Genomic DNA, 57,671 nt, shown 5'->3' with positions numbered 1-57,671 from the left:
GCGTGGAACAAGCTCAACGAGATCCCCGGCGTCTCGTGCGTCAAACCGGCGGGTGCGCTGTACGCGTTCCCGCGACTGGACCCCGAGGTCTACGACATCGAAGACGACGAGCAGTTGGTCCTCGACCTGCTGCTGCAGGAGAAGATCCTTGTGACGCAGGGCACTGGTTTCAACTGGCCCGCGCCAGATCACCTCAGGATCGTGACGCTGCCGTGGTCGCGTGACCTGGCCAACGCAATCGAACGTTTGGGCAACTTCCTGGCGAGCTACCGTCAATAGGTGCGCTGTCGTTTCCGGGCCATCCCGGCAATCCTGCTAACTGTTCTCGTGGCTGCTGGGTGCAGCGGATCCGCTTCTCCGTCGGTGACTGCGCCGATCGAGCGGGCTCAGGAACCCATCGCCTACAGCCGGGAGATGCCGGCCATCGCCCCGCAGGACTGGCAGGCACGCGGCCAGGTGATCACCTCCTCCGACGAAACGCCGTTCGACATGTCCGCGCTGCCGCAGGGTTCGTCGGCCACCACCATGGTCTACCGCTCGACATCGGGGATCACCGGCGCACCGACCGTGGTCAGCGGGGCGTTCTTCGTGCCCCCGGGAGACGCGCCCGCCGGCGGCTGGCCGGTGGTCAGCTACGCGCACTTCACCTCGGGAGTGTCGGTGGGGTGCGGTCCCACCGGCGACAAGGAACTCGCCGGCAGCATCAGCTTCGTCGCCGGCATCCTGGACCAGGGCTACGCGGTGGCGTACACCGACTACGTGGGTCTCGGTGACATCGGGTCCGAACCCAAACAGGTGCACCCCTACCTGGAGCCGAAGTCCGCTGCTTTCAACGTGATCGACGCCGTGCGCGCGGCGCGCACGGTCGATTCCGCACTGTCCGACCGCTGGGTCGCGGTGGGCAACTCGCAGGGCGGACAGGCGGCGTTCGCCACCGCCGAGTACGCCAAGGCCTACGGTGACGGACTCCAACTCCTGGGTGCCGCTGCTGTTGTGCCCGCGCTGGACGTCAGCCAGTTGGGTGACCCCACCACCCTGACCGATGACCAGAAGGCGGTGTTCCCGTTGGTCGTCGCGGGGCTGGCTGCCGTCGATCCCGCGATCATCCCCTCGGACTACCTGCCCGAGGGCTCCGATGAGACGACGACGTGCGCACCGGGCAAGGTGGAACCCAAAGAGGCGTCCCCCGAAGCGATCAGCCGTCTGACCGACCGGTTGGCGTCCTACGCACTGCCGCAGTTGCCGACACCGGTGCCGATCGCGGTGTACTACGGCGGCGTCGACAAGCTGGTGCTGCCGGAGTGGACCGAGGCGGCCGTGCGGCGCGCCTGCGATCTCGGCGACACCATCGAGGCCACCCGTATCGACGACGGCGGCCATGATCTGAATCCCGGTGAGCCCATGACCAACTGGATCGCCGCCCGATTCGCCGGCGAGCCCGCCCCCTCCAACTGCTGATGGCGCACGGTCATTCGCACTCGCATTCCTCGAGCGGGCCCGCTCCCCTGGGACCGCTGGCAGCCCGCATCGTGGTGGGTCTGCTCATCGTCATCGGGGTGGCGGTGGTGGCGGGTGCGGTGGTGCTGTGGCCCAGCCAGCAGAAGGTGGACATCCCGCTGCCGTTCCAGGACGCCACGGGCGGGGCCGTCACCACCGAGGCCGGCCAGGTGGTGTCGACGGCGCTCGGCAACTGTGGCAGCCCGTCAGCCGGTCAGGTGTTGACATCGGCCCCGTTGCCCGGCCTGCCGGATGCCGGTGAATGCGTGCAGTCGGTGGTGGCCATCGATTCCGGTCCCAATGCCGGCGCCACCACCGTCCTGGAGTTCACCCTCACCCCAGGCCAGCCCAATCTGTCTGCGGGCGAAGACATCCGGATCATCCGCGCTGTCGACCAACAGGGTGCGACGACGTACGCCTTCTTCGATTACGAGCGCACCTGGCCGTTGGCGGGACTGGCGCTGGCCTTCGCCGTGATCGTCGTCGCCGTGGCCCGCTGGCGCGGCCTGCGCGCGCTGATCGGCATCGTGGTCGCCTTCGCCGTTCTGGTGGTGTTCCTGTTACCCGCCCTGCGGGACGGCGCTCCCGCGGTGCCGGTGTCGTTGGTGGCCTCGGCGGCGATCCTCTACGCGGTCATCTATCTGGCGCACGGGGTGAGCCTGCGGACATCGGCGGCGCTGCTGGGCACCCTGACGTCGCTGCTGATGGCCGCGGTGTTGAGTTGGGCGGCAATCGAACTGGCCCAGCTCACCGGGCTGTCGGAGGACCAGAACAACGAGGTGGCCGCCTACCTGGGCCACGTGTCGATCACCGGGCTGCTGCTGGCCGGGTTCATCATCGGTTCCCTGGGTGTGCTCAACGACGTCACCGTCACCCAGGCCTCGACCGCCTTCGAATTGGCTGCTATCGAGAACACCTCGCGGCGCGCCGTTTTCGTGGGCGCCATGCGGGTGGGCCGCGACCACATCGCCAGTACCGTCTACACCCTGGTGCTGGCGTACGCCGGCAGTTCACTGCCGCTGCTGCTGTTGTTCAGCGTTGCGGGCCGGTCCTTGTCGGACGTGCTGACCAGTGAGAGCGTGGCCATCGAGATCGCCCGCTCGGCGGTGGGCGGTATCGCTCTGGCGCTGTCGGTGCCACTGACCACGGCCATCGCCGCGGTGCTGGCTACCCCTGGCGCCCCAGCAGCTCCAGCAGGTAACCGCCATAGCCGGACTTGACCAGCGTCTCGGCCCGCTGGGCCAGGTGCTGGTCGTCGATGAAGCCCATGCGCCACGCCACCTCTTCGGGGATGGAGATCTTCAGGCCCTGCCTGCGTTCGATGGTGCGCACGTAATCACTGGCGTCCAACAGGGAATCGAAGGTGCCGGTGTCCAGCCAGGCGGTGCCGCGGGCCAGCACCTCGACGGTCAGCCGGCCCTGGTTCAGGTAGTGCTGGTTGATCTCGGTGATCTCGTATTCGCCTCGGGCTGAGGGCTTCAGGCCCCGGGCGATGTCGACGACGTCGTTGCCGTAGAAGTACAGCCCCGGCACGGCATAGTGGGACTTCGGGGTGGCGGGCTTTTCCTCGAGCGAGAGGGCCACACCGTCGGCGCTGAACTCCACGACTCCGTACGCCGACGGGTCGGCCACCCAGTAGGCGAAGATGGCGCCGCCGTCCACACGGGAGAACCGGCTCAGGCTGGTGCCCAGGCCGGGGCCGTAGAAGATGTTGTCGCCCAACGCCAATGCCACCGACTCGGTGCCGATGTGCTCCGCGCCGATGACAAACGCCTGCGCCAACCCGTCGGGCTTGTCCTGCACGGCGTAGGTCAGGCTGATCCCGAACGCCGAGCCGTCGCCGAGCAACCGCTGGAAGGCCGGCGCATCCTCGCTGGTGGTGATCACCAGGATGTCGCGGATCCCGGCCATCATCAGGGTGGACAGCGGGTAGTAGATCAGCGGCTTGTCGTACACCGGCAGCAGCTGCTTACTGGCACCCAGGGTGATCGGGTACAGCCGCGTGCCGGATCCTCCGGCGAGGATGATGCCGCGCATCAGGCGTCCAGGTCGTCCTCGGTCAGGTCGGTGGCCTTCAGGGCCGACGCCAGGTCGGGATGCCGGAACACCGACGTCACCTGGTCGTGCACCACCCGGAACGCCGAGGCACCCGTGCTCTGCTCGGCAACCACCACGCCGTCGCGGACGTAGAGGCGACCCACGGTGACGTTCTGCGAGAACCCCTGCGCCCACTCCTGCAGCGCCTCCAGCCCCTGGGCGGCACCGTGCGCGTCACCGATCTCGATATCGTCGCTGGACAGGTCGACCAGAGTGCTGAGGTCTTTGGCGTTGAGGGCGTCGTGCCAGGCGAGGACGGTGGCGATCTCGGATGTGCTCATGATGTGCAACCTACCTTCGGCGGCGGGTCAGAAGGCCACGCGGTTCAGAAAGCGACGTGGTCCACCCAGGACTGCCACACCGTCTCGTCGCCGAAGGTCAGGATGGCCGATTCCTGGCGGGGACGTCGCCTGGTCAACGCCAGCAGCAGGTCGGTGGCGGTGCCGCGCAGCGCGACGCTGCCCTTACCGTGCTCGAACCTCCACGACACCACGTCTCCCCGCCGGGTCAGCGTCCACTCGCCGTCGTCGCCCAGCCCGTCGTCGGTGGCGTGCAGGTGGATCGAGTCTCCGTCGCGCAGTGCGGTCTTCGCCTGCTCGGTGTGCACCACGATGTCGAGCCATTCGCCTATGGCGTCGGCGGCCAGCGCGGGCGCCACCTGGAAAGGCCGTCGCAGCGCCAGCGCCGCATCGGCACGGTGCACCAGCACCTCGTGCAGGCGTCGGCGGGTCCACCAGGCCGCAGGCCGGGACCCGATGAACGTCCACACCGGCGCTTCACCGTCGCGGTTCACCGCGTCGACCAGCTTGCGTGCGCCCTCATGCAACCAGGCGGTTTCCTGCCCCTCCGGCGGCTTGCCGTCGGGAACCGCGCGCGGGTCCAGTCCCTCGGTGGCACCGTCGAGCACCATCTGGGCGGCCCACCGGTTTCCGCGGCCCACGTGGCGAAACAGCTGCTGCAGCGTCCACCCGGGGCAGGTCGGCACGTCGGTGGCGGGGTCACCCGCCGCAACCACCGCTCCGAAAGCTTCCGTCTCGGCCAGGAATTCCGCAGCGAAGTCCACGCAGGTCAGGCTACGCGCCTACCCAGGCAGTGCACCTGCCAACCGGCGGCACTCCACCGGGAGATGTCCAGGCAGTTGCGCGCATCGACCACCACCTTGGCCCGAGTGGTGCCGGCCAGCGTCGCCGGGTCCAGGTCCACGAACTCCTGCCACTCCGTGAGGACCAGCACCGCATCGGCGCGATCGCAGGCCTCCAGCACCGACGTCGCGTAATTGAGTGTGGGAAACAGCTTGCGCGAGTTGTCCACGGCTTGAGGGTCGTACACGTTCACCGTCGCGCCGTGCAATTGCAGCATGCCGGCGACGTTGAGGGCGGGTGAGTCGCGCACGTCATCGGATTCCGGTTTGAACGCCGCACCCAGCACCGCGATGTTGGCGCCCAACAACGAGCCTCCGCATGCGGCGGTGGCCAGTTCCACCACCCGGGTGCGCCGGCGCATGTTGATGCTGTCGACCTCACGCAGGAACGTCAGCGCCTGGTTGGCGCCGAGTTCGCCGGCGCGTGCCATGAAAGCCCGGATGTCTTTCGGAAGGCAGCCGCCGCCGAAACCCAAGCCCGCGTTCAGGAATCGGCGCCCGATGCGCTCGTCGTAACCCAACGCGTCAGCCAGGACGGTGACGTCGGCGTCGGCGGCTTCACAGACTTCCGACATCGCGTTGATGAACGAGATCTTGGTGGCCAGGAAGGCGTTGGCGGCGACCTTGACCAGTTCGGCGGTCTGCAGGTCGGACACCAGGAACGGCACACCGTTGGCGAGGATCGGTGCGTACAGTTCGCGCAGTGCCGCCTCGGCCCGCACCGACCCCGCCTGCACTCCGAGCACGATCCGGTCGGGCGCCAGCGTGTCGGTCACGGCGTGACCTTCCCGCAGGAACTCCGGGTTCCATGCGATCTCGACGTCGATATCGTTGGGTGCCAGCGCCTTTGCCCGCTGCGCCAGCTCGGCCGCGGTGCCCACCGGCACGGTGGACTTGCCGGCGATCACCGCCGAGCGGATCAGCCGTGGCACCAGTTCGTCCACCACGGAGTACACGTGCCGCAGGTCGGCGCCGTACTCACCCTTCTTCTGCGGCGTGCCGACACCGAGGAAGTGCAGATCGGCAAACGCCGCCGCCTCGTCGTAATCCGTGGTGAACCGCAACCGCCCGGCGTTGATGTTGTCGCGCAACATCTTTCCCAGCCCGGGTTCGTAGAACGGAACCTCACCGGCGGCCAGTTTGGCGATCTTGCCCGGGTCGACGTCCACCCCCAGCACGTCGTGACCCAGTTCGGCCATGCCCGCGGCGTGGGTCGCGCCGAGGTAGCCGGTGCCGATGACAGTGCAACGCATACCAGCATTTACCCCGGCGCGGGTGACCTAACCGCGTCGCGACTCTGAGCAGAGCACGAACAGGACGTGACCGTTGGGCGAGTTATCCGCCGTCGCCGAAGGGCCACAACGGCAGGATGCCGTCGCCGCCACCGCCGCCGGAGCCGCCGCGACCCGAACCGCCGTCGCCACCGCGGCCCGAACCACCCGAGCCGGAGTCACCGCGCGAGCCACTCGAGCCGCCCGAGCTCTCCGAGCCACCCGATCCGGGCCACTGCGGCAGCTGGGGCAACTGGATCTGCGGGACCTGCGGAACCTCCGGGACCGACGGTTTCTGCGGGGCCTGCGGCACCGTCGGGACGGTGATCACGGGCGCGCTGGGCTCCTTGGTTTGCGTGGGCTTCGGCTGCTGAGTCTGCGTCGGCTGGGGCCGCCACGGCGGCGTCCAGTCGTCGTCATCGTCGTCTCTGCTGGGCGGCGTCCAGTCCGGCCAGTTGTTCTGCGGCTGCTGTTCCCACGGTGGGCGGAAGATCGACGGCAGCCGGGGGGCGGGCAGCTGGATGATCGGCGGCGGCAACACCACGGCGGGCGGCACCACCGGGGCCACCACCGGCGGAGCAGCCGGAGCCGGCGCCGGGGCCGGGGCCGCCGGGGCAGGAGCCGGCGCAGGCGCGGCCGGGGCAGCGGGGGCCGGGGCCGCCGGCTTCTCGACATACACCGTGCGAGGCGGCGCCTGGGGTTGCGGCGCTTCCTGGACCACGGGCACCGGAGCCTGGATGGTTTCCGGAGGCGGCGCGGGGGCCGGCGGCACTGCCGCTTCGGGAACCGCGGGTAGCGCCTCGGGAGCCTGGGTGGGCACGATGACGCTTTCGGCGGGGCTGGGCCGCTGATCCACGGTCGGACGGATGCTGACCGCCAGCGAGATCACCAACGCGGTGACGCCGAGGACGAAGATCGACGTCAGCGCGCTGCCGACGAGCAGGAACGGCTTGCGGCCCTGCTGCTGTTCGGCCGGCTTCTCGGGCTCGTCGTAGATCGGGAAGACCTGCGAGTCCGGGTCGGCCTCGCTGTAGGCCAGCGCAGCCGGGGCGCCGGTGTACCCGATACCGGCGGCCTGCGTGACGTCGGCGGCGGCCATGCCCGCCAGCGCGGCGCCGGCGGTGGTGCCGTCGACGCCGTCCTGCGAGTACGCCAGACCGACGGTCGAAGCCTCGAACAGCGGCGCATTGGCACTGGCCAGCGCCGCGCCGCGGGCCAGGGCGACTTCGGGCTCTTCAGGGGCGTTCACCGGGAGCGATGTCGCCGACTCCAACTGCAGCTTGATGGCACCCACGCTGACGCCCGAGCCCACCACGAAGACACCCTGCGGCGGCGATTCGAGCGATTCCAGCCCGGCGACCATGGACGCGAGCTCGGCCACCGCATCGGTGGTGTGCAGGTCGTGGCTCTGCACCTTGACGATGGAGCCGTCTGAGGTCTCGACCACCGAGAGCGTGGCGGTGTTGCGTTCCAGGAACAACAGCGCGGTGCGCTCGTAGCCGACAGCGGCGCCCACCGCCTGGGCCAGCGCGCCCGCAGCATGCAACTCGGAGACGAGCATGACGTCGTCGATCTTGCGCGACGTCAGGGCGTCGCGAAGTGCGGCGGCTTCGGCGTGATCACGCCATGTGACGCCGGTGGCGACGAGACGGTGGCCGCCCTCGACAGCGCTTTCCCTGGTGCCCAGAATCGCGGCGACAACCTGGTCCGGCGCGGTTGCCGAAGGGTTGTCGGCGGGGATGTCGAACACGTCGTGATCGACTGTCACACCGTCGGCTTTTTCGCCTTCGACCAGCACCATACGGACCGTCGTCGGTGTCATGGACACACCAAGTACGATGTCCACTACCCCTCCAAAACTATTTGCTGTGACGGGCTCGACAACCCCGTTCGGGCACGTCACCATTGCTGCCAGCTAGATGTTTCATCGGCTAACCATCCGCTGGCGTTACAGCGTGTGCGAATTAGCTGAGCACCCCGTTGCCCCGCGGTTCCAGACTACGCGCCGAGCTCAATCCCGCTTGCCGAAATTCAGGTAGGACCGCGACGGGGTGGGCCCGCGTTGGCCCTGGTATTTGGATCCGACCTGCGCGCTGCCGTAGGGATGCTCGGCCGGGCTGGTCAGCCGCAGCAGGCACAGCTGACCGATCTTCATCCCGGGCCACAGCGTGATCGGCAGGTTGGCCACATTCGACAGCTCGAGGGTGATGTGCCCACTGAAGCCGGGATCGATGAAGCCGGCCGTCGAATGCGTCAGCAGCCCGAGCCGCCCCAGCGACGACTTGCCTTCCAGCCGGCCGGCCAGATCGTCGGGCAGCGTGCAGAGCTCGAGGGTGGAGCCGAGCACGAACTCTCCCGGGTGCAGGACGAACGGCTCCCCCTGGGCGGGTTCCACCAGGCTGGTCAGATCGTCCTGGCGCTGCGCCGGGTCGATGTGGGTGTAGCGCAGGTTGTTGAAGACCCGGAACAGGTTGTCCAGCCGCACATCGACGCTGGACGGCTGCACCATCGAGTCGTCGAACGGGTCGATGCCCAGGCGGCCGGAGGCGATTTCAGCACGGATGTCGCGGTCAGAAAGCAGCACGCGACGAGCGTATCGGCCCTGGTGCTGACATATCTGCCCACGTCCGGTTCGACGAAAAAGCACGTCAGGCGCCTGCGCTTCCGCAGACGCCTGACGTGCTGGCGAGTACTAGTCGCTGTCGCTCTTGTCGGCCTTGTCGCTCTTCTGCGCCTTCTCGGACTTGTCGTCGCTCTTCGAGGTCTCGGTCTTGTCGGCCTTGTCGGTCTTGTCGGCCTTGTCGGTCTTCTCCGCGTCGTCGGACTTTGTTTCCTTGTCGGTCTCCGCGGACTCGTCGGAAGCGGCCTCGCGGCCGGCGCCGGTGAGCCTCTTCACGGTCGCATCCAGGTCGTCGCCGAAGTCCTGGAGGCTCTTGCGGATGTCGATGCCGGTCGGCTTCTCGGAGACCGTCTCGCCGTCCTCGACTTCAGCTTCCTCGACCGCGACGATCTCCGTTTCCACAACCGGTTCCGCGACGGACCCCAGGGATGCTTCGACAACCTCGCTGGTCTCAGCTGCGCCCTCGGACTCCTCTTCCGTGGCGGCGGCGTCGAGGGTGAGCGTGAAGAACTCGTTGTCGGGCACGCCGTCGTCCTCGACGACGGTGACGTTGCGGTCGGCGGGCCACTGGCCCCACGGGGTGAGCAGACCCGGAGCGGCCTGACGGGGCGCGTCGGGGTCACCGGTGAGCAGTGGGCCCAGATCGCCGTAGCCACCGTTGAGGAACGCCTCGATGATCTTGGCCGGCGCGTTGAGCAGGGCCAGGTTCTGCCCGAGGCGGTCCCCGGCCATGCCGGCGTAGTAGTAGTCCTGGTGCACCGCGCCGGTGGCACCGAAGGCGCTCAGGAACGGGCCGACAACCCGGGCAAAAGCGTATTGGACGGCCTCGGGCAGGTCCTCACGAATCTGGTCGCCGTACTGCGGGAACACCTGAGCCACCGCGTCCGCCACGGCATAGTTGAACGGGCCGACCACCAGCGGCGCCACCGGCGCGAGCAAAGCCGCGGCGACCAGGCTGTGGTTCCAGGGCGTGAGGTTGATGTCGGCCCACTGTTCGACAACGCGGTCGAAGATCGCCGGAGTGTCGTACTGGAGGGCGTGGATGCTCTCCTGGACGGCCTGGACGGCGCCCGTGGCCAGGATCTGCAGAGCGCTGGCCAGCACCACGGGCTCGATCTCGGCGGTCACCACCCGAGGGGCGGAGTTGACGAAGGCAGCGGGTGCGGCGACGGTCACGTCCTCGAGCGGCGTGGGAGCCGGCACCGTGGCAAAGGCGATGGCTCCAGCGCCCGCCAGCGCTACGCCCGCTTTGACAGACCGATGAAACCTGTTGTACGCCATACCTTCTGGACTCCGATGCATTTGCTGTGACGCGGACCAGCGAAGTCTAGCCGACGGCTGAGCTGAATTGGGGGCTACCTTTCAGGCTTTACACAGGTTCCCCAGCGCCGCCCCGCAACCGGCCCCGGTCGGGCTCGGGCGCCGGGAATGCTAATCTCTCTAGCCACACCGCCGATGTAGTTCAATGGCAGAACATCAGCTTCCCAAGCTGAATACGCGGGTTCGATTCCCGTCATCGGCTCCAATTTCACCAGCACAGATGTTGTTCGCAGCGTTCGAACACAATGGTCTCGGTGTCAGCGAATGTCACCACTCGATTCAAACTCTGCCAGCGGCCGACGACCCAGACGCGGCTGCCTCCTGAGAGGTAGCCGTCCCCCCTAGGGAGTATCCGACTCGGGTGTCCGCGTTGTCATCGATTTGTCGAAGGTGCGACTAAAACCGCCAGCGGCACAAGCCACTCAGCACGGGCCCGGCATCTACTCCGCGGCCTTTGAGGCAGCTTCGTTCTTGTTAGGTGCTCCCACTCCAGCTCAGCTGTCATCTTCGGAAGTATGCAGCCGGGCAGACTGTGCTGTTCTTCCTCCGCGATATACGGCGTCATCAGTGCATCGTCACAGGTCAGAGCACGCAGGGCAAGATTTCTGTTGCTGACAAATAGCTCAAATGTATCGGAGCAGTATCGCCCGATCGGGCGACTAACGTGCGGGCAGTATCGAAACGTCATAATTCAGCTGGCGGCGGCTACCCGACTACGGCCCACGTCGACGGCCCAACTATGCCGTCTGCCGTCAGACCATTGGCCCGCTGGAAGGAACGGGCGGCGGATTCAGTGCCGGGACCAAAGACGCCGTCGACCGTGATTCGGTAGCCCAGGGCGGCCAGCTGCTGCTGGAAATACGTGACGTGCTCACCAGTTGAACCGCGGCGGATCTGGGGTCGGGTAACGGTGGAGGCGCCGCCCTCTGGGGTAGAGCCACCGCCAGCGTTGCCGCCAGCACCGCTGCTGCCGGATTGCGCCGCCGCAAGGGTGAACGGCCGTTGGGCCATGAAGTCAGGGTCCGTGGCGCCAGCGGTGTACAGGTTGGGGACCTGGTCCGGCGGCATTTTGTCCAGGATTGCGCGGTGGAAGGCGGTGTAGTCACCCTGGAAAGAGCCGTTGCCCCATGCCTCCAGCAAGGCCCCGGTGAACTGGCCGTTGACTGCGCCGTCGTAGGAGAGCTGCGAGTCCTGGCAACCTGCCAGCAGAATAACGCTGGCCTGGATGTTGGCGTCAGACTTGGCTCCGCTCAGGGCCTGGACAAATTGGTAGGTGCCCCGGCGCGTTTCGTTGTCCGGTGCCTGAACTGACAGGGGCAGGCCCTTGGGTGAGCCCGCTGTGACCTTGATCGGATTGACCATCTCCTTGGGTAAGGAGCTGGCTAGCTCCAGAAGGCCCTTCCGGCAACCCTTGTTGATGAGCTGGCGCACAGAGGTCCCGCTGTGGCAGCTGTCAGCGCACACCAGAATCCTCACGCCGGCCGAGAACTGCGACCACATCTGGTACAGCTCGTCGTCGACGACCTGTCGGTCGTAAGCAACCCAGGTTTCATCCTGCGCGTCCGCCTCGTCGCCGTTGCAGTCGTCCACCTGGCCGCCGTGTCCCGAATACGTGATCAGACAGATGTCCCCAGCCACGGCCTGTTGTGCCAGGAGGCCGATTTCGCCGATGATGGCCTGCGAGGTGGCCTGCGCAGTAACGAGCTGTGTGCCGGAAAAACCTTGGGCTGATGCGAGCTCCATCATGGAGTTCGCATCATTGACGCAGCCGCTCAGCGCCCCGTCCCAGCCATTGTAGGCGTTCGGATCTACCCCGTTCAGCCCGATGTGCAGCGAATATCCGGCCATTGCCTCTTTCCTTTCTTGTGGCGCAGCAGGCGCTGCATAGTGATGCGGCCGCTCATTGCGGCTGCCGGATGGGGATGAGAACGCCTTGGGTCCGCACCGGCCAGTTGGCAGGCTCGGCGCTGGTGCGCGTGCCGTCCGTGCCGATGGCTGTGACCAAATATTGAATTTGCGGATCGGCAGCAAACTCGGTCAACGGCAGGACGTACCGCCGCTCCGCTTCGCGGACGGTGGAACTCAGCAGCAGCGGGGCCGCGTCCGGCCGGCCCAGCAGGGAGGTCTGGATTTCCCAACCGCTGAGCCCTGCGCTCGCCGGATCCTCCACCGCCACGAAGATCACGCCGAGGTCGAGGTCCTCGATGTAGGCCCGGACCTCCTCGAGTGTCTCCGTCGACTGGTCCGCGACGAATTCGACGTCGAACCCTCCGCCTGCCGGACCGGGCACGGTGAGGGATGCCCGTGGATCGAGCATCTCGGACAACGCGGAGCTGTGCACTCCGGCAAGCGAGAGCCCCGTGATCGCCAGCCGCTGGCCGGTCCGGTTCGAGAGCTCAAATTTGCCGTCCGGCTGAGCGGTGATGTGGATGGGCCCTGCCTCGAAGGGGCCGGTCACGGAGGACAGCCCGATCTCAAGAGCACTGCTGACAGGCACGTTGCCCGGCAGGACCGCGGCCGCGGATCCGTGCAGCCCGCCGCGTTCCAGCATAGATTTCAGCGACAAGAAGCCGGCCACATCCGTGGAGATGACGACGTCGAAACCACTTGGCGTGGAGACGGCCTGGATGGTCGCGTCCGAGGGCGACGCCCAGCGCAGCTCCGGGTCCGCCCCAGTAGCGGGGAGATACTCGACGACCGGCTCGGCCGCGGCGGACTTGAGCTCGGCGGCGATGGCGGAGCGGACGAATCGCGGCAGGTCAGGTTCTAGGGAGGCTGCCAGCACACAGCGGATGTTGGTGGGATTGTCCACGTCGATGGTGCTGTGCAGCAGGAGTCGGGGCCGGTAGGCGCGGTCCGCCTCGTCCGGAGCGAAGCGGCCCACGCAGTACCGCAGCGGGACCACGAGGAACCGTCCAGGACTTCGCAGCGAACGGTACACCTTGGCCCGGCCCTCTGCGGCTTGCACCGTCATCTCCTGGTAGGTGCGGTATTCCGTTTGACCCAGTTGCAGGGCGGGGCGGCAGCCGATCGGCGTCCGCCCGGTGACGGTGGTCTCCGCGTATAGAGCGCCGTAGACCGAACAAGGCACCGAGACCGGGACGGTCCGCACCGTGGCGAACCGGCTCCAGGCGTAGGTGTTGCGGCGCCACTGAGCGATGACCTCGGCGTCGAGCTGCCACTGAGGGTGCACCGCGGCGTTGGCCAGGACTGTGCCGTGGAGCTGCAGCGGGGCGGCCCGCGTTTGGGCAGCGTTACTCTTGAGCGACAGGGCTTTGTTCAGCCCGATGAGTCGGTCCGGTAGCGGCGTACCCGGGCCCGGGTCCAGGCCAACGGACTGGCGCCATCCTTCAAAGCCCGCCGCGACGGTCACGGTTGCGGGCTGGGCCTGGAAGTCCGGTACGGAGAGGGCTCCATAGGCCAGCCGCGCCCAATTGTCGAGGAGCCGGAAGCTGGCTGTGACGACTCCGTCTTCGCCCGGCTGGACGTCGAAGGAATCCGCGGTGACCTGTTCGGTCTGGGTGGTTCCGTGCTCGTCACGGAACGGGATGCCCAATTGAATGGCGTATCCGGTGAGCTCAACCGGCCTGAGTTGCGGTTTGCCGGCCGCTTCCCATTCAGCCACGGTGGCCGCGGACTTCTGCGCCCGCAGCGTGACGTTGACCGTGGCGGTGATCCCCGGGGCGCCGCCCGCGCCGTGGCCGCCGGCAGGTTCAACATTGAAGGTGAACGGGCTGTGGTCAGGAGATGCGGCTGGTTCCGGAAGCACTAACGAGTACTCGGGCGAATACCAATAGGACGCGTCCCAACGGTCTTTCCAGATCCCGGCCGACACATCGTTAGCCACCGGCCCCGGGCGGTGCTCCGTGAGGGACACCAGTTCCAGGTCCGCCAAATGATGGGTGATGGGGTGGGCAATTATGGACTGGTTCAACGCTAGCAGCGTTGCCGTCGGCGGCCGTTTGGATTCCAGTGCCGTGGCCACCGAGACCACCCGGTTGCCAACCGCAATAAACGGCGTCATGTCGGCGCCAGGTCCCTTGGTTCCCCGGGCGACGCGGGCCGGGAGGACGGTCTCCAGCCTGCCGCCACCACGGCTGACCAGATGGATGAACCGGGTCCGGTCGTGCGCAATCGCGGGGTTCACGAGTCCAGCGAGGTCGGCCATGACCTCGAGGGAATCACAGGCCGGCGCCGGGGTTTCCAACCGCGCCTGCACATCCTGATCTCCGGGCGAGCGGTCGGCAAGCCGGTACAACTCACCGAGGTCCACCTTGACAGCTTGGGCTGTTTCAAGTTCGCCAGGTTCTGCCACGTCCCGTTCCAGGACAAGGCGTGCCACCTTCAGCACGATGTCGAGCACCGCGGAATCCGGCCCAGTAGCGTAGCGACCGCCTGCTGACACGGCCCCTGCCGAGGTTAGCCGCGGCAAGTAATTCATCAGGTCTACCCGGTTGAAAAGGCGGGACTCGTCCGCCACCTTGTCCAGGTACCGCCACAACCTGCCGAGGCTGACCCAGACGGTCAGCGCCGCGGGACCGGCAGGCACGCTCTCCGCCACGGCCTTAATCCCGAACCGGGAGGAGCCGGCCACAAGCGCCTCCAACAGGGCGGCCGACGGAGGTCCGGCCAGTGTGACCTGCAGTGCGCCGTGCCCGAATGGCCCAGTGACTCGCTGGCTTGCCACTTCAGCAGCCACGGCGGGCTCAGTCCCAATGACTCCTTCAGTTCCCGTGGCCGGGGCTGCCCGGTCCAGCAGGCTGAAGGTGACTGCCGTCAGGCCGGCGGGGGCGCCGCCGCCGTCCGCGATGAGTTCCAGGTCAAGTGCCAGCACCGCATTGTCCACCAGCGGTCCCAGCCTCTCGTCCGGTGCCGGGGCGCGCGTCAGCACGAACGTTGCCGACACTAACGGTTGGTCAGTTGCGTCGCGCCGCACCTGGAGCTTGATGCCCATGCCCTTATTCCCAAATTCCATGTGCCTCGTGGTCAGAGCATGTAGTCGAGGTACTTCGGGGACTCGTCCGCCCCAGAGCCGTCCGTGGCCGGTGGGCCGCTCTTGGTGCCGCCGCCCTGCGAAGCTCCGACGGGCGCTTTCGGTCCATCGCTTTCAGCGGATTTTTGAGCCTGCAGTTCCCGGGTGCGCAACTCCCGCAGCAATCGGATCCTCTCGTCGGGAACGGAGCGGATGACGACGCCGGGGGAGTCAGGGCGCGGGACATCGATCAGCAGCGGGCCATTGCCGCTCGACCCAATCCACGGTCCGGTCCAGGCACGGCCCGGTTCAAAGAGGGTGCCCTTCACCGTCACCGAGACGCGGTAATGGTAGAAGGGACGAAATCCCGGATCTCCGGTGAAGATGGCCCAGGTCCGGTTCTCGCTGTAGTCCGCCCTGGACCAGCGGAAGCGCACCGGATCGAACCCCACCGGATTCCCACTGTCCGGATCCACCGGCTCGAATTCCGCCTCTACCAGTTGCGTGTCGTCTGTCAGCACCACCCCGAGTTCGATCGGCCCCACCGCTAGGCGCCCCGCGCTGTCGGCCCGAACTTCCAAGGTGGTGTCATTTATTAACACCCCATTGGGCTCGGGGTCGATGGCAATCGAATCCTTCTCGATCTGTACTCGCTTGTACGGATCCGCGAGTTCGCTGGGGGGTTCGTTCAGGAAGACACGTCGTTTCACAAAGGTCAAATCAGGCTTCCACCCGGCCGGAGCATTCTGGACATCCGAGGCGATCTTCTGGGCGGTCTGGAATTTCCAACTGCTGTCCGCGCCGCCGGAGCCGCTGAAACTGGTCCCCTCCCAATTGATTTCGCCCTTGGTATTCGGGTAGCCCACCTGAATGGCGAGCTGTGCCACCGTGCCGTCTCCCCACGAGGCCACCGGGTGGCAGACCCGGGCCAGCCGGCGGGGCCAGTCGTCCAGATAGACGGTGAGGAAGTACTTGCGTTCCGCTTCGGGATCAGCCTTCATTTCGTCATACATGCCGGCCAGCGAACTGGAGATGGTGTGATCCTGAAGGTAGGCGAACTGCTGGGTCTCCGTGTATTCCAGTTCCAGCTTGGTGGTGTCGCGACGGTACTTCAGGGCGAGCCCCGCGCCCCAGCAGCTGAAAATGCCGCCGCCGGAGGACGAAGCATGGGCAGCCTCCACTTGCGGCTGGGGCGGATCGAAGATCATCTTCTTGGCCTGTTCCATAAACTTCTCGTAGACCAGGTCGCTCCTCTCGTCCAGGCGCTTGGCGATCTCGTCAGCACCCGGCAGGGTGGTGTCCACTTTAAGGTCCACCACGATGGTGCCCTTGGTCCGCATGTTGTTGAATTCGGCCTTCAGATCCACAGACGCCCACAAAACGCGGCCCGAGGCGGCAGCGGAGAAGTGCTCAAACACTTTGTCCCAGTTGCCCTTGATGGATAGCGTGCAGACGGGCGACCAGACCTTGAGCTTGTAGTTCTGGACGACGATCAGCGGCGACGCGGTTCCATGGAAGGCTTCCCACAGGATGGCTGCTGGATACTTGCCCACAAGTCCGGAGAAGGCATGTGTGCCGGTGGGGTCGATGGAGCCGCTGCCCTCGCCGTACATCTGCCAGTAGAACGGGTCCAGGTTGTTGCCCGAGCCGTTGGTCAGAACTGGCGGGGTGCCCTCGGGCTGGGTAACCGGCCCCGGAGGAGGGGTCTCGCCGTCGCGCGCTTCACCGGGCATGGGCCTGGCCCCGCTTCGGCTGCCCGGCATGCCGAAGTACTGGTACTCACTGACTAACCTGCCAGCGCGGGTTGCGGTTCCCAGGACAGGGAAGCCGCGGGTGGTGGGCACAACATTGGAGAGGGTGGTGGTACTGGAGGTGATGATGGCGGGCCGGAACATCGGGGGTTTGCGGCTGTTCTTGATCCCCCAGAAGACGTCCTCGCTGTCCTTGAACCGCGTCGTTATTTCGCTTTCGGCCTGGATCCGCACGGTGTCCGGCAGAGCACCGGTCACGGAGAATGTCACCACGCCGCCGGCAACGTCACCGCCTGCGCCGATCACACCTTCCCCGTCAGTACCGGCGAACCGGGTCATGCTGAACAAAGGATCCCCTGCATCCGGGCCGTTCTTGCGGGCGATGCGGACGATGTTGGGGATGTAGTAGAAGACGGGCCCCTCACCCTGGGCGATCAGTTCCCGGTTGTTCACGTCGGGGAGGTACAGAACCGCGTACCCGCCCTTGACCACAGGTTGGGTGCCACCCGCGTAACTCGGCCCCATTGCTTGAACCGCCATCGTCCTCGCCTTCCTTGATCATTCCTGTGGTGTCGGTAGTAGTCCCGGTCGTGTCAGTCGAATATTGAGTCATTTCACCGGAGTAGCGTGCAGACGCCTCATAAGACAGCACCTCGAGCGCCTCGGCGAATACTTCGTACTTAAACTCGCCAGCAGCGCCTCGATGGCGTGGTTTCAAGTTCGAGTTTGGAGTCAGGCTTGGGAGCTTCGTTGAAGGGGCTCATCATCTCTGATGCGTTCTCCAAGGCAATGGTCGTAGCCGACTCAGCCGACGACGCGCCGGTCAGTTTTTCGTTCTCGCCTAGTGGCGACCGGTACTCAGCGTATTCAGCCTCGTCGGCGGAGTATTGGGCGCCATTCAATTGCGTGCCGCCTGCTCCACTTGATTGCCTGGAAAAGCTCCTAGCAATGCTGATACTTGCCCTCCCGTCGTCGGGTGCGGCGGCGATGGCTGGGTCACCTGCCGCGTGTAGTCCTGTTCGTCCGCGGAGGATGACCTGTGGCGGGTTCGCACATAGCGGTGTGCTTGGCTGTGCGGAGCTTGAGCAACGGCTGGCCGCAAAACTCGTCGGCAGGAAGTGCATAACGTGGCTGCTGGGGGCTCGCATTGGAGTGATCACGTCCGCTGCCCCACTGGGGTCTCGCGGATGGTCGTGACCAGGGTCTGGGGTGACAGCCCTCCGATTTCGGTGCGATGAGGGATGAGTTCCCACAACGCTGCTTGTCGGCCATCGGTCATGATTGCGAGCACGCGCGGCCCATGTTGGTACGTGTATGCATTGAGCCACTGCGCGACGCGGTTCTCGTCAGCGCCGTTCCAGAGCACAATGTCGGCGTCAAATGCAGAAAGGTCGAGATCGAAGGGGCCTTTGTTCAGTTCGACCACGACGTCTAGGTCGGGCTCGGCGGTCAGGGTCTGGCAGATGACGTCTCCCAGCAGCCCCCGGCATCCGATCAGAGCCACGCGTACTGGAAAACTTGACGCACCCACGCAGACGCACCTCCCCTACGTGTCGACCTGATAGCTTGCCGACAAGTAGATGACCTTGGACGTGCTACGGACAATCCTCTGAGGGATCTAAATTCGGCCTAGGGACGAGACCATGCTTGGAGTTGCGGTGTACGACAGGGCGGTTCGGCTCGGGAGCTGGATCCTCGTGCTGCAGGTTGGGCCCCGTATGCAGAATCTGGTACTGGGCCCGTGCCGCGTCAGGATCTAGTCACCGCCCGAATGAAATGGAGTAAATCTCGGCGCGCCGGGTAGCGCCGCACTTGCAGAGCACGTTGTGCACGTGGTTCTTCACAGTGCTGAGGTGGAGGTCGAGCGCCTTGGCGATCTGACGATTTGTCATGCCGGTCTTGAGTAGCTGCACCACCTCACGCTCTCTGGTAGTCAAATGCTGAGCGGTCTCGCCTGCCTGGTGCATGTGGGCGTGACCGGCGATGTGCTTCAACAGCCCGGCTGCCACCTTGGCGGACACGGGAGCTTCGCCGCGAACTGCGCAGCGAAGCGCGTCGGCGACCTCGGCGAGATTGGCGTCTCGGGAGATATATCCACAAATCCCCGCTTCAGCGCAAGCGACGACCTCGGGCCCGTCCTCGGCAACACCAAGAGCTACCACCTTCAGGTCGGATCTGGCCGTCAACAGAGACACAACGGTTTCGGTGCTATCGACGAGTCCCATGTCCAGAAGGACCACATCGCACTCGTGGCGTCTTGCAGAAAGCACCGCTGCCGCGCCAGTAGCAGCGGTGACAACAGCCCCGACGTCATCGAATCGGCGCAACGCGTCCGCCACTCCATCGCGGTAAAGGCGAATCTCCGTGACAATTAAAACTTTCACGCCGCCCCCCAATTTCTCGTTGGCTTGGCCACGAGGCGAAATAGCCAATCTTCCAGCACCGATCGCGGTGTATCCCAGCGGCGGCAGATCAACCGCGCACGGCTTGTACTGGTATTCTCCTACTGCCCGTTGGCACTGGCTTAGGTAATGGACTACTCGAAACTTGTTTAATGGACGCATCAGCGCGCAGAGTTGCAGGAACAACTGGTGACGTTGACAGCTTTGATGCGCTCCTTTGACGCACACTTTGATGGTCAGAAGCCGGAATACTCAGGTGTCACGGTGAGGGGTCAACGGAGAATTGGTTCAGATCGGACGACGAGAGAACCGTCGTCGTTGCGAACAATCGTCTCAGGCCCAAACAGCTTCCGACCCTTGACGTCTCGCTGAATGGCACCCCTGATCCGTCAACGGTCCTAGCCACGACCTGCCACCGCAGCGTCGGGATCGTAGAGACCGCTTCAGGGGCGCGAGTGCCACTCGAAACCTTTGACCTCTCAGCCCGGCGACTGCGTGAACCGGTCTCGCGGGGGTGAGGATCCCGCGAAGTCAGATGGTGAGTAATGGCTCGTAGAGGCTCACCGCAAAGAACGCGGTCGACAACCTCCCAGATCACCGCGACCTTCTCGGGTGATCTGGACGTACCACCAGTCCTCCTCGGCCCACTTGGGCAGGTATCCCCCGGGTGGTACACCACCGCGGTACTTGCCCGCTCGGATATTGGGGCCAGCAGACGGGCGTTGCGGTCGCCGATCGCTGCCAGCTCCATCTCGGCCGCCTTAGCAACGCGCAACGATGTCGCCGAATGGAGCCGTAAGGTCTAGGAACTTTAGTAGTCGTAAGTGGACATACCGACCCGTAGCGACCGGCACAATTTCCGTCGAACGCACAGTCATGGATTTGCGATACGCCCGTCTCACCGACGACAGAGCGTAGCACCCGCCGATGTCACCACGATGTCACATGTCACGGCGACAACGGCGGATCGCGCCGGACATCGGCGGACTCATCGGCACTGGTCAGGCCACTACCTGCACTTTCCTGGATGTCCGTGGACGGCTCGCTTCGACTTCCCAAGCTGAATACGCGGGTTCGATTCCCGTCATCGGCTCCACCTGTCGCGGCGCACGCCGTCAAGCGCATGGGCCGACCACCATCTGTTCACGGCCCGGCTTGTAGCCGCTGGGGTGCCCGCGTATGACACACGGCAGATTCGCTCGAGAGATTACGGCCACAGAAGGCGCGTCCGTCGTCCGGTGGAGACTGTCCGGAGCTCACGAAGACACCGATGCCCGACCCTCGCCGGGTCCCCCGCTCGAGTTTGCTTAAAGTACCATCGCGGACCGATTGCACGCACAATTTCGGAAAACCCGGCAGCTGATGCCCTCCTTGGCCACCAGGCGTCGTCGAAGACATCAAGATCACCTTTTCGCTACGTATGGCCGCACGGGAAAGTCCGGCAAGTGTTCGCCTCAGGGGCTGCTCACAGGATGCGGTTTCAGCCGGCGACGGGGACAGAACCGCGGCCGATTCCGCGGCCCGATCTACCGAAAAATATTTGCCGAGACGTCAATCGACGCTACGCTGCTCAGGATCGAGTCAACAAGCGTGCAGGCACTTCGTTCGGCACCCTGGAACAGGCGCAGGTGGATACGAAGATGAAAAGGACTCAACAGCAGGCTTTTTCGGTGGAGCACGCTGCACATCAGTATCCGCAGTCGGGCCACCAGCACGCTGACGCCAGCGCCACTGCGCCACGGCGGCGCTTCGCTGGCGGATCCCCAGGTTCTTCCCTCTATGTGGGGCGGGTCGGAGCCCTTGCCGTGACTCTGGGAATCGGCGGGGCAATCGCCTCGATGCCAGCAGTGGCATTTGCTGACTCTGACCGCTCAGACAGCTCCGCGGGCGCCGCAGCGTCAAGTTCGGAGGCATCGTCTGAATCTCAGTCGACCGATTCACCCACAGGGACCCGGATGCGGGACCACAAGTCCTCAGAACCCGACATCGACGTTGCCGACGACAAACCGTCTGACCCCGAGGACGCGGCTGAAGACGAGCACCAGGCGCGAAAGTCTTTCCGCTTCGGGTCCGCTTCGACTCGCTTTGCGTCGAAGGACGAGGTCGATGAGCCGGAGTCCCCCGTTGACACGATTGACGAGCCAGAAGAGTCCGTCGAAGCCCCCTCGACACCAAAGCAGGCTGACGTCGCATCGACGCCGAATGCCGCCACAGCCCCGGCGCTGACCCCATCGTTGGTGTCCACGGGGCTGAACGTAGACGCCAAGGACTCCGGCGACGATCCCGTCGCTCGGGTGGTGGCTCCATTCATACTGAGCACCGCAACCCCAGGCCGCCGTAGCAGCGCGCTGGCAGCTCCGGCGAGCACGCCGCGGTTGTTCGGCGACGGCACCGCCGAAAATCCCGATGCCGGGCTGCTGTACGGCAACGGCTTCAGCTGGGATGCGGTCTCGTGCAACGGAACTACGGTATGCAACGGCGGCAATGCGGGGCTTTTCGGCGGCAGCGCGGGCCACGGCTTCAACGGAGGAAACGGCGGAACAGCCGGGCTGTTCGGCCGCGGCGGCAACGGCGGCGACGGCGTTCCCGGCGGTAACGGCGGCAACGGCGGCAGCGGCGGAAAGATCTCCGGCGACGGCGGTGGCGGCGGCGACGCGGGCATCTCGCTGCTGGCCGCGACCACCGCAGGCGTCGGCGGCAACAGCGGAATGCTGGGCACCAAAGGTAAGCCCGGTAACGGCGGCACCACGCCAGTGACCGTCGGATTCCCGAGCAGCGCCACCTACGTCACCGAGGGCAACGGCGGAGCACGGGTGGAATCGGTGACGGTCCAGTTGTCGGGTGCATCGGCGACCGCGGTGACCGTCAACTACGTGCTGTCCACTGTCCCCGGGCTCCAATACAAGGCGACGGCGGGCCAGGACTTCGCTCCCGCAACGGGATCCGTGGTCTTCGCGCCGGGTCAGACGTCGGCGGCGATTCCGGTCACCGTGTACGGCGACACCGACTACGAGCCCGACGAGGCGGTGTACGTCGAGCTGACCAGCGCTGTGGGCGCGTTGATTGTGCGCACCGCGACCGCGGGGCAACTGGCGGGCCAGAGCAACCTGATCCTCAACAACGACGACGCGGCCAGCGGGATCGGCATGACCCTGCATCTGCGCGGCGCTGACGCGGCGACCGTCAAGCGGGAGTTCGATCTGATGGCGTCCATGAACGTCACGTGGGTCAGGATCGACATCGACTGGTCGGCGGTCGAACCGCGGCGCGGCAAGTTGCAGTGGGAACAGACCGACCTGCTCGTCAACGAGGCCGTGGCCCACAACATGAACGTGGTCATGATGCTCGGGTTCACCCCGGCATGGGCACAGCCGGCGGGCGCCAAATCCCTCTCAGACCCGAGGTACTCCAGGCCCAAGGACCTCGCGGCCTTCGCCAGCTTCGCGAAACTCGCCGCCGAGCGCTACGCACCGCTCGGGGTGCGCAGCTGGGAGATCTGGAACGAACCGAACACGGCCAAGTTCTGGCCCGCGCGTCCTGATGCCAACCAGTATGGCAACCTGTTCCGCGCGGCGGCCACGTCGATCCGCGGGGTCGATCCGCGCGCCACACTTCTGATCGGCGGGCTTGGCCCGCAATACGATACGCCCGGCGCCGAGATCGCTCCGGCGGTATACCTCGAGCAGCTCTACAGCAATGGCGCTGCACAGCTCGCCGACGGGATCGCGGTGCATCCGTACAGCTACCCGCACCTGCCGATGGATCCAGCGCAGCGTCAGATCGGAGGGTTCGCCGACCTGCTGGAGCTCCAGGCCGTGATGGCCGCCCATGGAGACGGGGACAAGCTGGTCTGGATCACCGAGTTCGGTGCGCCGACGGGAACCAGCGTGAACGCGGTGTCGGAGGCACAGCAGGCGGCCATCCTGCTGGCCGCTCGTGATCAGGTCGCCTCGTGGAACTGGGCGGGACCGCTGATGTACTACGAGTTGGTCGACGGCGGCACGGATCCGGCGGACGGCGAGCAGAACTTCGGCGTGCTGCGCACGGATCTCAGCTTGAAAGCCGCCGCGCGTGCGCTGATCGAGGCTGGACCGTTCCGGCGCACACCGAGCGCGTTGTGAGCACTCCGCACACCGATCAGGCGGTGAACATACGGGTCCGCTGCTCATCGCCCTCCCCTCGGCGTCATGCTCACTCGCACCAATAGGTACGCCGACTCCGGCACCTCCACCTAACGAACGAACAGTGTCAGGGCGACACGGATGGCGCTCACGTGCGGCCCGGTCACCGCGCAACTCCTACTATGGCGAAGCTGGCCTATGCCTGGTTTCGCGGTGGAGGACGAAGGAGTCGTAGTGGAACTCAAAGACGCGCTCGCCGAGTATCTTCCCCACCATGAGTCGCAACGTCCTATGCTCGAGGCGCAGCGTTCGGCATTCCTGAATCGCTTTCCGCTTGAAAAATGGTCCGAGCTCACTCTGGACGACTATGCGCTGAACTCGCCTGACTACCGAAACAGCTATTCGTATTTTCTCGAGTGGGGCACTCCTGACCTCGGCAGCATCTCTGGTGGTAGCGCGCACAAGCACGTCATCTTCAAACGCAACACCGGTGAATGGGCCTATCCCAGCGGATACGGAAATGTCGAATCGGCCTGGGAAGCACTGAAAGTCGGCTTCCGAAGAATGTTCGACCTCGCGCAACAGGGAGACTGGACGTCAACGTCCGAGATCGATATCCTCCGCGGTGCCAGGGTGGTGCGCCTCAAGTCCCTCTACCTGTATTTCCCCCACGAGGTTCTCCCGGTATACAGCCGCGACCATCTAGTCTATTTTGCGCAGAAGCTCAGCCTAGAGACGTCGGGCGATGTGATTGACATCAACCGCCGCATCCTGCGCTTACTGACCGACCACCCGGATCTGGCGGGCCGCGACTCCCTCACGCTTGCCCGCACCCTTTACACCTGGTCTCCGCCTCCGGGAAGGCACACCACGAAATACTGGAAGGTCTCTCCCGGCGAGCAAGGGCGTCTGTGGGACGAGTGCCGCGACGGCAGCTACATGTGCGTCGGGTGGGATGACATCGGAGATCTGTCGCTATTCGACACAGAGGACGACTTCCGTAGCGCCTTCGCAACGACGTACTCCGATGAGTACAACGGTCACAAGTCCGCGATAACTCGCAAATCGAAAGAGTTATGGCGGCTCAGAGAGATGGTTGAAGGCGACAAGATCATCGCAAACCGCGGTACCCGCGAGATTCTCGGGGTCGGAACGGTGACCGCGGCCAAGTATCAGTATCGGCCCGAGCGGTCCGAATACAAGCACACCATCAACGTCGACTGGGACCCCGACTCGGGGCGGGGCCTTGCTGATCCCGTGAAACTCTGGGCAACAACCACTGTCGCCAAGATACCCAGCACACAGATCGACGGACTCCTCAATCCCGACTCCCCCGGGCCGATCCAGCGCACCGATACGACTACCGCGCCTGAAGACGAGCCAAGATATGCGAAGTGGAAGAAGACCCTAGACCGCAAGGGGCAGATAATCTTTTACGGCCCGCCGGGCACGGGAAAAACGCGCGCCGCGAGGGGATTTGCAGCATGGCTATTTCAGCAGTCCTCACCAGGCGCAAATAATCCAGCGCACCTTACCGAGGTCACGTTTCACGCCTCGTATGCCTACGAGGACTTCATAGAGGGCTTTCGACCGAAGGCCGGCGAGACCGAACTGAAGCTCGAGCTTCGTGACGGGATTATGAAGCGGGTGGCCAAGGATGCCATCGCTCACCCCGACCGCCTTTGTGTCCTCATCGTTGACGAGATCAACCGCGCCGACGTGCCACGCGTGTTCGGGGAGCTGATGACCGTTGTGGAGAAGGGCCGTCGCGGACAATCGGTGACGTTGCCAACCAGCGCCGAATCGTTGTCGATCCCCGCGAACGTCATCATCCTAGGAACGATGAACACCGCCGACCAGAGTATTCGCTCGCTTGACGCAGCACTACGGCGCCGGTTCGGATTCATCGAGTTGATGCCGGACCCGGACTTATTGTCCGACAAGGTTATCGACGACTTGCCACTCGATCAGTTCCTGATCGAACTCAACAAGAAAATTACGAAGCTTGCCGGTCGAGAGCGTCAGATTGGGCACTCGTACTTCCTCGACGGCGGTGCATCAATCGAATCGGCGGAGATGTTCGCCGAGATCGTCCGCAGCGATATCATTCCGCTCCTGCAGGAGATTGCCTACGACGACTATGGCCAACTCCGAGAGTTTCTCGGCAGCGCAATCATCGACGCTGACGCCTCCCGCCTCACTTCGATCGTCGACGACGACACACAGCTCGTAGCGGCCTTGGCTGACCACTATGGACTCAACCTGCAGTCTGTCCCCGAATGATCGAACTTCCGGAGCACAGGACCGAATACGGCTGCGCGTCAACCATCCCTATCGAAGAGCAAGAGCGGATGGCGACTCATCTAGGCGACCGTTTGACTGTCACCTGGTTGTCAAATCAACGGGTCCAGATTCGGTCGTCGTCGTGGGTGGGCAGCATCCATCTCGCCCCAGACCTCCGGGTGCGGGTGGTGCCTAAACTCGCTGGCAATAGCTTGGGTGTCTTGACGATGCTCGCCGTCGTTGAGGGCAGCCCCCTGGCCGATTTGCCTCAGTACCTTCGCGGCCTTTCCGATAATCCCGACGAGGACGCGGCAGAACTGCTGTGCAGATTGGTAGTGGCGCACACCGAGAAGGTGCTGGCGCGCGGGCTCATTCGCAACTATCGCGATCACCACGACGACCTACCGTTCCTTCGAGGAAGGATCGATGCGTACCGGCAGGCAACTGTGTTCTTCGGCAAGTTCACGGAGTTTGCCTGTGAATTCAATGAATTCGATCGTGATACGACGGAGAACCACCTACTGCTGGCTGGCGTGAAGGCGGCGCGGCGGGCAACCGCAAGCACGGGCGTGCGACGTCGAGCTGCCGATCTGGAGCGCCGCCTTTCCGACGTCGCACCAACGCTCCCCTCGGAAAATGAGTTGCTTCGCATCAAGATTCTGTACGGACGACGTAACGCTCATTACGGCATGGCGCATACGTGGTGTCGTTCACTGCTCAAGCATGCGCGCCTGGACGATAACTCCGTTCCGGACTCACCCGAAACCGGTGCGTTCCTGATCAACATGAACGTTCTATTCGAGCGGTTCGTCGAGTGGCTGATCAAACTGGCGTACCAAGGCTCAGACGTCGAGGTACAGGCGCAAAAACGCAACTCGTCGCTCATCACGGTCAACGGCAAGTACAGACGATCTATCGCGCCTGACTTGGTCGTCAGGCAGCCCGGTCGATCGATCGCCATCGACGCAAAATACAAGAGATACGACGACGGGGACATCTCCCCTTCCGATGTGTATCAACTGCTCCTTTATGCACAGTGCTACAACGGCTTCAGCACTGTTCCGACGTCGTATCTCGTCTACCCGTCGTCACGGCGGCAGACGGCACCAACGGTCGTAGAGCTAGCTGTTCCCGCCGCGGATGGACCCCGGAAGGTCCGGGTACACGCGATTGGCATTCCGCTGGCCGACGTTGTCGGTGGGCTCAAGGTCCGTGACCTCAAACCCTTGGAGAGCACGGTGGAGCAGATCAGAGCTCTCTTTCCTATTCCGTTGGCAACATCGAGCTACAGCGTCAACTGAACCTGGGCCAATAAGCCGCAACTGTGAATCTGGGTGGAGTTGGTATCGGGACTCGCCCTTGCGCAGGCGAACTGGCGGCACGATTACCTACTGACGCGCCGGATGCGAACATGTGGCTAACATGACGGTTCAGCGCGCCGATGTCGCAATAGCCAGCCGGTGGTCATCGGCAAAGCTGCCTTCCAGTTGCAGCGGCGAGGAGTCGACGTCGATCTCGGCGAGCGGGCGTCCGCGGGCGCTGCTGATGGTGCCGAAGCGCCGCATCCCCTTCTCCGCGGCGTATTGCTGGAACTCGTCCATCTGCAGGCCGAACGGCACCTCGCCGTAAGTTCCCAGCCGTCTGCGGTGTTCTGCAACGCCAGCGGGATGATCCCGTTCATCCGTTTCGAACACCGCCCAGTTGGGGTGGTCCGCGGCGGACGTGAGCCGCTCGATCCGTCGGCTGAGCCCCCCAGAACCCACACCCCCAGCCGCTATCGGCATGCGCCCAACCGCCGCGTACTATTATTTCAGTTGCTTAAATATCGGCGATTGGAGCTCCATGTACCTGAAGACACTGGTTCCGTCGGCGCTGGCGGTCACGGCCACTGCGGTCATCGGTGGGCTGGCCAGCCGGCCCGCGCAATCATCGTGGTTCGCCGCGTTGAAGAAGCCGTCGTATCAACCTCCGCGACAGGCGTTTCCGATCGTGTGGCCCGCGTTGTACGCCGACATCGCGGCGGTCTCGTCGGCCACGCTCGATGAACTGGAGCGGCAGGGCCGCCACGGCGAACGCCGTGACTACACCCGGGCACTGGCCGCCAACCTTGTCCTGAACGCCAGTTGGTCGTGGTTGTTCTTTAACCGGCGGATGCTCGGGACGTCAGCCATTGCCGCGGGCGCGCTAGCCGCCAGCAGCGCCGACTTGACCCGGCGCGCCGTTGCGGTGCGCGGCGCGACGGCAGCTCCGCTGGCGTTGTATCCGGCGTGGTGCACCTTCGCGACCGTCCTGTCCACGCACATCTGGTTCTTGAACCGGTAGGGCCGACCACCCGCTACGTCCGATTCAAGACTCCCGACGCAACAGGCTCGTACGTAGTGCGGTAGTCCATTCTCCCGTCATCGCGTAGCCGGAAAACTTCACCGCCGCCTTCCTGACACCGGACCACATCACTTCGGGCATCGAAGTTCGCGACACGGAGAGCCACTTCACCACCGTCGGTGGATTCGAGATAAACCTGCCCGTAGCAGGGAATGTCGGGAACCGTGATCGATCAGCACAGTTCACCGATGCGACACGCCCTCTCGATCACAAGCTCGATGGCAAAAGATGCACCACCGTCGGTGTCCGCGACACCTCGCCAGCTGCCTATCATCTCGGCCACGGGGTTCGTGATGGGTGCGGCGGTGGTTGGCGTGGGTTTCGCGGTAGATCCACCGGGCGGTGCAGAATCACCCGAGTTGACGATGATCGTCACCAGCCCGGTGATCGCGGCGGCACCGATCACGCCGATCGCCGCCCATGCCTCTTTCGGGATCCCCCTTCGCACCTCGTCTTCCCCCATTGCCGCGCCTCCGTTCACCGGCAGGGCATGCCACGACCGGCACTACCATGGTCTACGCATGCCGCCACAAGGACTGGAGTAGCCGGATACGCGAATCGCGTTGAATCCATGAGCAGTTCACGGAAGCAGCGAAATCGCGCTCAGGTTCTCCCCACCACCGCAGACCACGCGGCGATCGCCCCCTCGGCGATCGCCGACAACTTCTCCCGGTCCGCGCCGTCGCGCGCCTGTAGCGCCATCCCGTGGTTCACGGTGTTGTAGAACGCTGCGATCGCGCGCGCGTCGGCGTCTGCGGGCACATCGCCTTCGGCGATGCCGCGTCGGATGCGTTCCTCGAAATCGCGCTCGGTGGCCAGCCGCCACTCGGACAGATGCGCGTATACGTCCTGGGTGCGGTCGGTGGCCGTCGTCGCCGACAACACGATCAGGCACCCAGGCGGTTTGCCGGGTTCGATGAAGGCAGTCACGTTGTGGCGCAAGAACTCTGCGATGCCGTCGGCAGCCGTCACCGCGTCGCGCAAGGCTGCCAGCCCCGCCGCGCCCTCGGTGTTGTTGTAATGCGCGACGGCCTCGCGGAACAGCTGCTCCTTGCTGCCGAATGCCGCGTACAGGCTCGGTGAGTTGATCTGCATGGCCGACGTGAGGTCGGTCATCGACGTGCCTTCGTACCCGTGCAGCCAGAACTGCTCCATGGCGCGGTGCAGCGCCTGGTCTCGGTCGAAAGTCCGGGGCCGGCCACGTCCAGCCATGCCGACCCCTTTCTGTAACGAACGACACGAATACCTATTGACAGATGATAGTCGCGGCCATAAATATGTAGTGACCGATACATAAATGGAGGTGGACATGACCGAGCTGACCGGCAAGGTGGCCCTGGTGACCGGCGGCAGTCGAGGCATCGGCGCCGCAGTCGCCCAGGCACTGGCCGAACAGGGAGCCGACGTCGCACTCACCTACGCCAACTCAGCCGAACGCGCCGACGCCGTGGTCGAGAAGCTGGCGACCCGGGGCATCGCCATCAAGGCGGACAGCGCCGACCCGCAAGACATCACGAACGCCGTGCACCAGACCGCGGCCACGCTCGGCGGCCTCGACATCCTGGTGAACAACGCCGGCGTCTTTCCTTCAGGTCCCATCGAAGAGACCTCACTGGAGGACGTCGACCGCACCCTTGCCATCCATGCCCGTGCCGTCTACCTCGCCAGTCAGGCTGCGCTGCAACACATGCCGACCGGTGGCCGCATCATCAGCATCGGCAGCAACCTCGCCGAGCGAGTGCCGTTCGCCGGCGTCACGCTGTACGCGATGAGCAAGTCGGCGCTCATCGGGTTCACCCGCGGACTGGCCCGCGACGTCGGTGACCGCGGCATCACGGTCAACCTGGTCCAACCGGGTTCCACCGACACCGACATGAATCCGGCCGACGGCCCGAGCGCCGACCATCAGCGCACGCTCAGCGCCCTGGGCAGCTACGCCCAGCCGGCCGACGTCGCCGCGACGGTGGCGTTCCTGGCCGGTCCCGGCGGCCGCACCATCACCGGGTCCGTCCTGACGGTGGACGGCGGCACCAACGCATGACGGCCTGGATCATCCTGATCATCGCGGGCCTGCTCGAAGTAGTATGGGCCGTCGCGCTCAAGCAATCCGACGGGTTCACCAAACTCTGGCCCAGCGTGATCGCCATCGGCGGCGCGGTCACGAGCTTCGGGCTGCTGGCCGTCGCGCTGCGAAACCTCCCCGCGGGCACCGGTTATGCGGTGTGGGTGGGCATCGGAGCCGTCGGTGTCGCCATCGCGGGCATGGTCGCCTTCGGCGATGCCGTCACGACGAGTCGAATCATGTTCCTGAGCCTCGTCGTGGCCGGCATCGTCGGCCTTCGATTCGTGGAAGGGTGAACTCGCTCAGTAGCGGGTTTCACACCGAGATCGCGGCCGGGGCCTCTGCCCCGGGTTGCCGGGTCCGGGTGATCCATCCCCAGATCCCCTGCACGGAAGCCCTGTTCAACAACTCCTGATAGAGCTCGTCGGAAACAACCGGGCTCCGACTGAGCAGGAAACCGCTGAATCCGGTGGGGTCGCTGACGATGGCCCACTGGTATTCAGGGTCCAGATCGACGATCCAGTAGTTACCCGGTGGGCTGTCGGACGCGGGGCCGAAGAACGTCACGTTGAGTTTGTTGTTCATCGTGTCGACCGGCAGCGCCACACCGACGATGCGGGACGACGGACCGTTGTTGACGAAGTAGTTCCCGGAGTTCTCCACCCGTACCGAGCCGTCGGGGTTGAGGCGGTACACCGCTTTGGTGTTCACCAGGCCCAGCGAGAAGAACTGCTTGACGCTGCCCACCTCGTACCAGGTGCCGAGGTAGCGGTTCAGGTCGACGATCGGCGCCGGAGCCAGCACCACGCCGGCGGCGTCACCGAGGACGAGGTACTGATCCGGCGCACCGTAGATGCCGGTGCCATCGGTTGGGCCCAGACCCTGGTAGAGGTCGGAGATCCAGCCGTTGGCCAGCGTGTAGACCGCTGCGGTGTTGCCGGGCGGGGAGAATCGCGTGAACAACTGCGCGAAGAAGTCGACGATCAGGTTGCCCCCGATCAGAGCGTCGGCATGTGACCCGTTGACCAGGGTGACACCGACGAACTGACCCGGGCGGGCAGCCACCAGAGCATCGGTGGTGGCGCCGAAGGCATTCCAGGCCTGCGGCGGCGCGGCGATCTGGTACACGGGGATGTCGCCGAGGCCGTCCAGCGCGCTGTCCAAGTCGCGGGATACGCCGTCGAACATCACCACGCCCCGCAGCCGGCGCTGGTTGGGATTGGTGGCGTAGAAGCCACCCACCGCGGCAGCGAACCCTCCGCCGGCGGAATGGCCGGCGAGAATGAACTGCTCCGGCAGGGTGCCCTGGTAGCCGGCCGCGATGGCGCTGGTGTTCAAGGCCTCTTGGCTACCGTCGAACATGGTGGCCACGGCTTGCTGCATGTCGGAGTCGTTGAGCGAGCAACCCGAGCAGCCGAAGGGAAACGACGGTACGTTGGGCGCGACAACCACGCTGTTCGTCTGTTGCGACAGCGATTTCGCCAAGGCCGAGTACCACGATTTGTCACCCAGGAAGCTGTGCTGCAACCAGATGACGCCGGTTGCGGCCACGGAGCCGTCGGCCTGGGTCGGGAAATACCAGTCGGCGGCGGTGGTGAAACCGTTGCTGCCCAATGGGATCGTCAGTGACGAGTGACCGGTGCGGACGCCCGTCACGGGTGCGGGCGCCGGGGATGCGGCCAGTGCTCCCGGTGCGGTGGGCGAAGGGGTCGGCGCAGTCACCGTCGGAGCCACCGGCGGCGTCGACTGCACCGGTGTGCGCAACCGATGCGGCGCTGCCCGTTCGGTACGCGCGTAGCTCACCGACTTCCGTTCGACGCCTGGCTCGGCGCCGGTGTCATCGATGACGATGGTGCGGCGGCCGTCTTTGCGAGTGGGCTCGCCGTCGGCGCTGTGGCGCCGTTGGAGCGTGACCTTCGCGCTGTCGTCGGTGCGCGACGGCGTGGACACATGGTCGGCGGCGTCATCGTTGTCGTTGTTGTCGTTGTCGTTGTTGTCGTTGTCACGGCTGGTCGCGTCGGATCGATCGGTCGCCGGCGAGGAGGCGCGGTCGGCCGCGCTGTCGTCGGAAGCTGACACCGAAGTCGAACTGGCGGCGCCCTCCGGCTCAGCCTGAGCGAGGCCGGATCCAGCAGTCAGTGCTATGCAGGCGCCTGCCCCCAACGCACCCAACCAAAGTGCCCACCGTCGCGACGTCACGGCAGGAATCTAACGCCCACCGGGATGACCTGGAGAATATTGGCGCAGACGTCAGCACAACGTCACTTCATTGAATTCAGGCCGACGTGGCCAAAGCCCGCCGGTCCTCGTCGGCAAAGCTGTCCTCCAACTGCAACGGCGAGGAGTCGACGTCGATCTCGGCCAGCGGCCGCCCTCGCGCGCTGCTGATGGTCCCGAACCGCCGCATCCCCTTGTCGGCGGCGTACTGCTGGAACTCCTCCATCTGCAAGCCGAACGGCACCACGTCGTAGAGCGCCCACCCGTCTTCGGTGTTCTTGAGCGCCAACGGGATCAGCTCGTTCATCCGGGCCTCGAACACCGACCAGTTGGCGTCATCGGCGGCGACGTGACGCCGGCAGGTGAACGTTCCCCAGGCCATGTGCCTGCGCTCGTCGTCACCGATGCGCCGCACCAGTTCCTGCATGCCCGGAAGAATTCCGCGGTCCACGCAGATACGTTGCCAGGCATAGTATCCCGTCAGCGCCATCATGCCCTCGATGACGTGGTTGTAGGTCACCGACGCCCGCACCTGCGCGGCCGGTGACGGGTCGGTGGTCAACGCATCGAGCGAGGCTGGTAACTCGTCGTAGAACATCTGCCGATAGGCGGGCAAGTCGTCGAGGTACCCCTGCAGATCGTCGGTCATTCCGACGGCGTCGAGCCACAACCGGAACACCTGGGTGTGCTTGGCCTCCTCGAACGCGAACTGCGTCAGGTACATCTCGTCACCGAGCCGGCCTTCGGCCCGCATCGCCGCCATGAACGGCTGGATGTCCTGCGTGACGGCTTCCTCGCCGGCGATGAACTGGGCGCACAACCGCGTGGCCCAGTGCCGCTCCAGACTCGACAGTGACTCCCAGTCCTCGCGATCACGGGTGAAGTCGATGTCAGCCGGATTCCAGAACTTGGCATTGCCGCCGGCAAAGAGCTTCAGCGGCAGGCTGTCCCAGTTGAGGCCTCCCGCGGCCAGGGAATCCGAGCGAGTTCTAGACATGATGACCTCCTGCGGTCGGTACTGCGGTGGTGGGCTGAGAAGGGACGGGTGCAAAAGCCGCCGACAAGACGGCGACGAAACGGCGCACGGCCAGTGCCGGCTGATCGGGCGACAACTCATCGAGTCCGAGCACCGGGTCCAGTCCACGGACGTACGGCGCGAGCGCCAGGTGCGGCAGGATCATCAGCAGCAGCGACAACAGCATGTCCGTGTCGGCGTCGCCGCGCAGATCGCCCCGCGCCTGGGCATCACGCACCAGCGGGCGCAGCACCTCGAGATAGTGCCGATGGACCACCGCGCGCACGCTGACCCGGGCGTCGGTGTCCACTTCGAAGCTGGCCGCGGCGTGCAGGGCGCGCTCGCGGGGGTTGTCGGCGAAGTAGGCGACCCAGGCGTCGAGCAGGTCGGTCAGGAACTCGAAGAAGGGGCGGCGGGCGTCGAGACGGTCGATCTGCGCTTCCATGTAGGTCCGGACACGTTGGCTGGCTTGGTCAGTGACGTAGGCGTACAGATCTCGCTTGTCCGCGAAGTACTGGAACAGACTGCCCTTGGCCACACCCGCCCGGCGGGCGATCACGTTCAGACTGCCGGCCGAGAACCCGTGCGTGGCGAACTCGTCCTCGGCGGCGGCCAGCACCGCACCCCGGCGGTCGCCGTCGAGGCGTGCCCATGTCACCGTTGGCATGGCGGCTCCTCACGCTCGCGGTCCACTATGACCACTGGTCATATTAGTGTGATCCAGCGCACAGTCAAGACGCGAGCCGAAGCTAGATCCGCGTTCCCGCTGGGTCACCACCGATGCGCTGGGCCAGCCACACCGGCACGATGGCGACGATCGTCAGCACCGCAGCCACCACGTTGATCACCGGAGCCTGGTTGGGACGGAACAGGTTCCCGAAGATCCAGATCGGCAAGGTCTGCACCGCCGGACCGGCGGTGAAGGTGGTCACCACGATCTCGTCGAAACTCAACGCGAACGCCAGGATGGCGCCGGCCACCAGCGCACCCCGCATCATCGGCAGCGTCACGAACCGGAAGGTCTGCCAGGACGACGCCCCGAGGTCGGCCGACGCGTCCTCGAGACTGGTGCCGAGGCGCCGCAACCGGGCCTGGGTGTTGTTGAACACGATGACGATGCAGAACGTGGCATGACCGACGATGACGGTCGCCATGCCCAGGGTGATGCCCAGCGCCGAGGTGAACGTGGCATTCAAGGCGATGCCGGTGACGATACCGGGCAACGTGATGGGCAGCACCACAAGCAGATTCACCGTCTGCTTGCCGAAGAACTCATAACGTTGCACCGCGAAGGCCACCATGGTGCCCAGCACCAGGGCAATGGCGGTGGCCACCAACCCGACCACCACCGAGTTGCCCAGCGACACCCACATGCCCTCGCTGCGCAAGGCGGCGCGCCACCACTGCAGCGTGAAACCCGTCGGCGGGAAGGCGAAGGTATTGGAGGCGTTGAAGGCGTTGATCACCACCAACACCAGTGGCGCATAGACGAATACCAGAACCAGAACAGTCCACACACCGGTGAACCCGCGTAGCCTCGACCCCAGCATCAAACGTTCTCCGAAGCCCCGGTGCGCCGCATGGCCAACAGGTACAACACGATCGCCAGCAACGGGATCAACGACAGCGCCGCCGCCATCGGCTGGTTGTTGGCCGTGACCAGTTGGCCATAGATGACATTGCCCAGCATCTGGGTTTTGCCGCCGACGATGGTCACCGCGATGTAGTCACCGAGCGACAGCGAGAAGGTGAAGATGGAGCCGGCCGCGATACCGGGAAACACCATCGGCGCCACCACCAACCGCAGCGTGCTCAGATCGGAGGCGCCCAGGTCGGCACTGGCGTCCACCAGCGAGTCGGGGACCCGTTGAAAGGCCGCGAACACCGGAATCACCATGTACGGCAACCACAGATACGTCAGGGTGATCACCGTGGCGGTCAACCCGTAACCCGGTGACCATCCGGTGGCCCACGACAACGGCCCCTCCGGTGACAGCAACATTCGCCACGCGTACGCCTTGACCAGGTAGCTCGCCCACAGCGGGGTGGTGACGGCCACCACCAACACGATCCGCATGGTCGGTGACGCGAATTTCGCCATGAACAGCGCCAGCGGAACCGCCAGGACCGCACACAGCACGGTCACGGCCAGTGCCACCAACAGTGTTCGCAACGCCACCGCCCTGATCACCGGGTCGGTGAGCACCCGGATCAGATTGTCCGTGGTGAAGGTCCGCACCACCGCACCGGTGAAGCTGTTGGTTCCCCAGAATGCCGAAACCAACAGCACCGCAAGTGATCCCAGGTAGGCGATGACCAACCACGCCAGCGGCGGGATCAACAGGAACGCCAGCGCCGCCCTCTCCCGCACGCGCGGCGACAGCGCCGAGGGCATCAGCCCTTGATCTCCTGCCACTTGGTGACCCACTGGTCGTAACTGGTGCAGTTGTCACCACTGCCGTCCACACACTTGGTCTGCGGCGTTGTCCAGTAATGGATCTGGGCGGCGTAGTCACCGTCGGTGGCGTGGTAGGTGGCGCAGTGCTGCTTGTCGGCGGTCAGGTCACACGATTTGGTCTGTGCCGGTGCCTCACCGAAGTATTCGGCCACCTGGGCGTTGGCCTCGGGCGAGATGATGTAGTCCATCCACTTGTACATGCAGTTGGGATGGGCGGCCTTCGCCGACAGCATCCACGTGTCCGACCAACCGGTGGAGCCCTCCTTGGGCAGCACGGTGCCGATCTTGACCTTGCCGTCGGCCTCGATGGTATTGGCGATCACCTGCCAGCTGGTGCCGATCACGGTGCTGCCGGACTCGAAGGCCTGCACCTCTTTGGTGTAGTCCGACCAGTATTCGCCGATGTTCTCCTTCTGCTGCTTGAGCAGATCGGCCGCGGCCTCGAGCTGTTCGCTGGTCAGCGAGTACGGGTCATTGATCCCCAGCTCGGGTTTGGTCTTCGACAGGAACAGCGCGGCATCGGCGATGTAGATGGGCGAATCGTAGGCGGTGACCTTGCCCTTGAACTCAGGTGCCCCCGGGAACACCGCGCCCCAGGAATCCGGGGCAGGTGTCACGGCATCGGCGTTGTACATCAACAGGTTTGCGCCCCACCCGTGTGGAACGCCGTACATCTGGCCGTCAACCGAGTTCCACGGTTTGTCCTTGAGGAAATCGACGACGGTGGCGTAGTTGGGTGTCAGGTCGGTGTTCACCGGCGCCACGTCGCCCGCGTAGATCAGCCGCAGCGTCGCATCCCCGGACGCCGAGACCCCGTCGTACTGACCGCTGCGCATCAGCTGCACCATCTCGTCGGAGGTGTTGCCGATCTTGATGTTGACGTTGCAGCCGGTCTGCTGCTCGAACGGTGTCACCCAGTCCACCGCCGGGTCATTGGAGCCGTCCTCGGCGTAGCCGGGCCAGGCGATCAGGTTCAGCTCGCCCTCCCCGTCGCCCACCTCGGTGGCGGCCTCGATCTCCGGCGGACCCTCCGACGTGCCGCCCGAGTCGCTCGAACTCGAACACCCGGCCAGCAGCAGCGCTCCCGCCGCCAGCGCAACGCCCAGGCGGCGATAGGTGATTCTCATGGCGACTCCTTTGTTGGGTCCGAGGTGAGATCCAGAACCGCCGTGTCCGGCCAGGCCAAGACGACGGGGGTGCCGTGGGTGAGGGCGGTGGACGCTTCCGCCGACAGCAGTGTCGCGGTGAGCCGGGCGTCTTCGGACAGGCCGGTGACCGTGGCCGCGATCCGCGTGATGGGCCCGGCATAGACCACCTCGGCCACCTCGGCGGTGACGGTGCGCTGCCCGGCGGGCACCGGCGCCTCGGGACTGAGCACCGCGATGCGTTCCGGGCGGATGGCGTGCGTCCCCCGCTTCCCGATGACCGCTTCTGCCGCAGCGCCGTCCAGAACATTCGAGGTACCGACGAAATCGGCCACGAACCGGTTGGCGGGGTTGTCGTAGACCTCGCGGGCGGGCCCGATCTGTTCGATCCGGCCGTTGTTCAATACCACCAGCCGGTCGCACAGCGTCAGCGCCTCGTCCTGGTCATGCGTCACGATCACGAAGGTGATGCCGACCTCGCGCTGAATCGCTTTGAGCTCGACTTGCATCTGTTCGCGCAGCTTGAGATCGAGCGCACCCAGCGGTTCGTCCAGCAGCAGGACCCGGGGCCGTCCGACGAGGGCGCGGGCCAGCGCGACGCGTTGCTGTTGACCGCCGGACAGTTCCGCCGGCTTACGGGCCGCGAACCCCGCCAACTGCACCATCTCGAGGGCCTCGCCGGCACGACGCCGACGTTCCGGCTTCGCGACACCGCGGACGCGCAAACCGTATTCCACGTTCTGCGCGACGGTCATGTGGGGGAACAGCGCGTACTGCTGGAACACGGTGTTGGTGTCGCGCTGGGCGGGCGGGAGCGCGGTGACGTCCCTGCCGCCCAGCTTGACGGTGCCTGCGGTGGGCTGTTCGAATCCCGCGATCAGCCGCAGCAGCGTGGTCTTGCCCGAGCCGGACGGCCCCAGGATCGCGAACAGCTCACCGTCGGCGACGGCGAGATCGGCGCCCTCGACGGCCACCACCTTGTCCCCGAACTCCTTGCGGACGCCGATCAGTTCGATCTGCGGGACAGCCGGGGCATGGCTCGGCCCCGCACCCTGCTGTGACACGGCCGTACCGGATGGCATGGAGGCATACTAAGAACTCCATTGCGTTGCCGCAGGATTAGCGCGATTCCCGTCAGGCGGCGGTGATCACCACGGCGAACCGCTGAACCACCCCGTCGTCGCCCTCCCAGGGCCTCCAGCATTTGAAACCCAGGGTCACCGACCCGGCACCACGAACCAGCACGCGGAACACCGCCACTCCGGACGCCCCGACCACCGACGGTGGGTAGTCGGCCGAGGTGTCGAGGAGCTCGACGACAGCGGCGTCGACGTCCTCTGCGGCCCAGCGGTATCCGGTGGTGGCGTTCTCGGCCAGCCGGACCTCGACGGTGTCACCGACGCGCACGGTGACCCTGGTGCCGTTGTCGTGGTCGGTCAGCGTGATCAGAGTGTCACCCCGTAGCTCTCGTTGAAGAAGGCGTCCCTGATGTAGTTCTCACTGGCGTAGGCGAATCCATCATCACCCCAGCCGGTGCCCCAGCTGTTGCGAATGATGAATCGCTCGTCGTCGGTGTAGCCCACCACAGCCACCGCATGTCCACCGCGGGTGGTCCCCGGCTTGAAGACGTCGAGCTTTCCACCGGTGTCGGTGGCCTTGTCCCAGGTCGAATCGACGTTGAGTCCCACCAGGATCGGGCCGCGCTGCACCAGCCAGGATCGCCAGTTGTCCAGTTCGAGACCGAGGTTGAAATAGGACGCCACCTTGTACCGCGCGGCAGCCGCATAGAAGGCGTTCTCGTTACCGATGTACATCGCGGTGTCGATCTTGAAGGGCAGCAGTGACTCCGGGACCGCCCCGTAATCGCGTAACACGTCGACCGCCGACTTGAGCGTGGTACCCGCACCCTCGATCATGGTCTGGGGTCGGCTGGTGAACACGTCGGTCTCCTTGCAGGCCATCCAGACGAACCGCGGTGAGAGTTTGGTGTCCTCCGGCAGTCTGCCGGCGGCGCCGAAAACACCGCGGGCCACACCGTCGGCCGTGGCCCAGCCCACGCATGACCCGGTGGCGCCCTGATCCCCGATGGTCCACCAGGGCTCACGCAGATCGAGACTCGACGGGTTCGCCCGTACCGCACCGAACGCCCCGGCCTCGACGGCATCGGTGAAACGCCAGTCGGTCCTCGTGCTCGCCTCCGGTGTCGGCACCAGATTGCAGATACGGCTCTGTTCGGCACGCTTGTTGGTTGTTTTCGCCATGATCGGGCCCCCTGTAGGAACAGTGGACGCGCGGAATTGCGCAGCCGTGAAAATGGTGGCCGGACCGCCGGGGCCGAGCACGAGTAGCGCGGTACTCTATTCGCCCCGTCCAGCGGCGGGGACCATCGCGGGCAGGCGAAATTCCCTCGCCGGCGCCCACTCCTGCTGTGGCGTCTCACTTTTCGAAGGAGTTCAGATGTCCACAACAAAGACAGCGGTACCCAAGCGCAGCACCGACACCACCAACGTCGTCGCCGCCCCGGTGCCCGAGACCCATCTGGTGCTGGGCACCGGCGTCGGGGAGGATCCGCACGACAGTCCGGCGTCGCGGGACGGCAAGACCAATGGCAAGACCAATGGACAGCGGGCCGGCGCCAACGCCTACGGCTTCTTCTCCATCGAGACCTTCGCCAACTCCAGTCCACTGACCTACACCCACGACGATGCGCAAGGGTTCTACGACTACGTGGCCGGGTTCACCGCGCCCAACTTCTGGTACCGCGACGGCAATGTGGCCAACTGGGCTTACTACGAAGAGTTCGACAACTGGCAGGACACCTACGGAGCCGATGCCGTCAACGTGATGTACCACTCCGGCCACGGCGGCCGCCTGGCCGACGGCCGGGTGTGGTTCCCGATGGGTGCCAGTTGGTCGGATCAGGGCAGCGACGCCTGGTCTGACCAGATGCGCTTGGGCAACGAACGAGCCAACTACCTGTTCTGGTCGACGTGTTTGGCCTGCCCGGTCTACGCGCCGCTGAATCCGCTCAGCGCTTGGGGCAACTCGAATCTCGGCTTCCGGATGCTGTTCGGGTTCGAGACCATCAGCTACGACAACCCGAACTACGGTAGGTACTTCTTCGAGGAGTGGAACAAGGGCAAGTCGTTCAGCACGGCGTGGATGGATGCCAGCTGGCGGATCTCGACCGGCCAGGTGCCGTCGGTCGTCGCGGTGGGGGCCAACCAGGCCGAAGCTGCCGACCGTCTGTACAACGAGCGGTCTTTCGCGTGGCAGCATGCGAGCCGGGACTGGTGGGAGTGGCGCTGGTACAACGCCGCTCGGATGGCCCCGTCGAACATGGCGACGCGCGAGAAACTGACCGCCATCCCGGACGATCTCTCGGTGGCCCAGCTGCGACCGATTCAGATCGGCGAGAACGTGTTGCGTTCTGAGGTGAACCGGTACGGGTTACCGCTGACCGTGCCGCGCGAGATCACGGTGTCCCGCAGCGGCGCCTACCGCGTGGTGCAGGACAACGCCGGTGTGGCATTCGGTGCGGACGGCTCGGTGGAGGCGCAACTCGCCGCATCCAATTACCGCAATCACAACCAGCTTTCGCTCGATCAGGTGGCCGCCATCGCCCAGGAAGCGGTGAGCCTGTACGGGTTGAACCGCGACGCGCAGCTGGTGTTCGACAGCGTGCGGTACGCGATGGAAGCCGGTGGCAGCGCTCAGGGCGGCGGAGAGCTGTTGGACCCGTTCGTCACCGAGACGACGGTTCAGTTCAAGCAGCTCATCAACGGCCTGCCCGTCGTCACCCCCGGTGCCGGCGAAGTACGGGTGTCGGTGGACAACGACGGGACGGTCACACGCGTGGCGGACTCGACGCGCACCGTGGACCGGCTGACCCGGGGCAACGCCCAACCCACACCCGCGCCCGACGGCACCGAGGTGTCCGCACGCGCTTCGGCCGACAGTGCAGAAGCACGCCTCGGCGCCTCGTGGGCCAGGCACCTGTCGCGGTGGGCGCTGCGGGGTCAGATGCCGGTGGGGTACTCCGTGGTGCCCGCCACCACCGAGATCGGTTACGCCGTGGCCGGCGATCAGGCCACGCTGGTGGCCTCCCGCGATATCGAGGTCGACTTCGGCAGCGGTCTGTACAAGCGCTACCGGGTGGAAGCGCCGATCACGGGCTAGGTCCACTCACTGCCGCCGCGGCACGATCATCGTCGGTACCGGCGCATGCCGGAGGATTCGTGCCGCGGCGGAACCCAGGAACACCTGGGCGGCCGGCCCCGCCGCACCGGAACCCAACAGCAGGAGGTCGCCGGGCTTCCACTGCAGGGAGTCCACCGCCTCACGCCACGTCGGCCCGGCCCCGATCACCACTTCGGCGTCCAGAGTGTCGATCCCCGAGCGGATCTCCTGCATCTGCTTGGCGATCCCCTCCTGGGTCCGGCGCGCCCATGCGTCGACCACAAGATCTTCGGCCGCCGGCTCGATGCCGCCGCGGAACATCCGCGGTGGGCGCACGGTGAAGGAGGCGATCCGCAGGCGCGCCGACCACCGCTGGGCCAGTTCCGCGCTGGTGGCCACCAACCCCACCGCGTCGGCCTGCCCGCCATAGGCCACCGTCAGCCGATTGATCTGACCCGAATGTGCCGGATATCCGCGCGGCGCGATCGCCACCGGTACCGCGGCGGTGTGAACCAGTCGATCGGTCACACTGCCCAGGGCGACCCGGCCGAGCAGTCCAGACGATGACGACCCGACGACGACGAGCTCCGCGTTCATCTCAGCGGCGAGTTCGGTCAGACCCGCCGGAATGGAGGAGGCTTGATGCACCAGCTGCCACACGTCCAAGCCGCGGGGCATCTGCTCCGCCATCTGTGTCAGTGCGTCCTTGGCCTGGGCGGCAATGTAATTCAGATATTCGTTCTCGACGGCACCCGCCTTGGGTGGCCACGGCCGCTCGACGATGGCGACGGCCACGATCCTGGCTCCGGTGCACCGTGACACCTGCGCCGCCAGATACAGCGGCGCCATCCCCTGTCGGCTCGCGCTGAACCCCGCGATGATGGTCATCGCGGGACCTGATTGACCTCAACCGATCTCGCCACCACGTGGGTGACGGGCAACTTGAACTGGGCACGGGCGCGGTCCACGACGTCGAAGCGCTGCCAGATCGATGACTCCGGCGGCAGGGTCGAGATGACGATCTGGTCCGGGCCGAACCTCCCGACCGCGTGTTCCAGTGCCCGCAGGGGGCGTTCATCACCGAGTTCGCCGTCGGCGTCCAGGTTTTGACCGCGCAGTGCAGACAGGGTGGTGTCGAGCCGCGCCTGTGCCGCCTCCTGCGTGGCTTCGGAGACATCGCGCGGTCCGTGCGTGGCCGCGGCACCGGTGTCGACGGGGCTGGCGGGCACCACCACGAGATACCGGGTCTCCCGGTCGGCCCCGATGCGCTCCAGTTCCTCGAGCAGCTCCGCGGAATCGACGGTGTGATTGGCCAGCACGAGTACCCGGTGTGGCGTCACGGTCGACACCTCGTCCGTCACTGCCGGGCGCCGCTTCACGAACCACTTGTTCGCGGCGAACAACACGATCACCACTGCCCAGGACAGCAGGCTCAGCACCAACTGGGAGCGCAGCGCCGGATCGATGAACATCTGCACCAGAATGGCGACGATTGCCACCGCGGTGAGGATGGAAAGCACAGGGAACAACCACATTTTCACCCGCAGCTCCGAATCCGGAGTCCGGTAGCGCAGCACGATCTGCGACAGGGCGATCAGCAGGTACACGAACAGGATGATCGCGCCACTCGAATTCAGCAGGAACGCAAAGATCGTGTCCGGTGACACCGCCGCGGCGATCACGCAGAGGAACCCGACCACCGACGACGCCAGGATCGCGTTCATCGGCACCCCTCGCCTGGTGACCCGCACCAGCGCGGACGGCGCCTCCCGTCGAGCGGCCAGCACGAAGAGCATCCGGGAAGCGGTGTACATGCCGGAGTTCAGGCAGCTCAGCACCGCGGTCAGCACCACGGCGTTCATCACGTGGTCGGCGTACGGGATGCCCATCTCGGTGAACGCCGCGACGAACGGTGAGGCCGCCATCCCCGCGTCGTTCCACGGCAGGATCGTCACCAGCAGCAGCACCGCCCCGACGTAGAAGACCAGGATGCGCACGATCACCGAGTTGGCGGCTTTGGCCACCGCCCGTTCGGGATCGGCGGATTCCGCAGCCGCGATGGTCGCGATCTCGGCACCCACCATGGAGAAGATGACCGTCACGATGCCGACGGTGATCACCCCGAAACCCAACGGCATGAATCCACCGTTGTCCGTGAGATTCGAGAAATCAGCCGACTTTCCGGGCCACAGCCCGAAGACGAACGCGGCACCCAGAGCGATGAACGCGATGATCGCGGCCACCTTGATACCGGCGAACCAGAACTCGAATTCACCGTAGGAGGCCACCGAGAACAGATTGGTGGCCGTCATCAGCACCATGAAGATCAGTGCGGACAGCCACAGCGGCACGTCGATCCAGTACTGCACGATCTTGGCACCGGCGATCGCTTCGAAGCCGACCACGATCACCCAGAAGTACCAGTACAGCCAGCCGACGGAGAAGCCGGCCCAGTCGCCCATGGCGTTGCGCGAATAGTCCGCGAACGACCCGGTGGACGGGTTCGCGACGGCCATTTCCGCGAGCATGCGCATCACCATGATGATCAGCACGCCGGCCAGACCGTAGGTGATGAAGGCGCCGGGACCGGTATCGCCGATCACCACCCCCGAGCCGACGAACAGCCCCGCGCCGATGACACCACCGATGGCGATCATGGTGAGCTGTCTCTGCGAAAGCGCCTTCTTCAGAGTGGGTGCTGCGCTCATGAGATCCCCCAACCGCCTACTGGACGATGAACCAACCTGGGGTACCCGAATGTGATGCAGCTCACTCCCCCTGCGAGCTGGTCTGCCGCCGGTATCTTCGTGACATGCCGACACCGCTGACGATCATGTTCTGGCCCGAGTCGGCCTACGGGCCGACCAATCAATGCATCGGACTGGCCGCGATCCTGCGCGACCGCGGGCACACCATCGTCTTCGCCGCCGAGAGTTCCTGGGCCGGCAAACTCGCACCGTTCGGTTTCATCGAGGAACTCGTCGATCTGGCCGAACCCGATCCCGAGGCGAACGAGCAGGACGCGGGCAAGTTCTGGACCGACTTCATCGCCGAAACCGCGCCGGAGTTCCGCAAACCCACGATCGAGCAGCTCGAGTCGTTCATCCAGCCGACCTATCAGGCGTTGATCGACGGCGCGAAGTACAGCGAGCCCCGATTGCGTCAGATCATCGCCACTCACCGCCCGGACGTGATCGTCGAAGACAACGTGGTGCTGTTCCCCGCACTGGTCACCGCGGGAGCGCCCTTCGTGCGGATCGTCTCCTGCAGCCCGCTGGAAATCCCCGGCCCTGAAGTGCCTCCGCCGTTCTCGGGTCTGCCGAGCGCTGACCGCACCGACTGGGACCACTACCGCGCCGAGTTCGCCCGAACCCACCGCGCCATGTGGTCCGATTTCGACGCCTGGGTGCAGGCCCAGGGCGCCCCCGCGTTGCCGGAGCTGGAGTTCATGCCCCGCGCCAATGCGGCCAATCTGTACGTCTACCCCGCCGAAGCCGACTACACCGATGTCCGTCCGCTCGACGGCACCTGGACCCGGATGGACTCCAGCGTGCGGGAAACCGATGACGACTACCCACTGCCGGAAACGGTGACAGGCCGGCCCGCCGACAGCGGTCTCATCTACCTGTCTCTCGGCTCGCTCGGGGGCGCCGACGTGGCGCTCATGCAACGATTGGTCGACGTGCTCGGTACCACCCGACACCGTTACATCGTCAGTATGGGGCCGCAGGCCGACCGGATCACGCTGGCCGACAACATGGTCGGCGCACAGATGCTCCCGCAGACCACGGTCATTCCCCAGGTCGATCTGGTGATCTCCCACGGCGGCAACAACACCGTCACCGAGACCGTGCACTTCGGGAAACCGCTGATCGTACTGCCGCTGTTCTGGGATCAGTACGAAAACGCCCAGCGCATAGCCGAACTCGGCTTCGGCATCCGGCTCGACACCTACGCCTTCGCCGATCATGAACTGACCGCGGCGGTGGACCGCCTCCTCGCCGACACCGCGCTGCGGCAGCGCATGGACGGAATCGGCGCCGCGGTGCGCCGGCGCGACGGGCTGCGAGTGGGCGCCGACGTGATCGAAGAGGTCGGTGTCCAGCACCGGGCGTCGGTTGCCTGATTTCCTCGACGCCCTCGACCTGGGCGGCGGCAGGCGGCTCGTCATCGTGCCCGACGGCGACGGACTGGCCGCGCTCCCCCACGTCGGCGACGTCCGCGCCCGACCCGGCGACGGTGCGGCCGAGGCGCTCCTGACAGTCCTGGCACGCGGATCAAAAGACCAGGGCCGCTTCACCATTCACTCGTGGAGCACCCGTACCGCCACCGGTGAGCGGGCCATCGGCGTCGACCAGACCAACGAATCGGTGATCGTCGGCGCCACCGCGGTGGTCAAGTGGGCCACCCATCTCGAAGCCGGTCCGCACCCGGCGCCGCACCGGATCACCACGCTGCGCGAAGCCGGATTCACCGGCATGCCGACACCGTGGGGGCTGATCACCTGGCGCTCACCAGACGGTGACGAGACCCTGGTGGCCAGCGTGGACGAGTACCTGCCCGGTGCCGTCGACGGCTGGACCTGGGCGGTGGAGCTGATCACCCGGGCCGTCCTCACGCGTGATCCCGGCCCTGTCGTCGAGGCAGCCACCGCGGTGGGAATTCTGGTGGCCGACCTGCACACCGCACTGGCGAGCACCACCACCACCGCCGCGCCGGAGGACGCTCAACGTTGGCATGAGGACGCGATGGGCACCCTCGACATCGCCTGCGCCAGCGGCGACTCCGCGAGTATCACCACCGCCCGTACCCGCCGCCACGAGATCGCGACCATCCTCGGCGCGGTGGGCACGCTGGGTGGTACACCGGTGCTCGACGGTCACGGTGATCTGCATGTCGGCCAGGTGTTGCGCAGCGGCCACCGGTTCGTGGTGACCGATTTCGACGGCAACCCGGTGCTCCCGGCACGGCAGCGGATGCTGCCGATTCCCGCAGCCCTCGATGTCGCGGGCATGACCCAATCACTGGCCCACGCCGCCGTCGTCGCCCGCAAGTACACCGACCTGGACCCCGACATACTCGCCGAGGTGGACGCCGCCGCACGCGCGGCGTTCCTCGGTGGCTACGCCGGAGAACTCGACCACACCGTCTTGCGCGCCTTCCGCCTGCAGCAGGTGCTGCGCGAGATCATCTACGCCGCCCGGCATCTGCCACGGTGGATGTATATCCCCGATGCGGCACTGCCCGCACTTCTCGATGAAAGGTCACCGCTGTGAAACCCGAAGGGTTCCTGGCCGACGTGCAGCGCAAGCCGGAGGTCCTGGGTCGGCTCGCTGAGACTCTGGCCGCCGAAAATCCCTGGGCCGCTGTCGTTTCGCCGGATGTCGAGCGGGTTGTCCTGCTCGGAATGGGCTCGTCGGCCTACGCCGGCGGGGTGGCCGCGGCGAGGATGCGCGCCCGCGGGCTCATCGTCACATCGGAGCTGGCGTCGTCCTCACTGCTGCCCGACTGGGGTCCCGGCACTCTGGTGGTGGCCACCTCGGCCAGCGGCGGCTCCGTCGAAACCCTCGACGCCCTGGACCGGTTGCGCCGGCAGGTGCCCACCGTGGCGCTGACCAACACCGCCGACTCCCCGATCACCGAAGCCTGCGATGCCACCGTGGCACTGCACGCGGAACCGGAGGTCGGCGGTGTCGCCTGCCGCAGTTATCAGCACACGCTGGCGCTGCTGATAGCGCTCGAATGCCACCTCACCGGCAGGGACACCCCGACTGACACCATCACCAGGTCGGCCGAAGCCACCCAACACCTCCTCGACACCGAAAGCACTTGGCAGCCGGAGCTTTCGGGACTCCTGCTGGGGCCGGATGGAACCCACTTGGCTGCGCCCGCACAGCGGCTCTGTTCTGCGCAGCAGGGGTCGCTGATGGTGCGAGAAGGCCCGCGGCTTCCGGCGGTGGGATGTGAGACCGGCGACTGGAGCCACGTCGACGTCTACCTGACCAAGACCACCGACTACCGGCTGCTGGTCTTCGCCGGCTCGGCCTGGGAGAACCAACTGGCGGAGTGGACCACCGCCCGCGGCAGCACCGTCGTCGGTGTCGGCGGTGAGGTGCCAGGCGCAGGGTACGAATTGCGGTATCCGGGTGACACCGACGACGACGTCCGCCTGCTCACCGAGGTGGTGGTCCCGGAGTTGCTCGCCGCCCGCGCCTGGCAGAGGCAGTGACCTCAGCGCCAGCCGGCCAACACCTTGTCCAGGGTGACGGGCAGATCACGCACCCGCACGCCGGTCGCGTTGTAGACGGCGTTGGCCACCGCGGCGGCGGCGCCCACTATCCCGATCTCACCGGCTCCCCGCGACCCCATCACGTTGAAGTGCTCGTCCGGCGTGTTCAGCCAGATGGCGTCGACGTCCTCGACATCGGCGTGTGAGCTGATGTGGTAGGTCGCCAGATCCTGGGTGACCACATGGCCGAAACGCGTGTCGCGGACGCTTTCCTCATGCAACGCCATCGACAGGCCCATGGTCATACCGCCGATGAGTTGCGACCGCAGTGTGCGGCCGTTGATGGCCCGCCCCACGTCGAACACCCCGAGCATCCGGGGTACGCGGATCTCGCCGGTGTCGCGATGCACCCGGACCTCGACGAATTGGGCTCCGAAGGACTGCACGGTGAAGTCGTCGGACTCGGGACCCGATGATTCCGCCATCGTCGTCGCGCCGACGGCCGGGGGATCGCCGTGGTCGCGCCGGAACTGTTCGGCCGCCGTGACGATCGCGGTGCCCCACGACGTCATGCCGGACGACCCGCCCGCCACCGACGCCGGTGGCAGATCGGTATCACCGATCTGCAGGTCGACGGCGTCCACGCCGCAGCCCAGTGCGTCGGCGGCGATCTGCGTCAGCGTCGTCCAGGTTCCGGTGCCGATATCGGCGGCGCCGATGGCGACCGCGTAACGCCCCTCGGCCGCGTAGGTGATGCGGGCGGCGTTGCCGGGCATGGCCATTCCGGGATACGTGGACGACGCCACTCCCATCCCGATGAACCAATCCTGGGACATCTGCTGTCCCGGAGTGGGGTTACGCGTTTCCCAGCCGAACCGTTCGGCCCCCAGCCGTAGACACTCCACCAGGTGGCGACCGGACCACGGTTTACCCGTTTCCGGGTCGACCTCGGGTTCGTTGCGGATCCGGAGCTCGACCGGGTCGATGCCGCAGGCCACCGCAAGTTCGTCCATCGCGGCCTCGGCGGCGTAGGTGCCCGGGCACTCCCCCGGCGCACGCATCCAGAACGGGATCGCCACATCGAGTTTGGCCAGCCGGTGCGACGTCCGCCGGTTCGGTGAGGCGTACATCTTGCGCGAGGTCACCGCGGTCTGCTCGGCGAATTCCTTGGCCGCTGAGGTCTGTTCCACCACGTCGTGCACCAGCGCGGTCAGCCGGCCGTCGCCACCGGCACCAAGCCGCAGACGCTGGATGGTCTGGGTGCGGTACCCCACCAGTGAGAACATCTGTTGCCGGGTCAGTGCCAGCTTGACGGGGCGCCCGCCGGCCCGCTGGGCGGCCAGCAGCACCAGGACATCATGGGCGTGCGGCGCCCCCTTCGAACCGAAACCGCCACCCACGTGCGGGGCCACCACCCGCAGCTGTTCGGGTTCCACACCGAGGATGGGCGCCAACGTCTTTCGCACCACGTGCACGCCCTGGGTGGAGTCGTACATGGTGATCGACGGCTGCCCGCCGCGGGTGGACCACTGCGCGATGCAGGCGTGCGGTTCCATCGGGTTGTTGTGCTCGATGGGGGTCGTATAGGTCTGGTCCACCACGAACTCGGCAGCGGCCAGCGCGGCCTCGACATCCCCGTCGTCGGTGTCCGGATCGTAGGACGGATTCACCGATTCCGGTGTGTACAGACCCGGGTGATCCGGGGTCAGTTCGGCGTCGTGAGCCTCCTGCTCATAGTCCGGCTCCACCAGACCCGCAGCGTGACGGGCGATTTCGGCTGTCTCCGCCACCACGCCGCCGATCAACTGGCCGCGGAAATGCACGCGCTGATCCTGGAGTATCGCCAGTTCGCCGTCGGAGTCATCGGCCAGTTCGGGTGCGTCGAACACGGTCAGGACATCGAGCACACCGTCCACCGCGCGCGCTTGGGCGGTGTCCATCGCGATCACCCGGCCACGGGCGATGGTCGACTGGATGGGGTGCAGATAAGCCGGGTTGTCGACGGCCTGTTCGAAGGCGTACGGCGCGGTGCCGGTGACCTTGGCGCGACCGTCCAGGCGGGCGACCGGCTGGCCGATCGAGCGGGGTTCGAGCATCGTCATGAGCGCTGCCTCCCACTGAGTGCACGCAGTTCGGCGATCAGGGTGCGGCGGGTCAGGTCGACCTTGAACTCGTTGCCGGGCAGCGGTTCGGCCGCCGCCAACTCGGCATCGGCAGCCGCGCGGAAGGTCTCCTCGGTGGCCGGTGCACCCGTCAGCACACCCTCGGCTTTGCGGGCCCGCCAAGGTTTGTGGGCCACCCCGCCGAAAGCGATTCTGGCGGAGTGGATGTCGCCGGAGGGCGTCACCACGAGTTCGGCCGCCACCGAGACCAGAGCGAACGCGTACGACGCGCGGTCGCGCACCTTGCGATAGTTCGACACCGCGCCCTCGGGTGGCGCCGGCAGCTCGACGGCTGTGATGAGTTCGCCGTGGCGCAACACCGTGTCCCGTTCCGGCTCCTCGCCCGGCAGCCGGTGGAACTCTTCGACCGGCACACGCCTTTCACCGTTGTCACCCTGGATCACCACCTCGGCGTCCAGCGCGGCCATGGCCACCGCCATATCGGAGGGATGGACGGCCACACACTGCGGGGACGCACCCAGGATGGCGTGGTAACGGAGGTACCCGCCGATCGCCGAGCAGCCGCTGCCGGGTTCACGTTTGTTGCACGGGGTGGTGACGTCCTGGAAGTACACGCAGCGGGTGCGCTGCAGCAGGTTGCCCGCGGTGGTGGCCGCGTTGCGCAACTGTCCCGAGGCTCCGGACAGCAACGCCCGGGTCAGCACGGGGTAGCGGGACCGGATCACCGGATCCGCGGCGAGATCGCTGTTGCGGACGGTGGCGCCGATGCGCACACCGCCCTCCGGCAGCGCCGTGGTCTCACTTAGGTCGAGCCGGCTGACGTCCACCAGCAGCCCGGGATTGGCGACACCGAGTTTCATGTGGTCGACGAGGTTGGTGCCGCCGGCCAGGTAGGCGGCGTCCGGCCGACGTGCCAGGGTGGCGACGGCGTCAGCGGGGCTGGCCGCGAGGTGGTATTCGAACGGTCTCATCGGGTGGCCGCTTCCTCGATGGCGGCGATGATGTTCGGATACGCCGCGCAACGACACAGATTGCCGCTCATCCGTTCCCGGATCTCCTCGCGGGTGAGCTCGGCGACGTGCTCCAGGTCGTCGGTGACAAAGCTCGGGGCTCCGGCCTTGGCCTCATCGAGCATGCCGACCGCCGAACAGATCTGTCCCGGCGTGCAGTACCCGCATTGGAAGGCGTCTTCGTCGTAGAACGCCTGGGCCACGGGGTGCAACTCCTCGCCGGAACCCAGGCCCCCGGCGGTGGTGACCTGACTGCCCTGCGCGGCGACCGCGAACGACAGGCAGCTGACCACCCGGCGGCCGTCGACCAGGACGGTGCACGAACCGCACTGGCCGTGGTCACAACCCTTCTTCGCGGTGCGTACGCCCAGGTGTTCACGGAGGGCGTCCAGCAGGGTGACGCGGTTGTCGACCCGCAGCTCGTGGCGCTGGCCGTCGACCTCCAGAGTCACGTCGGTACAGGGATTGGGCGCAGACATGTGCGCCGGATACCCGGGTCAGCTACCCCCAAACGCCGCTTCCAGGTGCCGCGGGTGATGGCAGGCCGCCGCATGCGCGGGCTCATGTGTCACCAACAGCGGCTCCTCCGCGGTGCACACTTCGGTGGCCCAGCGGCACCGGGTGTGGAAGCGGCATCCCGACGGCGGGTCGATCGGGCTGGGGACGTCCCCTTCGAGGATGAGCCGCTCCCGCGCGGAGTTGCGTCGAGGGTCCGGGATCGGCACCGCGGACAGCAGTGCGTTGGCGTATGGGTGAAACGGCTTGTCATACAGATCGTTTGACATCCCGGTCTCGACGATCTTGCCGAGGTACATGACGGCCACCCGATCCGACACATGCCGCACCACACCGAGATCGTGCGCGACGAACAGGTAGGACAGCTTGAACTCGTCCTGCAGGTCCTCGAGGAGGTTGATGATCTGCGCCTGCACCGACACGTCCAGCGCCGAGACCGGTTCGTCGGCGATGATCAGCTTCGGGCGCAGCGCCAGCGCCCGCGCGATGCCGATCCGCTGGCGCTGTCCACCGGAGAATTCATGGGGGTAGCGGTTGATGTGCTCGGCCTGCAACCCGACCCGGTCCAGCAAGTCCTGGACCTTGCGCTTGACGTCGCCGCCGCCGGCCAGGCCGTGCAGTTCCATCGCGTCGCCGATGATCTGTCCGACCCGCTTGCGTGGGTTCAGTGAGGCGAACGGGTCCTGGAACACCATCTGGATGTGCCTGCGGATGGGGCGCAGTTCCCGTCGCGACCGGCCCACCAGTTCCTGGCCGTCGAAGCGCACCGACCCCGAGGTCGGGGTCAACAGCTGCATGATCAGCCGGCACAGTGTGGACTTGCCGCAGCCGGACTCGCCCACCAGCCCCAGGGTTTCGCCTTCGTGGAGCACCAGGCTCACCCCGTCGACGGCGCGCACCCGCGCGACCTCGCGTTCGATGACGGCGCCCGCCTTGATCGGGAAGTGTTTGACCAGGTCGGTGACTTCCAGAAGCGGTTCAGTCATGAGGCGACCGGTTTCCGCAACCCGATCCGGCCGTCGACATCACGCAGTGTCGACTTCTGTTCCGGTTCCAGCCAGCACCGGTCCAGGTGCTCCGGGAACCTCCGGGGTTCCAGCGGTGGCGGGGTGTCGCAGGCCTCGAAGGCGTGCGGGCAGCGCGGGGCGAACCGGCAGCCGGAAGGCAGTGACAGCAGCGACGGCGGGGCGCCGCCGATCTGCGGCAGACGGCTGTGCTGCGGCGCGTCCAGCGGCGTCAGCGAGCCGAAAAGCCCCCAGGTGTAAGGATGCTGGGGATCGTAGAAGATGTCGTCGACACTCGCGTCCTCCACCACATGCCCGGCGTACATGACCAGCACCCGGTCGGCCACCTCCGCCACCACTCCGAGGTCGTGGGTGATCAGGATGACCGCGAGGTCACGCTGGGTGTTGAGATCGTCGAGCAGGCGCAGGATCTGCGCCTGGATCGTGACGTCGAGCGCGGTGGTGGGTTCGTCGGCGATCAGCACGTCCGGTTCCAGCGACAGCGCCATCGCGATCATCACCCGTTGGCGCATACCGCCGGAGAACTCATGGGGGTAATCACGCACCCGCCGTTCAGGATTGGGGATTCCGACCGAACGAAGCAGTTCGACCGCCCGGTCCCGGGCCTCGGCGCGGGAGACGTCGCGGTGCGCCCGGATCATCTCCGCGATCTGGTCACCCACCCGGTACACCGGGTTCAACGAGGTCATCGGATCCTGGAACACCATGGCGATGTCATTGCCCCGCACCTTGCGCAGGTCGTTGTCGCTGAGCGTCACCAGATCCGTGCCGCGGTAGCGGACCGAGCCCCCGATGGTGGCGTTCGGAGCCCGGGTCAGGCCGATCAGCGTCTGGGCGGTGACGCTCTTACCACTGCCGGATTCGCCGACGACGGCCAGTACCTCACCGGCGGACAGGTCGAACGACACGCCGTCGACGGCGTGCACCATGCCGTCCTGGGTGGCGAAACCGACTCGTAGGTCATTGACTTCGAGGATGGGGCTCATACCGGTGCCGCCTCTCCCAATCGGATGCGGGGGTCCAGGAATGCGTACGCGATGTCCACCAGCGTGTTGAACAGCACGATGAAGAAGGCGCCGAACATCGTGACGCCCATCAGCGGAGGCAGATCCAGCGAGCCGATGGCCTGCCCGGCGTACAAACCGACACCGTTGATGTTGAACACCGTCTCGGTGAGGATCGCTCCCCCGCCGACGACGGCCCCGAAATCCAACCCGAACAGGGTCACGATCGGGATCATCGAGTTTCGCAGCACGTGTTTGATGCGGACCTGACGTTCACTGATTCCTTTCGCGCGGGCGGTACGGACGTGGTCGTCGTTCATCACGTCGAGCATGTTGGAGCGCAACACCCTGCTGTAGAAGCCCACGTAGAGCACCGCCAGGGTGATCCACGGCAGGATCAGGTGATACGCCCAGTCCAGTGGGTCCTTGGTCAGCGGCACGTAACTGCTGGTGGGGAACAGCTCAGCTTTGAAACTCAAGTAGTACAACAGAATTGCCGCGAGCCAGAACACCGGCATCGAGATACCGACCAGGCTCAGCACCGTCAGCGCCCGGTCGGTGAGTTTGCCCGCGTGCACCGCGCTCAGATAACCGAACCAGATGGCCAGCGCCATCCACAGCACCGCCGCACCCACGCACAGCGACAGCGTGGCGGGCAGGCCCTTCCAGATCTGGTCCACGACGTTGAGCGAGCTCGCGTACGAGGTGAGTTCTCCGGTGAAGATCTGCTTCATCATCGTCAGGTACTGCACCGGCAGCGGCTGGTCGAGACCGAGGTCGGCGTTGACCCGCGCGATGAGTTCGGGGTCGGCGTTCTTGCCGGCGATGCGCGCCGCCGGATCGGAGTTGGGGATGACGTTGAAGATCAGGAACACCAGAATCGAGATCGCGAACAGCACCGCGACCATGCCGATCACCCGCCTGGCGACGAAACGAAGCATCAGTGCTCCATCCGGATCTTGGCGCGGGGATCGAGCGCGTCGCGCAACCCATCGCCGAACACGTTGAGCGACAACACCGTCAACACGATCAGCAGACCGGGGACGATCGTCAGATGCGGCGCGGTGTAGATCGTCTGGTAACCGTCGGCGATCATGGTGCCCCACGACGCGTTCGGCGCCCGCACACCCGCACCGAGGAACGACAGCGCCGATTCGAGCAGCATGTTGTTCGCGATGTTCAGCGTGAAGAACACGATGATGGTCGACACCACATTCGGCAGCAGTTCGGTGAACATGATGCGCAGCGGCCCCTTGCCCTGAGCCACTGCCGCTTCGATGAACTCCTTCTCCCGCAACGCCAGCACCTCACCGCGGATCGGCCGGGCCATGTACGGCACGTACACCAGGCCGATGATCAGGATCGGGATCCACAGCGAGTCCCCGGCCACCTGCACGTCGCCGATCTTGAAACCGCCCAACGCAAGTGCGGTGCCCAGCGCGATACCGAGCAACAGCACCGGGAAGGCCCACACCACGTCCATGACGCGTGACAGCAGCGCATCGATCCAGCCGCGGTAGTAGCCGCACACCAGGCCGACGAGGACCGCCAACACCGTGGTGATCGCCGCGGCGGCCACTCCGATGTAGATGGATGTCCGCCCGCCGTACATCAACCGCACCATCACGTCACGGCCGTTCTGGTCGGCCCCCAGCAGGTAGCGGCCGTGCAGTCCGGGTCCGATCGGTGTGCCGTCGGGTGATACGACGTCGGTTTCCTTGCCGTCGATCATCACCGTGTCGGTGATGTGGTTCTCGTTGGGTCCGGTGTGCGCCACGTGATCGGCCCACAGCGGCGCCGCCAGGCAGAACACGACGATCAGGACGAACAGCACCCCGAAGCCCAGCGCCACCTTGTTGCGGCGCAGACGTAACCACGCCAGGTACCACGGGCTACGGCCCCGGATCTGCTCGGCCGGAACACCGGTGGGCAGCACCGGTTCCCCGGGTGCCTCCACCGCATCAGTAGGAGTGGCCATTTACTTGATGGCGAGCGCGGACCAGTCCTGGTTGAACAGGAGATGGCTGTAGGCCTTGTCGAAGTCCATCCGTTCGGAGACGAACGTCGTGTACTGCTCGTTGCCGTACGGCGCCCACACCGCCTGCTCCATATAGGCCTTGTCCAACGCCGCGTACTGCTGCTCGGTGTCCCCGTCGGTGAGCTGCTTGGTCAGCAACTCGTTCATCTTGGCGTCCAGCGCGGGGATGGAGGCCCGGGAGAAGTTGTTGCCGTTGGTGGGCAGGATGGCGTCGCTGTTGAGCAGCGGACGGAAGAAGTCGTCCGGGTGCGGGAAGTCCTGGAACCAGTTGGAGAATCCGGTGTCGAGGTCCGGCGTGGACTGGTTGCCGATCGTGGTGAAGTAGACGTCACCGGCGATCACTTTCAGCGTGGCGTTGAAACCCAGCTGGTTGAGCAGATCGTGGTAGTACTCGCCGATCCGCTTGCGGTCAGGCTCGTCGTTGGTCCAGACCGTGATGTCCTTGTCGGCCGGATTGGCCTGAGCCAGCAGCTCTTTGGCCTTGTTCATGTCAGGTCCCGGGTACAGCTTGTACTCCTCGTAGCCGGGCATTCCCGGCGGGAGGATCTGCTGGGTTGCGTGCATGCGACCGCCGAACACGCGGTTGAGGGCTTCGGGGTCGATCGCGTAGTTGATCGCCTGGCGCACCCGCACGTCATTGAAGGGAGCGGTCTGGTTGTTCATCCAGAAGTAGTAGGTGTTGATCGATTCCTCGAGCCGGAACCGTTCTCCGAAGCGGGTTTTGACCTCTTGGAGCCGGTCGGCGTCCGGCGGGTCGACCATGAAATCGATGGTGTTCTGCTCCACTCCGGTCACCTGGGCGGAGTTGCTCTTGTTCTGGGTGACCGTGATCTTGTCGACCTGGGCGTCGGCCACTTCGGTGGCGCCGGCGGCTTTGACGGTCTCGAAGTTGGGGTTACGTTCCAGCGTCAACGTCTGTGGGGCTTCCACATTCGTGATCATGAACGGCCCGCTCGACGGCGGCGGATTGTTGGTGGTGTCATCGGCCAGCGGGGTGCTCGGCGGAACCGGCGCCGAGAACATCAGCGCGAGCACGTTCTCGAAGGTGCCGTTGGGCGCGTCGAGGGTGATGGTGATGTCGCCGGTGGCGTCGTCGGTGACGATGCCGGAGATGGTGTCCGCGGATCCGTCGGCGTATTGGGGCGCGCCGACGATGCCGCTGAAGAACACCGAGCCACCCGAGTCGGCCTTGAACAGCCGCTGGATCGCGTAGGTGAAGTCCGACGCCTTGATGGGCGTGCCGTCGGAGTACAACATGTCCGACCGCAGCTTGAGCTTGTAGGTCTTGCCGTCGGGCGAGACCTCGGGCATCGCCTCGGCCAGGCCGGGCACCACCTCGGTGCCGTCCTCGCCCTTGGCGTGCTTGTAGGTCAGCAGCGGGGTGTAGACGTTGTAGAGCGTCTCCCACCCTTCGACGGTGTACGACAGCTGCGGGTCGATGTAGTCGGGGAACGACGTCATCGAGATGTTGATCTCGCCGCCCCCGGATCCCGAGCTGGAGCCGCCGCCCGCGTCGTCGTCTCCGCCACACGCGGCGACACCGAAGGCGGCGACGGTGGCGATGCAGAACAGGACAGCGGTTTTGCGCAGGGTGGTGCGCAGGGTGCTCATCGGGCTCCTCAGTTGGTTCCGCGGGGCGTGGGTGTACTGCGACCGGTCGGGTTCCGGTCCACGTTTACGCCTCGATCAGGATTCGAGGAGCCATCTTGGACGAGAAAAACAGTTTTGGCTCGCTAAGGATTGAAATTTTTCCCGTTTCACAGACTTTTGACAGGAAACATTCCTGTAATTAGCGCCCACGCAACCGGTTGGTGGAGCGCCGGGAGCGTGGGGTATCTGTAGGGGGTGACCTCACCTGTTTCGGCGGAGCTTCCGCCCCCGCCACCCACCACACCGGCGCGCACGGCTGCTCGTCTGGTTCTGGCCGGCGCCATGGTGTTCGCCGGGCTGAGTCACCTCTTCTGGGGCCGTCAGGAATTCCAGGCCCAGGTGCCGAAATCGCTTCCCATGGATCCGGACGGCGTGGTGATGGCCTCGGGTGGGGTGGAGATCGTGCTCGGTGCCGGTCTGGCACTTCTGCGCCGCGACCGCGTGCTGGTGGGCCGGCTGCTGGCGGCGTTCTTCGTGGCCGTCTTCCCCGGCAACATCGCGCAGTACGTCAACAAGCGCGACGGCTTCGGCCTCAACAGCGACACCAAGAGGTTCGTGCGACTGCTGTTCCAGCCGGTTCTGGTGGCGTGGGCGCTGTGGTCGACCGCCGCCGCTAAGCCTCGTCGGTAGCCGACCGATCCGCTTCGTCCAGCGCGCTGACCGCGATGCCGTAGGGCAGGAACCGCACCTTCCGCGTGGCGTCGGTGTTGTGTTTGTTGGCGCGGAGGGCGTCGAGTTCCGTGGCGAACACCTGCTCCACGGTCGCTGAGCCGTCCTCGGTCACGGTGTAGATGGCCCACACCCCGTCGCCGGTATCGCCGGTGGTCTCGGGCTCGGGCCGCGGCCGGTGACCGCCCTGATCGAAGAACATGTTCCAGCCCCCACGCTGGCCACCGGTCTCGAACACCCGCCCGAACGCTTCGCGCAGACCTTCACCGGCTTCCCGGACCATGCGATCGAAGTCCTCGGGATCGAAGCCGAAGGGATTATTGCTGCTGCTCATGACTCCAGTGTGCCACCGGCCCCCACCACCTCGCCCAAACGTGAGTTTGGGCCCGAAAGTGCGAGGCGGATTCATACGGTCAGAGAAACATTTCTGAGCGTGGGGGTTTGCTGTGCCGAGTGGGGTTCCTGCGTCGCGGT

The 57,671-nt window shown here is 65.7% G+C and carries 48 protein-coding genes, 1 tRNA gene and 1 pseudogene (1 of these 50 running past the window's edge); 16 read left to right on the top strand and 34 right to left on the bottom strand.

Annotated features, from left to right (window positions below):
• From AC3A6P_RS22590 to AC3A6P_RS22580, 3 genes are all read left to right on the top strand, one after another.
• A protein-coding gene (locus AC3A6P_RS22590; protein WP_487694184.1) for a pyridoxal phosphate-dependent aminotransferase crosses the window boundary here: on the top strand, window positions 1-279 show its 3' portion. The gene continues 1,047 nt to the left of window position 1, outside the view; the window shows 279 of its 1,326 coding nt (coding positions 1,048-1,326); the start codon falls outside the window, past its left edge; its stop codon occupies window positions 277-279.
• Between the two features lie 84 nt (window positions 280-363).
• Complete coding sequence (locus tag AC3A6P_RS22585) at window positions 364-1,458, top strand: lipase family protein (protein WP_487694043.1); 1,095 nt, start codon at window positions 364-366, stop codon at window positions 1,456-1,458.
• Window positions 1,458-2,717, top strand: coding sequence for a YibE/F family protein (locus tag AC3A6P_RS22580; RefSeq protein WP_487694042.1), 1,260 nt, complete (start codon window positions 1,458-1,460; stop codon window positions 2,715-2,717). Before AC3A6P_RS22585 ends, AC3A6P_RS22580 begins: the two co-directional genes overlap by 1 nt.
• Here AC3A6P_RS22580 and rfbA read toward each other — a convergent pair.
• The 7 genes from rfbA to AC3A6P_RS22545 form a co-directional block, all read right to left on the bottom strand.
• On the bottom strand, window positions 2,665-3,534 hold the full coding sequence (rfbA, locus tag AC3A6P_RS22575; protein ID WP_487694041.1) for a glucose-1-phosphate thymidylyltransferase RfbA: 870 nt from the start codon (window positions 3,532-3,534) through the stop codon (window positions 2,665-2,667). The two genes, AC3A6P_RS22580 and rfbA, sit on opposite strands and share 53 nt — an antisense overlap.
• The gene (locus AC3A6P_RS22570; protein ID WP_487694039.1) at window positions 3,534-3,875 is read right to left on the bottom strand and encodes a nuclear transport factor 2 family protein; all 342 of its coding nucleotides are present in this window, start codon (window positions 3,873-3,875) and stop codon (window positions 3,534-3,536) included. Before AC3A6P_RS22570 ends, rfbA begins: the two co-directional genes overlap by 1 nt.
• Window positions 3,876-3,919: 44 nt before the next feature.
• Window positions 3,920-4,657, bottom strand: coding sequence for a maleylpyruvate isomerase family mycothiol-dependent enzyme (locus AC3A6P_RS22565; RefSeq protein ID WP_487694037.1), 738 nt, complete (start codon window positions 4,655-4,657; stop codon window positions 3,920-3,922).
• A 5-nt stretch (window positions 4,658-4,662) separates the two neighbouring features.
• Window positions 4,663-5,988, bottom strand: coding sequence for a UDP-glucose dehydrogenase family protein (locus AC3A6P_RS22560; RefSeq protein ID WP_487694035.1), 1,326 nt, complete (start codon window positions 5,986-5,988; stop codon window positions 4,663-4,665).
• An 82-nt stretch (window positions 5,989-6,070) separates the two neighbouring features.
• Window positions 6,071-7,852 (bottom strand): DUF7159 family protein, encoded by a 1,782-nt coding sequence (locus tag AC3A6P_RS22555; RefSeq protein WP_487694034.1) that lies wholly within the window; start codon window positions 7,850-7,852, stop codon window positions 6,071-6,073.
• 165 nt (window positions 7,853-8,017) lie between these two features.
• Complete coding sequence (dcd, locus tag AC3A6P_RS22550; RefSeq protein ID WP_487694033.1) at window positions 8,018-8,590, bottom strand: dCTP deaminase; 573 nt, start codon at window positions 8,588-8,590, stop codon at window positions 8,018-8,020.
• Between the two features lie 108 nt (window positions 8,591-8,698).
• On the bottom strand, window positions 8,699-9,907 hold the full coding sequence (locus AC3A6P_RS22545) for a hypothetical protein (RefSeq protein WP_487694032.1): 1,209 nt from the start codon (window positions 9,905-9,907) through the stop codon (window positions 8,699-8,701).
• Window positions 9,908-10,077: 170 nt separating this feature from the next.
• Between AC3A6P_RS22545 and AC3A6P_RS22540 the strand changes: the two genes are divergently transcribed.
• Window positions 10,078-10,151, top strand: a tRNA-Gly gene (locus tag AC3A6P_RS22540).
• Between the two features lie 500 nt (window positions 10,152-10,651).
• Here AC3A6P_RS22540 and AC3A6P_RS22535 read toward each other — a convergent pair.
• The 5 genes from AC3A6P_RS22535 to AC3A6P_RS22515 all read right to left on the bottom strand — a co-directional run bounded on the left by AC3A6P_RS22535 (window position 10,652) and on the right by AC3A6P_RS22515 (window position 19,257).
• On the bottom strand, window positions 10,652-11,794 hold the full coding sequence (locus AC3A6P_RS22535) for a caspase family protein (protein ID WP_487694031.1): 1,143 nt from the start codon (window positions 11,792-11,794) through the stop codon (window positions 10,652-10,654).
• Between the two features lie 52 nt (window positions 11,795-11,846).
• The gene (locus AC3A6P_RS22530; RefSeq protein WP_487694030.1) at window positions 11,847-14,900 is read right to left on the bottom strand and encodes a hypothetical protein; all 3,054 of its coding nucleotides are present in this window, start codon (window positions 14,898-14,900) and stop codon (window positions 11,847-11,849) included.
• 32 nt (window positions 14,901-14,932) lie between these two features.
• Window positions 14,933-17,209, bottom strand: coding sequence for a hypothetical protein (locus AC3A6P_RS22525; RefSeq protein ID WP_487694028.1), 2,277 nt, complete (start codon window positions 17,207-17,209; stop codon window positions 14,933-14,935).
• Window positions 17,210-17,825: 616 nt separating this feature from the next.
• On the bottom strand, window positions 17,826-18,173 hold the full coding sequence (locus AC3A6P_RS22520; RefSeq protein ID WP_487694027.1) for a hypothetical protein: 348 nt from the start codon (window positions 18,171-18,173) through the stop codon (window positions 17,826-17,828).
• A gap of 256 nt (window positions 18,174-18,429) precedes the next feature.
• Window positions 18,430-19,257: a LuxR C-terminal-related transcriptional regulator gene (locus AC3A6P_RS22515; protein ID WP_487694026.1), complete on the bottom strand. Its 828-nt coding sequence runs from the start codon at window positions 19,255-19,257 to the stop codon at window positions 18,430-18,432.
• Window positions 19,258-20,543: 1,286 nt separating this feature from the next.
• Here AC3A6P_RS22515 and AC3A6P_RS22510 point away from each other — a divergent pair.
• The 3 genes from AC3A6P_RS22510 (at window position 20,544) to AC3A6P_RS22500 (ending at window position 26,776) form a co-directional block, all read left to right on the top strand.
• On the top strand, window positions 20,544-23,192 hold the full coding sequence (locus AC3A6P_RS22510; protein WP_487694025.1) for a Calx-beta domain-containing protein: 2,649 nt from the start codon (window positions 20,544-20,546) through the stop codon (window positions 23,190-23,192).
• Window positions 23,193-23,426: 234 nt separating this feature from the next.
• On the top strand, window positions 23,427-25,475 hold the full coding sequence (locus tag AC3A6P_RS22505) for an AAA family ATPase (protein WP_487694024.1): 2,049 nt from the start codon (window positions 23,427-23,429) through the stop codon (window positions 25,473-25,475).
• The gene (locus AC3A6P_RS22500) at window positions 25,472-26,776 is read left to right on the top strand and encodes an McrC family protein (protein WP_487694022.1); all 1,305 of its coding nucleotides are present in this window, start codon (window positions 25,472-25,474) and stop codon (window positions 26,774-26,776) included. The genes AC3A6P_RS22505 and AC3A6P_RS22500 overlap by 4 nt, the downstream gene beginning before the upstream one ends.
• 129 nt (window positions 26,777-26,905) lie before the next feature.
• On the opposite strand, the pseudogene AC3A6P_RS22495 reads toward AC3A6P_RS22500, so the two are convergent.
• Window positions 26,906-27,193: pseudogene (locus tag AC3A6P_RS22495) on the bottom strand (R2-like ligand-binding oxidase); the annotation flags it as partial.
• 124 nt (window positions 27,194-27,317) lie between these two features.
• On the opposite strand from AC3A6P_RS22495, the gene AC3A6P_RS22490 reads away from it, so the two are divergent.
• Entirely contained in the window at window positions 27,318-27,797 is a 480-nt protein-coding gene (locus tag AC3A6P_RS22490) for a TspO/MBR family protein (protein WP_487694021.1), read from the top strand.
• A 224-nt stretch (window positions 27,798-28,021) separates the two neighbouring features.
• Window positions 28,022-28,402: a hypothetical protein gene (locus AC3A6P_RS22485; protein WP_487694020.1), complete on the top strand. Its 381-nt coding sequence runs from the start codon at window positions 28,022-28,024 to the stop codon at window positions 28,400-28,402.
• A gap of 58 nt (window positions 28,403-28,460) precedes the next feature.
• Here the strand turns inward: AC3A6P_RS22485 and AC3A6P_RS22480 are convergent, their stop codons facing one another.
• Window positions 28,461-29,069, bottom strand: a complete 609-nt coding sequence (locus tag AC3A6P_RS22480; protein WP_487694019.1) for a TetR/AcrR family transcriptional regulator — start codon at window positions 29,067-29,069, stop codon at window positions 28,461-28,463.
• 97 nt (window positions 29,070-29,166) lie between these two features.
• Between AC3A6P_RS22480 and AC3A6P_RS22475 the strand changes: the two genes are divergently transcribed.
• Window positions 29,167-29,898 (top strand): 3-oxoacyl-ACP reductase family protein, encoded by a 732-nt coding sequence (locus AC3A6P_RS22475; RefSeq protein WP_487694018.1) that lies wholly within the window; start codon window positions 29,167-29,169, stop codon window positions 29,896-29,898.
• Window positions 29,895-30,215: a DMT family transporter gene (locus AC3A6P_RS22470; protein ID WP_487694017.1), complete on the top strand. Its 321-nt coding sequence runs from the start codon at window positions 29,895-29,897 to the stop codon at window positions 30,213-30,215. Before AC3A6P_RS22475 ends, AC3A6P_RS22470 begins: the two co-directional genes overlap by 4 nt.
• A 19-nt stretch (window positions 30,216-30,234) precedes the next feature.
• Here the strand turns inward: AC3A6P_RS22470 and AC3A6P_RS22465 are convergent, their stop codons facing one another.
• From AC3A6P_RS22465 to AC3A6P_RS22425, 9 genes are all read right to left on the bottom strand, one after another.
• Complete coding sequence (locus tag AC3A6P_RS22465) at window positions 30,235-32,118, bottom strand: lipocalin family protein (protein ID WP_487694015.1); 1,884 nt, start codon at window positions 32,116-32,118, stop codon at window positions 30,235-30,237.
• Between the two features lie 76 nt (window positions 32,119-32,194).
• Window positions 32,195-33,133, bottom strand: a complete 939-nt coding sequence (locus AC3A6P_RS22460; RefSeq protein WP_487694013.1) for a R2-like ligand-binding oxidase — start codon at window positions 33,131-33,133, stop codon at window positions 32,195-32,197.
• Window positions 33,126-33,818, bottom strand: a complete 693-nt coding sequence (locus AC3A6P_RS22455) for a TetR/AcrR family transcriptional regulator (RefSeq protein ID WP_487694012.1) — start codon at window positions 33,816-33,818, stop codon at window positions 33,126-33,128. Before AC3A6P_RS22455 ends, AC3A6P_RS22460 begins: the two co-directional genes overlap by 8 nt.
• An 82-nt stretch (window positions 33,819-33,900) precedes the next feature.
• A complete protein-coding gene (locus AC3A6P_RS22450; RefSeq protein ID WP_487694011.1) occupies window positions 33,901-34,701 on the bottom strand; it encodes an ABC transporter permease in 801 nt (266 codons plus the stop codon).
• Entirely contained in the window at window positions 34,701-35,546 is an 846-nt protein-coding gene (locus AC3A6P_RS22445; protein WP_487694009.1) for an ABC transporter permease, read from the bottom strand. The genes AC3A6P_RS22450 and AC3A6P_RS22445 overlap by 1 nt, the downstream gene beginning before the upstream one ends.
• Window positions 35,546-36,736: an ABC transporter substrate-binding protein gene (locus AC3A6P_RS22440; protein WP_487694007.1), complete on the bottom strand. Its 1,191-nt coding sequence runs from the start codon at window positions 36,734-36,736 to the stop codon at window positions 35,546-35,548. Before AC3A6P_RS22440 ends, AC3A6P_RS22445 begins: the two co-directional genes overlap by 1 nt.
• Window positions 36,733-37,836: an ABC transporter ATP-binding protein gene (locus tag AC3A6P_RS22435; RefSeq protein ID WP_487694006.1), complete on the bottom strand. Its 1,104-nt coding sequence runs from the start codon at window positions 37,834-37,836 to the stop codon at window positions 36,733-36,735. Before AC3A6P_RS22435 ends, AC3A6P_RS22440 begins: the two co-directional genes overlap by 4 nt.
• Window positions 37,837-37,888: 52 nt before the next feature.
• Entirely contained in the window at window positions 37,889-38,161 is a 273-nt protein-coding gene (locus AC3A6P_RS22430) for a protease inhibitor I42 family protein (RefSeq protein WP_487694004.1), read from the bottom strand.
• A 38-nt stretch (window positions 38,162-38,199) separates the two neighbouring features.
• Window positions 38,200-39,015, bottom strand: a complete 816-nt coding sequence (locus AC3A6P_RS22425) for a C1 family peptidase (RefSeq protein ID WP_487694003.1) — start codon at window positions 39,013-39,015, stop codon at window positions 38,200-38,202.
• 196 nt (window positions 39,016-39,211) lie between these two features.
• On the opposite strand from AC3A6P_RS22425, the gene AC3A6P_RS22420 reads away from it, so the two are divergent.
• Window positions 39,212-40,933, top strand: coding sequence for a DUF6345 domain-containing protein (locus tag AC3A6P_RS22420; RefSeq protein WP_487694002.1), 1,722 nt, complete (start codon window positions 39,212-39,214; stop codon window positions 40,931-40,933).
• A 6-nt stretch (window positions 40,934-40,939) separates the two neighbouring features.
• On the opposite strand, the gene AC3A6P_RS22415 is transcribed toward AC3A6P_RS22420, so the two are convergent.
• Together AC3A6P_RS22415 and AC3A6P_RS22410 are read right to left on the bottom strand one after the other, a co-directional pair.
• Window positions 40,940-41,821, bottom strand: a complete 882-nt coding sequence (locus tag AC3A6P_RS22415; RefSeq protein ID WP_487694000.1) for a universal stress protein — start codon at window positions 41,819-41,821, stop codon at window positions 40,940-40,942.
• The gene (locus AC3A6P_RS22410; RefSeq protein ID WP_487693999.1) at window positions 41,818-43,641 is read right to left on the bottom strand and encodes an amino acid permease; all 1,824 of its coding nucleotides are present in this window, start codon (window positions 43,639-43,641) and stop codon (window positions 41,818-41,820) included. Before AC3A6P_RS22410 ends, AC3A6P_RS22415 begins: the two co-directional genes overlap by 4 nt.
• 104 nt (window positions 43,642-43,745) lie before the next feature.
• Here AC3A6P_RS22410 and AC3A6P_RS22405 point away from each other — a divergent pair, with 104 nt between their 5' ends.
• The 3 genes from AC3A6P_RS22405 to AC3A6P_RS22395 are packed head-to-tail and all read left to right on the top strand — an operon-like array spanning window position 43,746 to window position 47,162.
• The gene (locus AC3A6P_RS22405; protein ID WP_487693998.1) at window positions 43,746-45,059 is read left to right on the top strand and encodes a glycosyltransferase; all 1,314 of its coding nucleotides are present in this window, start codon (window positions 43,746-43,748) and stop codon (window positions 45,057-45,059) included.
• Window positions 45,031-46,209 (top strand): glucosamine kinase, encoded by a 1,179-nt coding sequence (locus tag AC3A6P_RS22400; RefSeq protein ID WP_487693996.1) that lies wholly within the window; start codon window positions 45,031-45,033, stop codon window positions 46,207-46,209. Before AC3A6P_RS22405 ends, AC3A6P_RS22400 begins: the two co-directional genes overlap by 29 nt.
• Window positions 46,206-47,162, top strand: a complete 957-nt coding sequence (locus tag AC3A6P_RS22395) for an SIS domain-containing protein (RefSeq protein WP_487693995.1) — start codon at window positions 46,206-46,208, stop codon at window positions 47,160-47,162. Before AC3A6P_RS22400 ends, AC3A6P_RS22395 begins: the two co-directional genes overlap by 4 nt.
• A 2-nt stretch (window positions 47,163-47,164) precedes the next feature.
• On the opposite strand, the gene AC3A6P_RS22390 is transcribed toward AC3A6P_RS22395, so the two are convergent.
• Genes AC3A6P_RS22390 through AC3A6P_RS22355 form a run of 8 tightly spaced genes read right to left on the bottom strand, consistent with a single transcriptional unit; the run spans window position 47,165 to window position 56,489 of the window.
• Window positions 47,165-49,264, bottom strand: a complete 2,100-nt coding sequence (locus AC3A6P_RS22390; protein WP_487693993.1) for a xanthine dehydrogenase family protein molybdopterin-binding subunit — start codon at window positions 49,262-49,264, stop codon at window positions 47,165-47,167.
• Entirely contained in the window at window positions 49,261-50,256 is a 996-nt protein-coding gene (locus AC3A6P_RS22385) for an FAD binding domain-containing protein (RefSeq protein ID WP_487693991.1), read from the bottom strand. The genes AC3A6P_RS22390 and AC3A6P_RS22385 overlap by 4 nt, the downstream gene beginning before the upstream one ends.
• Window positions 50,253-50,774, bottom strand: coding sequence for a 2Fe-2S iron-sulfur cluster-binding protein (locus AC3A6P_RS22380; protein ID WP_487693989.1), 522 nt, complete (start codon window positions 50,772-50,774; stop codon window positions 50,253-50,255). The genes AC3A6P_RS22385 and AC3A6P_RS22380 overlap by 4 nt, the downstream gene beginning before the upstream one ends.
• An 18-nt stretch (window positions 50,775-50,792) precedes the next feature.
• Window positions 50,793-51,797, bottom strand: coding sequence for an ABC transporter ATP-binding protein (locus tag AC3A6P_RS22375; RefSeq protein ID WP_487693988.1), 1,005 nt, complete (start codon window positions 51,795-51,797; stop codon window positions 50,793-50,795).
• The gene (locus tag AC3A6P_RS22370; protein WP_487693987.1) at window positions 51,794-52,822 is read right to left on the bottom strand and encodes an ABC transporter ATP-binding protein; all 1,029 of its coding nucleotides are present in this window, start codon (window positions 52,820-52,822) and stop codon (window positions 51,794-51,796) included. Before AC3A6P_RS22370 ends, AC3A6P_RS22375 begins: the two co-directional genes overlap by 4 nt.
• Complete coding sequence (locus AC3A6P_RS22365; protein WP_487693986.1) at window positions 52,819-53,781, bottom strand: ABC transporter permease; 963 nt, start codon at window positions 53,779-53,781, stop codon at window positions 52,819-52,821. Before AC3A6P_RS22365 ends, AC3A6P_RS22370 begins: the two co-directional genes overlap by 4 nt.
• On the bottom strand, window positions 53,781-54,818 hold the full coding sequence (locus tag AC3A6P_RS22360; RefSeq protein ID WP_487693984.1) for an ABC transporter permease: 1,038 nt from the start codon (window positions 54,816-54,818) through the stop codon (window positions 53,781-53,783). Before AC3A6P_RS22360 ends, AC3A6P_RS22365 begins: the two co-directional genes overlap by 1 nt.
• On the bottom strand, window positions 54,819-56,489 hold the full coding sequence (locus AC3A6P_RS22355; RefSeq protein WP_487693982.1) for an ABC transporter substrate-binding protein: 1,671 nt from the start codon (window positions 56,487-56,489) through the stop codon (window positions 54,819-54,821). It abuts the gene before it with no gap.
• Window positions 56,490-56,723: 234 nt separating this feature from the next.
• Here AC3A6P_RS22355 and AC3A6P_RS22350 point away from each other — a divergent pair, with 234 nt between their 5' ends.
• Window positions 56,724-57,158 (top strand): DoxX family protein, encoded by a 435-nt coding sequence (locus tag AC3A6P_RS22350; protein WP_487693981.1) that lies wholly within the window; start codon window positions 56,724-56,726, stop codon window positions 57,156-57,158.
• Here the strand turns inward: AC3A6P_RS22350 and AC3A6P_RS22345 are convergent.
• A complete protein-coding gene (locus tag AC3A6P_RS22345) occupies window positions 57,142-57,531 on the bottom strand; it encodes a hypothetical protein (RefSeq protein ID WP_487693980.1) in 390 nt (129 codons plus the stop codon). The two genes, AC3A6P_RS22350 and AC3A6P_RS22345, sit on opposite strands and share 17 nt — an antisense overlap.
• Between the last annotated feature and the right edge of the window lie 140 nt (window positions 57,532-57,671).

This window comes from Mycobacterium sp. Soil_C_30 (genome assembly GCF_057656995.1).
Note: the sequence above shows the minus strand (reverse complement) of the source record. Positions and strands in the feature narration are given on the sequence as shown.

Bases quoted from the DNA above. Each gene is read 5' to 3' on its own strand.
- AC3A6P_RS22580 (WP_487694042.1), top strand. From the start codon at position 1,458: ATGGCGCACGGTCATTCGCACTCGCATTCCTCGAGCGGGCCCGCTCCC.
- rfbA (WP_487694041.1), bottom strand. From the start codon at position 3,534: ATGCGCGGCATCATCCTCGCCGGAGGATCCGGCACGCGGCTGTACCCG.
- AC3A6P_RS22570 (WP_487694039.1), bottom strand. From the start codon at position 3,875: ATGAGCACATCCGAGATCGCCACCGTCCTCGCCTGGCACGACGCCCTC.
- AC3A6P_RS22560 (WP_487694035.1), bottom strand. From the start codon at position 5,988: ATGCGTTGCACTGTCATCGGCACCGGCTACCTCGGCGCGACCCACGCC.
- AC3A6P_RS22545 (WP_487694032.1), bottom strand. From the start codon at position 9,907: ATGGCGTACAACAGGTTTCATCGGTCTGTCAAAGCGGGCGTAGCGCTG.
- AC3A6P_RS22535 (WP_487694031.1), bottom strand. From the start codon at position 11,794: ATGGCCGGATATTCGCTGCACATCGGGCTGAACGGGGTAGATCCGAAC.
- AC3A6P_RS22530 (WP_487694030.1), bottom strand. From the start codon at position 14,900: ATGGGCATCAAGCTCCAGGTGCGGCGCGACGCAACTGACCAACCGTTA.
- AC3A6P_RS22525 (WP_487694028.1), bottom strand. From the start codon at position 17,209: ATGGCGGTTCAAGCAATGGGGCCGAGTTACGCGGGTGGCACCCAACCT.
- AC3A6P_RS22510 (WP_487694025.1), top strand. From the start codon at position 20,544: ATGCGGTTTCAGCCGGCGACGGGGACAGAACCGCGGCCGATTCCGCGG.
- AC3A6P_RS22500 (WP_487694022.1), top strand. From the start codon at position 25,472: ATGATCGAACTTCCGGAGCACAGGACCGAATACGGCTGCGCGTCAACC.
- AC3A6P_RS22490 (WP_487694021.1), top strand. From the start codon at position 27,318: ATGTACCTGAAGACACTGGTTCCGTCGGCGCTGGCGGTCACGGCCACT.
- AC3A6P_RS22480 (WP_487694019.1), bottom strand. From the start codon at position 29,069: ATGGCTGGACGTGGCCGGCCCCGGACTTTCGACCGAGACCAGGCGCTG.
- AC3A6P_RS22475 (WP_487694018.1), top strand. From the start codon at position 29,167: ATGACCGAGCTGACCGGCAAGGTGGCCCTGGTGACCGGCGGCAGTCGA.
- AC3A6P_RS22470 (WP_487694017.1), top strand. From the start codon at position 29,895: ATGACGGCCTGGATCATCCTGATCATCGCGGGCCTGCTCGAAGTAGTA.
- AC3A6P_RS22460 (WP_487694013.1), bottom strand. From the start codon at position 33,133: ATGTCTAGAACTCGCTCGGATTCCCTGGCCGCGGGAGGCCTCAACTGG.
- AC3A6P_RS22455 (WP_487694012.1), bottom strand. From the start codon at position 33,818: ATGCCAACGGTGACATGGGCACGCCTCGACGGCGACCGCCGGGGTGCG.
- AC3A6P_RS22450 (WP_487694011.1), bottom strand. From the start codon at position 34,701: ATGCTGGGGTCGAGGCTACGCGGGTTCACCGGTGTGTGGACTGTTCTG.
- AC3A6P_RS22445 (WP_487694009.1), bottom strand. From the start codon at position 35,546: ATGCCCTCGGCGCTGTCGCCGCGCGTGCGGGAGAGGGCGGCGCTGGCG.
- AC3A6P_RS22440 (WP_487694007.1), bottom strand. From the start codon at position 36,736: ATGAGAATCACCTATCGCCGCCTGGGCGTTGCGCTGGCGGCGGGAGCG.
- AC3A6P_RS22435 (WP_487694006.1), bottom strand. From the start codon at position 37,836: ATGCCATCCGGTACGGCCGTGTCACAGCAGGGTGCGGGGCCGAGCCAT.
- AC3A6P_RS22425 (WP_487694003.1), bottom strand. From the start codon at position 39,015: ATGGCGAAAACAACCAACAAGCGTGCCGAACAGAGCCGTATCTGCAAT.
- AC3A6P_RS22420 (WP_487694002.1), top strand. From the start codon at position 39,212: ATGTCCACAACAAAGACAGCGGTACCCAAGCGCAGCACCGACACCACC.
- AC3A6P_RS22415 (WP_487694000.1), bottom strand. From the start codon at position 41,821: ATGACCATCATCGCGGGGTTCAGCGCGAGCCGACAGGGGATGGCGCCG.
- AC3A6P_RS22410 (WP_487693999.1), bottom strand. From the start codon at position 43,641: ATGAGCGCAGCACCCACTCTGAAGAAGGCGCTTTCGCAGAGACAGCTC.
- AC3A6P_RS22405 (WP_487693998.1), top strand. From the start codon at position 43,746: ATGCCGACACCGCTGACGATCATGTTCTGGCCCGAGTCGGCCTACGGG.
- AC3A6P_RS22390 (WP_487693993.1), bottom strand. From the start codon at position 49,264: ATGACGATGCTCGAACCCCGCTCGATCGGCCAGCCGGTCGCCCGCCTG.
- AC3A6P_RS22385 (WP_487693991.1), bottom strand. From the start codon at position 50,256: ATGAGACCGTTCGAATACCACCTCGCGGCCAGCCCCGCTGACGCCGTC.
- AC3A6P_RS22380 (WP_487693989.1), bottom strand. From the start codon at position 50,774: ATGTCTGCGCCCAATCCCTGTACCGACGTGACTCTGGAGGTCGACGGC.
- AC3A6P_RS22375 (WP_487693988.1), bottom strand. From the start codon at position 51,797: ATGACTGAACCGCTTCTGGAAGTCACCGACCTGGTCAAACACTTCCCG.
- AC3A6P_RS22370 (WP_487693987.1), bottom strand. From the start codon at position 52,822: ATGAGCCCCATCCTCGAAGTCAATGACCTACGAGTCGGTTTCGCCACC.
- AC3A6P_RS22365 (WP_487693986.1), bottom strand. From the start codon at position 53,781: ATGCTTCGTTTCGTCGCCAGGCGGGTGATCGGCATGGTCGCGGTGCTG.
- AC3A6P_RS22360 (WP_487693984.1), bottom strand. From the start codon at position 54,818: ATGGCCACTCCTACTGATGCGGTGGAGGCACCCGGGGAACCGGTGCTG.
- AC3A6P_RS22355 (WP_487693982.1), bottom strand. From the start codon at position 56,489: ATGAGCACCCTGCGCACCACCCTGCGCAAAACCGCTGTCCTGTTCTGC.
- AC3A6P_RS22345 (WP_487693980.1), bottom strand. From the start codon at position 57,531: ATGAGCAGCAGCAATAATCCCTTCGGCTTCGATCCCGAGGACTTCGAT.